Below are 56,234 nucleotides of genomic sequence, written 5' to 3' on the forward strand. Positions count from 1 at the left end.
TCGAGATCGGACACACGCGCGACACTGCGCGCGCGGCGCGGCTCGCCGTGGCTCAGCACGGCCACGCCGCACGAGTCGTAGCCGCGATACTCGAGGCGGCGCAGACCTTCGACCAGCACCGAGACGATGTTACGTTGCGCTACCGCGCCGACAATTCCGCACATGGACGTTCATCCTTTGAAACTTGCATTCGAAAGCGCGGTGCACGAAGCGCCGCGCGCGTTGGGCTGAATCTCTCGACAGCCTTACGACTTCTTCTTCACCGGGCGTACATAGCCCGTCTTGCTCACCTGCGTCTTCTCGTTGAGCACCAGCTCGCCTTCGCCGACATCTTTCCACACCGTCGTGCCCGCCGCGATGGTCACGCCGCGGCCCACGCGCACTGGCGCGACGAGTTGCGTGTCCGAGCCGATGAACACGTCGTCCTCGATCACGGTGCGATGCTTGTTCGCGCCGTCGTAGTTGCAGGTGATCGTGCCCGCGCCCACGTTCACGCGCGCGCCGATATCCGTATCGCCGATATAGGTGAGATGGTTCGCCTTCGAGCCGCGCCCGAGCACCGCGTTCTTCACCTCGACGAAGTTGCCGATATGCGCTTCATCGCCGAGCTTCGCGCCCGGACGCAGCCGCGCGTACGGACCGAGCACGACGTTCGCGCCGGTCGTGCCGCCTTCGATGTGCGTGTACGCATCGACACGCGTGCCTGCGCCGATCGTGGCGTCGCGGATCACGCAGTTCGGGCCGATCGTCACATTGTCGGCGAGCGTCACGCGCCCTTCGAACACGCAATTCACGTCGATCGACACGTCCGCGCCGCATTCGAGCGTGCCGCGCACGTCGATGCGCGCCGGGTCCATCAGCGTCACGCCGGCGTCGAGCAATGCGTTCGCCACGTTGCGCTGGTGGATGCGCTCCAGTTCCGCGAGCTGAATCTTGCTGTTCACGCCGAGCGTTTCCCATTCGGCGTCCGGCTGCGCGGTGACCACTTCGACACCCGCGTCGATGGCGCGCTCGACCACGTCCGTCAGATAGAACTCGCCTTGCGCGTTGTTGTTCCTCAGCGACGCGAGCCACGTTTCGAGCGTGCGCGTCGGCGTGATCACGATGCCGGTGTTGATTTCCGCGATGCGCCGCTCTTCCTCGCTCGCATCCTTCTGCTCGACGATCTTCTTCACCTTGCCCGAAGCGTCGCGCACGATGCGCCCGTAGCCGGTCGGATCGCCGACGGTCACGGTAAGCACGCCGTAACGCTCGGCGCCCGCGGCCTCGATCAGGCGTTCTAGCGTGCTCGCGCGCGTGAGCGGCACGTCGCCATACAGCACGAGCGTGGGAACCGAAGGATCGAGCAACGGCAGCGCCTGCTGCACCGCGTGGCCCGTGCCGAGCTGCTTGTCCTGCAGCGCGAATTGCACGTCCGGCGCGCCGACGGCCTCGCGGACCTTGTCCGCGCCGTGCCCGACGACGACGACGAGACGCGTCGGCGAGAGCGTGCGCGCCGTATCGATCACGTGGGCGAGCAACGGCTTGCCCGCCAGGGAATGGAGTACTTTCGGCAGGGCGGAGCGCATGCGCTTGCCCATGCCGGCAGCCAGAATCACGATGTTCATCGCTGGGAGCCTTGCTGGTATGACGAGCCGCCAATTTATCACGCGGCTCTTTGGCGCAATGCGGCGAAACCCACGCTGCGCCTTATTGGATAAAGGTTACAGATCGTCGAACTGCACGATTGAAACCGCGCCGGGCGATCCTGACGGTTCGCTTGCACACGGTTCTTCGTCGAACGCGATATCGCCTTGCGGATCGGCTTCGCCGGTCGCGCGCAGGCCGGCGAACGGAAACAGCGCGCTGTCCATCAGATGCGACGGCACCACGTTCGACAGCGCGTTGAACATATTCTCCACGCGCCCGGGGAAACGCTTGTCCCATTCGCGGATCAGCGCCTTCATTTCCGCGCGCTTCAGGTTCGGTTGGCTGCCGCACAGATTGCACGGGATGATCGGGAATTCGCGCAGTTCGGCGTACTTTTCGAGATCGGTCTCCTTCACATACGCGAGCGGACGGATCACGACGTTCTTGCCGTCGTCGGATTGCAGCTTGGGCGGCATGCCCTTGAGCTTGCCGCCGTAGAACATGTTGAGCAGCAGCGTTTGCAGGATGTCGTCGCGATGATGCCCGAGCGCGATCTTGGTCGCGCCGAGCTCGCCCGCCACGCGATACAGGATGCCGCGACGCAGGCGCGAGCACAGCGAGCATGTGGTCTTGCCTTCCGGCACCAGGCGCTTGACGATGCTGTACGTGTCCTGATTCTCGATGTGAAACGGAATATCGAGCTTGCTCAGGTAATCCGGCAGGACGTGCTCCGGAAAGCCCGGCTGCTTCTGGTCGAGATTGACGGCGACGAGTTCGAAGTCGATTGGCGCGCGCTCGCGCAGGCGCATCAGGACGTCGAGCATCGCGTAGCTGTCCTTGCCGCCCGACAGGCACACCATGACCTTGTCGCCGTGCTCGATCATGTTGAAGTCGCCGATCGCCTCGCCGACCTGCCGCACGATGCGCTTGTACAGCTTGTTGTTCTCGTACGCTTCCTTCTGCTGGCGCTTGGTCAACGCCTCGCGCGCGGGCTTCTGTGCCTCGGCGGCTTCGATCGTGTCACGCGCGTTCATGCTCGTTCCTCTTTGATGCGAAAGACTTCGACGCCGACCGCGTCGCAATCGGGATAGACGTCGGGCTTTTCCGTCGATACGGCCACCGCGCGCACGTTCGGATGCGCGAGCAGAGCCGCGGCGACGTCGTCGCACAGCGTTTCCTGCAAGTGGATATGGCCCTGCTTCACGCGCGCAGCGATAGTCGATCGCATGAAGTCGTAATCGACCACTTCGGACAGTTTGTCCGCGACGGGCGTCGACAGCGCGAGCGGCACGTACAGTTCGACGTTGATCACGACGCGTTGCTCGCCGCGCTTCTCGAAGTCATGCACGCCGATGTTGATGCGAACTTCGTAGTCACGCAGAAAAAGCCTCCGGCAATCGGTCAGCCGGGGATGCGAAAGTGCGGCAAGCATATGAGTTCCAGTATTCAGTGAGCGCGTTTCAGGGCTTTTGCGCGCCGATCATGTACATCACGTCGCGCGGGCTCGGCACCAGGTGCTGGCCGCCATCGACGACGAGCGTCGTGCCGTTCACGCCGTGCGCGTTCGCGAGATAGCAGGCGGCCTGCGCCACGTCCTCCACCGTCGATGCGCGGTTGAGCGGCGTCACGCGATGCGCCGCCTCGAACGACGCGGGCGTCTGCCCGGCGGAAATCAGCGTCAGGCCCGGCGCCAGGCCGACGACACGCAGCTTCGGCCCCAGCGCCTGCGCCAGCGCGACGGTGGCGTTGTCGAGCGCCGCCTTCGTCAGCGTGTACGACAGGTAATCCGGATTCATGTTGTACAGCTTCTGGTCGAGCACGTTGATGACGACGCCACGTTGCGCATCGTCATCGGCTGCGGTATCGGGCGTGATCGCGTGCAGCATCCGCGCGAGCGTGAGCGGCGCCGCGACATTGACGGCCGTCATCTCAAGCAGCTTCGCGTAGCCGAAGTCGATCGCCGTATCTTCGTCGAAGCGCGATGCGCAGTTCACGACGCAGTTCAGTCCGCCGAACGTTTCGACGCACGCGGGCACGAGCCGCTCCACTTCGGCCTCGACACCCAGATCCGCCTTCAGCGCGACCGCGCGGCGTCCCAGCGCCTCGATATCCGCGACGGTTTCGCGCGCATCGAGCGCCGAGCCGCCATAGTGCACGGCGACGTCCCAGCCCTGCCGCGCGAATTCCAGCGCGACGCCGCGCCCGATACGCTTCGCCGCGCCCGTGACGAGCACGGTCCGAGAGCGTGACACGGAGCCGGAAGACGGCGAGTTGACGGAAGAAAACGGCGTGGAAGCGCTCATTTACAATACTGGGATGAATCCGAATGCCAGACAATCCGATAGTTTACCTGCTCCGGGCGCCGATGCGCTCGCGCAGTCCGAAGCGCTCACAGACCTGATCCGGGGACGTATCGCCGCGGCGGGCGGCTGGCTGCCGTTCGACCGCTATATGGACCTCGCGCTTTACGCGCCGGGCCTCGGCTATTACGGCGGTGGCGCGATGAAATTCGGCCGCCGCGCCGAGGACGGCAGCGACTTCGTCACCGCGCCCGAACTGTCCCCGCTTTTTGCGACGACGCTCGCGCGGCCCGTCGCGCAGGCTTTGCGACAAAGCGGCACGCGGCAGTTGATGGAATTCGGCGCGGGCACCGGCAAGCTCGCGGCTGGCCTTCTGACCGCGCTCGCCGATCTCGATGTGCCGTTCGACAGCTACGCGATCGTCGATCTCTCCGGCGAGTTGCGTGCGCGCCAGCGCGAGACCATCGAAAAGCAGGCGCCCGCGCTCGCCGCGAAGGTGAAATGGCTCGACGCGCTGCCCGACCGGTTCGAAGGCGTCGTGATCGGCAACGAAGTGCTCGACGCGATGCCCGTGCGCCTCGTGGTGCGCAAGCTCGGCGCGTGGCACGAGCGCGGCGTTGTCGTGCTGGACGGCCGTTTTGCGTTCGACGACCGGCCGATCAAACCCGACGCGCAAGTCGAATTGATCGATGCCGCCATCGACGAAGCGAACGATGAACCGTTCGCCGAATACGTCACTGAAACGCACGAAGCGGCGCTCGCGTTCACGAAGACCGTCTGCACGATGCTGACGCGTGGCGCGGCGTTTTTCGTCGACTATGGCTTTCCGCGGCGCGAGTTTTATCATGCGCAGCGCGCAGCCGGGACGCTGATGTGCCACTACCGGCATCGCGCACATGGCGATCCGTTTCTGTATCCCGGCTTGCAGGACATCACCGCGCATGTGGAGTTTACGGGCATCGCGGAAGCGGGCGTCGAGACAGGCGCCGATTTGCTGGGCTTCACGTCGCAGGCGCGGTTTCTGATGAACGCCGGCATCACCGATGTGCTCAGCGATCTCGATCCTGCCGACGTCAAGCGCTTTCTGCCTGCTGCGAATGCGGTGCAGAAGCTGCTTTCGGAAGCGGAGATGGGCGAGCTGTTCAAGGTGATCGCGTTCTCGCGCAGTATTCCCGGGACGCTCGACGCTTTCGCGGCGGGCGATCGTTCTCACACGCTATGAGTGCGCGATCATGATTCGCTGGCTGCTCACGACTTTTATCGCGCTCGCGATTCTGTCCGGCTCGATGCCGTGGCTGAAGAAAATCGGCATCGGGAGGCTGCCGGGGGATTTCACGCTGCGGATCTTTGGACGTGAGTACTCATTTCCGTTTATGTCGACGTTGTTGTTGTCGGTTTTGCTTTCGCTGATTGCTCGGGCGCTTTGAGGCCTCACGCCCCCAGCGCCCCCTTCACCGCCGCCACCCGCGCATCGTGCACCGCATCCTTGATCTTCGCGGGCTGCTCGGCGTACTCCTGCGCGACCGCGCCAGCATCGACCGCACGCGCCGCGACCAACGCTTCCCGCAACCGCTCCGCCTGCGGATAAGCCTGCTTCTCCAGCCCCAGCCTGCCACGCGCATCGGCGAGACACGCCTGTAGCGCCTCGGCAAACCGCGCCGGCTTGCGCAACGCATCCGACCGCTCGAAGAGCCTGACGAGCGCCGCCGCGCCCATCTCCATCACGCGATGAATATTGCCGTGCTCACGCGCGACCAGCACGGCCAGATCGCGGCATTCATTCGGCACGCGCAGCCGCTCGCACAATGGCCGCAAGAGATCGACGCTGCGCCCCTCATGACCGATGTGACGCGGCAAGATATCCTCCGGCGTCGTCGCCTTGCCGAGATCGTGAGTGAGCGCGGCGAAGCGCACCGGCAACGCAAACCGCTGCGACGCGGCGTAGTCCAGCACCATCATCACATGTACGCCGGTGTCCACTTCCGGGTGATAATCCGCGCGCTGCGGCACGCCCCACAGCGCATCGACTTCGGGAAGAATCCGCACCAGCGCGCCGCAGCCGCGCAACACCTCGAACATGCGCGACGGCTTCTTCTCCATCAAACCACGCGACACTTCCTGCCACACGCGCTCGGGCACCAGCGCATCGACTTCGCCCGCCGCGACCATCTTCTGCATCAGCTCGGCGGTTTCCGGCGCGACATCGAAATTCGCGAAACGCGCCGCGAAGCGCGCGAGGCGCAGAATACGCACCGGATCTTCGATGAACGCATCGCCCACATGCCGGAACAGCCGGTTCTTCAGGTCGCTCTGGCCGTCGAACGGATCGATGACCGGCCCGGTCAGTTCGCCCGCTGGCGTGACCTCGCGCGCCATCGCGTTGATCGTGAGATCGCGCCGCGCGAGATCCTCCTCCAGCGTGACGTCCGGCGAATAGTAGAACTGGAAGCCGTGATAGCCCGCCGCCGTCTTGCGCTCGGTGCGCGCGAGCGCGTATTCCTCGTGCGTCTCGGGATGCAGAAACACCGGAAAGTCCTTCCCCACCGGGCGATACCCCTGCGCCACCATCTGCTCGGGCGTCGCGCCCACGACGACATAATCGCGATCCACCACCGGCACGCCGAGCAATTCGTCCCGGATCGCGCCGCCGACTGCGTAGATATTCATCGCGCTTCCTCGCGCGCGCCGTCGATCCACGCCGCGACCGCCGGCAGCGCCGTGATGCGCTTCGCATAGTCGAGCGACGTCGCGCTCAGTTCAGGCGCGTAGGTATTGAAGCGCATGACGACCGGCGCGAACATCGCGTCCGCGATGCCGAATTCATCGCCGAACAGGAACGGTCCGCCCCACTTCGCCAGGCACTCCGCCCAGATCGCCTCGATGCGCGCGATGTTCGCGAGCGCGCCCGGCGTCGCGCCCGTGCCCGGCGCGTGCGTCGTGATTTCCATCGGCATGTTCTGGCGCAGGTCCGCGAAGCCCGCGTGCATCTCCGCGCTGATGCTGCGCGCATGCGCGCGGGCGGCGCCGTCGCGCGGCCACATCGCATGCTGGGGGTGCAGCTCGGCGATCGTCTCGACGATCGCAAGCGATTCCCACACGGCAGCGCCGGAATCGGTGACGAGGCACGGCACCTTGCCCGACGGCGAGACCGCGAGAATCTTCGATTTCGTGTCGGGCTGGCCGAGGCGAATCAGCACTTCGTCGAACGGGATGCCGAAATGTTCGAGCAGCACCCACGGCCGCATCGACCAGGAAGAATTGAACTTGTCACCGATAACGAGTTTCATGCGATCAAAAAAAGAGAATTAACGATGCGCGGTTGCGCGGTAAGCGTTGAAGCGCGAGCGCGACGCGTTGCCGGTCAGATACAGCGGCGCGATCGTCTCGATGCTCGCTGGCTCGTCGATGCCCAGTTCCGGCGCGAGCGGCCCGCTCGCGATGTTCGGCGTCTTCATCGAATCGAGATTGTCGCGCGAGATGATCGGCTGGCCGGGCGCCATTTCCATGGTCATCGCCTGTAGACGGCCGAGGCTCTCCGGCAGCTTGATGATGCGCGAATGCTTGCCGATGGTCGCGCCCGCGAAGCGCACGAGTTCCGCGAGCGTGTAGACGCTGGGACCCGCGAGTTCGTAGACGTGGCCGTTGGCGGCGTCGAGGTCGAGCACGTTGACCATCCCTTTCGCCACATCGCCGACGAACACGGGCTGAAACTGCGCATCGGCGCATGCGAGCGGGATGACCGGGAACATGCGCTCCAGAAACGCAAACTGGTTGAGCAGGTTGTCCTCGGGCCCGAACACCACGGAACTGCGGAAGATCGTCCAGTCCAGTCCCGACTCGCGGATGATCTTCTCGCCGTCGCCCTTCGAGCGCAGGTACATGCTCGGGCCTTGCGGGTCGGCGCCGATCGCGCTCATGTGCAGCAGACGCCGCACGCCCTTCGCCTCGCACGCGGCGGCAATCTTGCGCGGCAACTCGACATGCGCTTTCGCGAAATCCGGCCCGTAGGGATCGTCGCGCCGCCCCTGAAGAATGCCGACGAGATTGATCACTGCATCGCTCTGATCGATGAACGCGGCGAGTTGCACGGGATCGTGCACATCGGTTTCGATGACATCGATGGGCAACAGCGTGAGATGCGCGGCGGTTGCGCGCCGGCGGGTCGCGACGCGCACGGTCTTGCCGAGATCGACGAGCGCATTGATGAGATGGCTGCCGATGAAACCCGAACCGCCGATCAGCGCTACTTGTTGGTGTCGCATGGTTCGCCTCTTGGGTCGCGGCCTGACGGATGCGGGTTCGGTTCAGAACGGCGGGCCGAAAATGAAAACGCCCGCGCGTCCTGTCGTGCGACGCGCGGGCGTGAGGTTCGCTTCGGGCCGGTCAGGGAGCGATATAGCCCAGACGCGCCTTCAACGACTGCGGACGGCCTTCGAACAGCGCAGCGTAATACACGGTGTTCGACAGCACGTTCTTCACGTAATCGCGTGTCTCGGTGAATGGGATGGTTTCAGCAAAAACCGCGCCCTCGACCGGAGCGCGCAAGCCCTGACGCCACTGGCTCGGGCGGCCCGGACCGGCGTTATAGCCGGCGGTGGCGAGCACGGCCGAGTTGTCGAATTGATTGTAGATCATCGACAGGTAATTCGTGCCGAGCAGGATATTGGTGTTGATATCGTTCATCTGCGCGCGCGATACCGGACCGAGGCCGATCTTCTTCGCGACGAGTTGCGCCGTGCCCGGCATCAACTGCATGAGACCGCCCGCGCCGACTTCCGAACGCGCGTTGATGATGAAGCGCGATTCCTGGCGGATCAGGCCATACGCCCATTCGATGTCAAGACCGGTGTTCTGCGCGTCGCGCTCGACGATATCGCGGAACGGCGACAGATAACGCAGCGAGAAATCGTGCTCGGCCTTCGTCTTGTCGGCGGTGTTGACGGTGCGGTCGAACATCTCGATACGTTTCGCGTACTGCGCGGCGGCGATCAGTTGCCGGTCGGTCATGGTGCGCAGCGGCCAGTTCCATTCGCGGTTGCCTTCGAGACGCATGTTCAGCGCGTAAAAACGCTGCGACAGCGCGAAGCCCGGCACGGACTGCATCTGCGCGATCTCGGCGTCCGATACAGTTGTGCGCGGCGGCACGGTGATCTTCTGGCCGAGTTCTTCGAGCGCGAGTTGCCCGTAGAAGTTGTACTGATCCGCGATGGTCTGGAATTCCTGATTCGCCGTGGCCGTGTCGCCGGCCTGCTTCACGGCGCGCCCGTGCCAGTAGACCCACGACGGCTGCGCGCGCAGCGTCGGCGGCATCTGCTCGATCGACCAGCGCACCATGTTCCAGTCGCCGGCGAGCAGCGCGCTGCGCGTGCGCCATTCGTACGCCGGGTTCGACAATGGCGCGTTCGCCGACAGCCGATACCAGTCCGCCGCCGCCGGCATGCGCTTGAGCGCCGCCTGATAGCCGATCGTGCCCCAGCCGGTCGCGCGCTCAGTCGGCGTCAGGCTCGGCGCGACGGAACTGAACGTGGCGGCGGCCATCGCCGGATCGTTGCGAGCCATGCGCGTGACCGCGAGCAGCGTCAACTGATGCGCCGGCGTGTTCGGCATCACGCCGCGCGCGAGATAGAGCGGCGGCTTGTTGACGGCGTCGTCGAACAGCGAGTCCTTCGGTTTTTCCTGACCGAGCGCCTCGACGATGTTCGAACCGGTGGTCGTGTAGTTCTGCTCGTAGGCGAGACGGATCTGCTGCCAGATGTCGTCGCTCGTGAACTGGCCCGACTCCGCGAGCGCGCCGATCAGATCGACGCAGCCGTCGCCGTACCATTTCGGCTCGACGAGCAGCGCGCGCGCCGCGTCCGCGATGTTTTCGCCGCGCGACAGACGCGCTTCGAGCGCGTAGCACTTGACCTGCGTGTCGTCGTTGAGAACGAAACGGGCGTATTGCTGCTCGAAGTTCTTCCAGTCGTGACGGCTGCCGAGCACGACGAGATAGTCGTTGCGCATGCGGTCGGCGATCGCCTGGCCGTCGTAGCGCTGCAGGAACGAAAGCACCGGCGCGTCGGGCGCGTCGATGCGCGCGTGGCCTTGCGAATCGAAAAGCTGCGGCTTGATCGTGAAGTATTCGATATAGCTCGGCGCCGGGTAGTCCGGAATCTGCGATGCGAGCACGGCGGCCTTGCCCGCATCGTTCGCGCGCGCGGCATCGCGCAGCTGCATGAAGATGCGGTCGTCGGACGTGGGCGACAGGTCAGCGTCGGGACGGACGGCGGAAGCCGTGCCGCACGCGACGAGCGTCGCTGCGGCAAGGGCTGCGCTGACCGCGAGATATACTCGTTTGAGGCGTTTTGACATCGTTATTTCTGGAGCGCGAATGGTCTTGAACCGAGTCCTGAGATCGGAGGAAAGCATAGCACGCAACGTTTGCGACAAACCCAAGAGCGAGCCCAAAAGCGCCTTGCGCGCCACGCTTCTCGCGACCCGCGAGGCGCAGAGCGAGCAAGCCGCCCAGGCCGCGAAGAACGAGGCGCTCGCAGCGCGCATTCAGGAACTGCTCGCGCGGCACGTCGCGCGATGCGTGGGCTTTTACTGGCCGGTCGCGGGCGAATTCGACGCACGCGAAGCGCTCGCGCACTGGCTCGCCGCCGATGGAGCTCGCGGCGCCGCGCTGCCGGTGGTCGTCAAACCCCATGCGCCGATGGTTTTCCACGCGTGGAACACGCACGCGCCGATGAAGGAAGGCCGTTACCGGATTCCAGTGCCCGCTGAAGAAAAGGTCGTGGTGCCGGAACTGCTGCTGATTCCGTGCGTCGGTTTCGATGCGGATCGATATCGGCTGGGTTACGGTGGCGGTTATTACGATCGCACGCTCGCCGCGTGGCCGAATGGCGCTCGGCCGGCGACGATTGGCATCGCGTACGAATCGGGCAAGTGCGGCGCGCTGCCGCGCGAGGTCCACGACATGCCGCTCGACGCGATCGTCACCGAATCCGCGATCTATTAGACGCTAAAGCGAGGCCGCCGCGCGCGCGGCGGTATCGTAGAGACCGGACGCATTGCGCATCAATTGCGCGGCCTCGCCGATCTGCTCGTTGGTGAGGCCGCTCTCGCGCAGCGTCTCGATGAGACACGCCTCGCGCACGTCGCGATACTTGCCGCACAGCTCGCGCCCCGCCGGGGTCGCGGAGAAGAACACTTCCTTGCCAATTTTCTCGCTTTGCACATAGCCGCGAGCGACGAGTTTCTTCAGTGCATACGTAGCAACGTGCGTGTCCTCGATGTTCAGCACGAAGCAGATGTCGGCGAGCTTCTTCTTGCGGTCGCGATGGCTCACGTGATGCAGCAGCGACACTTCCACCGCCGTCATGTCCTTCGCGCCCGCCGCGGACATGCAGCGCACCATCCAGCGATTGAACGCGTTGCCCGCCATGATGAGGCCGTACTCGAATTCCGAGAGTTCCGCGCTGGCTTCGGAGACGAGATGCTCGGACGAAACGATCTTGGTGGGATTGCGCGGCATGGCGATGACCGGTTTGGAGTGCGTTGGAGTGTAGCGCAACGTCATTTTTGCGAGCAATGAGACGCGTCGGCGAAAACGTGAATTGATAATTTCTTGATAATTTATTGACAATGTAACATTCTGCGACGACGCGAAGCTCATCGAATCGACGAGTTTCGCATCCTGCAAAGGCAAATCAGAGGCATGACAACACCACGAATTCATCCGCTCGGCGACACCGCGCTCGTGTGCGAAGCCGCGCCGCCCGCCACACTCGACTGCCAGCGCCGCTTCTGGGCGCTGGCTGAGCACGCGCGTCTCATGCCGCACGTCGTCGAAGTGGTGCCGGGCATGAACAACCTGACGATCGTGTTCGACCCGCTCGAAGCGGACTACGAAACGCTCGCCGCGCAACTGGAAACCGGCTGGGACGCCGCCGGGACGCCCGATATGGACAGCGCGCAAATCGAGATTCCGGTGCGCTACGGCGGCGCCGACGGCCCGGATCTCGCCGCGCTCGCGAAGCACACGGGTCTCTCCGTCGACGAAGTGGTGAAACGTCATACGGAAGCCGAATACGTCGTGTTCTTTCTCGGCTTTCAACCGGGTTTCGCGTATCTCGGCGGGCTCGATCCGGCGCTCGCCATGCCGCGCCGGGCTGAGCCGCGTCTCGAAGTGCCGGCGGGATCGGTGGGAATCGGCGGGGCGCAGACGGGCATCTATCCGGCGGTGTCGCCGGGCGGCTGGCAATTGCTCGGGCGCACTGAGCTGAAGCTCTTCGATCCGGCCAGAAACCCGCCGACGCTGATGCAGCCCGGCGACCGCGTGCGCTTCACGGCGCTGGAGGTGCGCGCATGATCGACGTAATTCGCGCGGGCGTGCTCACGTCCGTGCAGGACCTCGGCCGACGCGGCTACCGGCATCTCGGCGTGAGCTCGGGCGGGGCGCTCGACGCGCTGTCGCTGGAAATCGGCAATCGCATCGTCGGGAACCGGCCGGATGCGGCGGGCATCGAGGTGACCTTCGGGCCGACAGTGCTGCGCTTCAAGCACGCGACGCGCGTCGCCATTACCGGCACCGATTTTGGCGCGACGCTCGACGACAAGCCCGTTTATTCGTGGTGGAGCCTGCCGGTGCGTGCGGGCCAGGAACTGACGCTGCGCGGGGCGAAGCGCGGCATGCGCGCCTACGTGAGCATCGCGGGCGGCATCGACGTCCTGCCGATGCTCGGCTCGCGCTCGACCGATCTCGCCGCGTGCTTCGGCGGCCTCGGCGGGCGCGCGCTGCGCGACGGCGACCGCCTGCCGGTCGGCGTGCCGCAGCCGCACAAGGGCATTGCGTTTTCGCCGGACGAGCCCGCGTTCGGCGTGAAGGCGCCGGCGTGGTGCAAGTTCGTGCTCGTCGACGAACCCGTGCGGCGCGGCCGTCATGCGCCGGGCCTCGCGTGGGCGGTGCCGATCCGCGTGCTGCGCGGCCCGGAGTACGACAGTTTCAGCGACGCGGCGCACGACAGCTTCTGGAACGAGGAATGGACGATCACGCCGAACAGCAACCGCATGGGTTTTCGCCTCGCGGGCACGGCGCTCGAACGCAGGGAGAAGATCGAGCTGCTGTCGCACGCGGTGTTGCCCGGCACGATCCAGGTGCCGCCGAACGGCCAGCCGATCGTCCTGATGGGCGATGCGCAGACCACCGGCGGCTATCCGAAGATGGGCGCGGTGATCAAGGCGGATTTGTGGAAGCTCGCGCAAGTGAAGTTGAATGGCGGCGTGCGCTTCATCGAAACGTCGGTGGAAGAGGCGCGCCACGCGCTCGCCGACGAGCGGCAATACGTGAGCCAGGTGGAAACGGCCATCGCGATGCACGAGGAACGCATCGCGCGCGCTGGCTCCTGAATCGCAAGCCGTGCGCGAGACGCGGCGCATCACACCCAACATTCAACGGAACGACTGCAAAAACATCATGGAAATCGATCTCAATGCCGATCTCGGCGAAGGCTGCGGCTCCGATGAAGCGCTGCTCGATCTCGTGAGTTCCGCGAACATCGCGTGCGGCTGGCACGCCGGCGGCGCCACCGCGATGCGCGATTGCGTGCGCTGGGCCGTCGAAAAGGGCGTGGCCATCGGCGCGCATCCGAGCTTCAACGATCCCGAGAACTTCGGCCGCAGGGAAATGGATCTGCCGCCCGAGGAAATCTATGCGGGCGTGCTGTATCAACTCGGCGCGCTGTCGGCGATCGCGCAGGCCGAGGGCGGTCGCATCGCGCACGTGAAGCCGCACGGCGCGCTCTATAACCAGGCCGCGAAAAGCACCGAAATCGCCGATGCGATCGTCTCCGCCGTCCATGACTTCGATCCGTCGCTGCTCGTGTTCGGGCTGGCGAACAGCGGGCTGGTCGAAGCGGCGCGGCGCGTGGGCCTCATCGCGATCGAGGAAGTGTTCGCGGATCGCGGTTATCGCGCGGACGGCTCGCTCGTGCCGCGCAAGGAGCCGGGCGCCTTGCTCGACGACGAAAACCTCGTGCTCGACCGCACGCTCGCGATGGTGCGCGAGCAGCGCGTGCGGGCCGTGTCGGGCGAATGGGTGCCGCTCAACGCGCAGACGATCTGCCTGCATGGCGACGGCGCGCACGCGCTGGAATTCGCGCGGCGCATTCGCGGCGCGCTGGCGGACGCGGGCATCGAAGTCCGCGCCGCGCACGCCGCCGCCTGAGGCGCTCATCGAAGAATTGAACGCCCCGTCCAGCCGGGGCGTTTCAACAAGCGGCCCTGGCAGGCAAAAGAGCCGCATGTGGTAAAACCACGCGCCCGGTACGAGGCGTGATGTCGATATCGTTTGGAGAACTCATGGCAACCCCTGTCAATTTATGGCCGCTCATCGGCGTGGCCGTCATCATCATAGGTTTCGTGCTGCGTTTCAATCCGATGCTGATCGTCGCCGCCGCTGCGATCATCACCGGCTTCGCGGCGCATTTTCCCGTCGAGCGCATTCTGACCGCGATCGGCAGCGGCTTTCTGAAGACGCGCAACATTCCGCTCATCATCCTGCTGCCGCTCGCGGTGATCGGCCTGCTCGAACGGCACGGCCTGCGCGAGCGCGCGCAGATGTGGATTTCGAGCATCAAGGCGGCGACGGCCGGGCGTCTGCTGATCGTCTATCTGTTCGTGCGTGAAATCACGGCGGCGGTCGGACTGACGGGTCTCGGCGGCCATCCGCAGATGGTCCGCCCGCTGCTCGCGCCGATGGCCGAAGGCGCCACCGAAGCGCGTTACGGCAAGCTCTCCGACGCGACGCGCTTCAAGCTGCGCGCGTATTCCGCCGCCACCGACAACGTCGGCCTGTTCTTCGGTGAGGACATCTTCGTCGCGTTCGGCGCGATCGTGCTGATGGTCACGTTCCTGAAGGAAGCGGGCATCGTCGTGGAGCCGATGCACGTCGCCGTGTGGGGCATTCCCACCGCGATCTGCGCGTTCCTGATCCACGGCTTCCGGCTGTGGCTGCTCGACCGCAGGCTCGCGCGCGAACTCGACGCGCTCACGCGCAACGTCGCGGGAGAGAAGGCATGACGCTCACGATCAACTATCTGTTCTATCTGGTCGGCATCATCCTGCTGGTGGTCGGCGGCATGATCATCACGGACAAGTCGCATCCGCGGCGTCTGACCGCGGGCGGCTTCTGGCTGATCTACGCGCTGATCTTTCTCCTCGGCGACTGGATTCCGGTGACGGTCGTCGGCGTGCTTGTCGTGGCGATGGCGCTGATCGCGGGCTTTCACGGCGTCACCGGCGCGAAGCCGAAGATGCTCTCCGAGGACACGCGCCGCCAGAGCGCCGTGCGGCTCGGCAACAAGCTGTTCGTGCCCGCGCTGACGATTCCCGTCGTCACCGTGATCCTCACGCTCGGCGCGAAGTATCTCGTGTTCGGCGGCGTGCCGCTGGTCGAACTGAAGAACGTGACGCTGATCGGCTTCGGCGTCGGCTGCGTGATCGCGCTCGCGATTGCGTGCGTGATGACGCGCGACACCGTCGGCCAGTCGATGCGCGAGACGCGCCGTCTGATCGACGCGCTTTCGTGGGCCGCCGTGCTGCCGCAGATGCTCGGCATGCTCGGCCTCGTGTTCTCGGATGCGGGCGTCGGCAAGGCGGTTGCGCACGTCACGACGGCTTACGTGAACATGGACTACCGACTGGTCGCGGTGACGGTGTACGTCGTCGGCATGGCGCTATTCACGATGGTCATGGGCAACGGCTTCGCCGCATTCCCGGTGATGACGGGCGGCGTCGGCGTGCCGATTCTCGTCGGCGTGTTCCACGGCAATCCCGCCACGATGGCCGCGATTGGCATGTTCTCCGGCTACTGCGGCACCCTGATGACGCCGATGGCCGCGAACTTCAACATCGTTCCAGCGGCGTTACTGGAGTTGCCGGACAAGAACGCGGTGATCAAGGTGCAGGTGCCGACCGCGCTCACCCTTTTGATCACCAATATTTTTCTGCTCAACTGGCTGATGTTCATCTGAACGACCGCGCTTCACCTGTGTGCATGCCGCGTAACAAAACCGCGGCACGCACGCACGCTGGCAACACCTCCCCTTCCCTCTCCTCCCGGCCGCATTCTTACTTCGCGGCATACATTTCTCCAATTTCGTAGACGCGCGTCTACATGTTGCTGACATTTGGCGGCAATTCGGAACGCGCCTATATCTGCTTGCAGGCAGCCTGACTCAGACTCTGGCGCCCTCGTTGTTCTAGGAAAGCATCGCGTGCTTTTCAAGCTGACCGAGGGTATCGGTTCGCCGTGTGCGCCGCGTCGCGCGGACGTCGACGAACTGGTTTTTCGCCACCGACTCCGTCATGCGTCTGCCGAGTTACTCCCATTTGCTCGCCTTGCCCGCAGGGCCTGACCTGCTGCTTCGCCTGCTCGAGACAATCGTCGTCGCGGCCAGCGCGCTCGCGGCCCAACGGAATTTCGGCCAGGGCGTCACCGCCGGCTATGACAGCGCGGTTGCCGCTTTCGCGATCGTCTTCGCGTGGAGCGCGTTGTCCGGGTTCTATGTGAAAAGCCCGACGCGTCGCGCATCGCTGCCGCGCGCCGTGCTTCTTCCTGCGCTCGGCTGGGTGCTCTGCGAGGCCGGCGCGGTGTGCCTGATCAAGTGGATGCACGGCGAATACCAGCCTTCGCACGCATGGCTCGCCGGCCTGTTCCTGCCGACGGCCATCGGCGTGATGCTCTGCCGCCTCATCGACCGGATCGCGGGTACGCGCCGTGTGCGTCGCGTATCGGTGGCGGTGGTCGGGCGCGGCGCGCGTTGCGCGGCCTTCGTGCAGAGCATCGGCGCCATGCCCGATTCGGCGTGCCGCGTCGACGCCCTCTTCGACATGGACGCCGATTCCGGCGCGACGGATCTCGACGGTTTCGCCGCGCATGTGCGCGCGCAACGCATCGACGAGTTATGGCTCGCGCTGCCGCTCACGGACGAAGCCGCGCTGCTGCGCTTTCTCGACGTCTTCCGCGACGACCTGCTGAACATTCGCTTCGTGCCGGAGATCGACCAGCTCACGCGTTTTCGCGGCGAAGCCGCCCGCCTCGACGCCACGTTCGCGATCAATCTCGTCGCGGCGCCGCTCACGGCGCGCGCGCTCGCCAGCAAGGCGATCTTCGACCGGATCTTCTCCGTTTGTGCGGTCGTCGGCATGTCGCCCGTGCTCGTCGGGATCGCGCTGGCCGTCAAGTTGTCGTCGCCGGGTCCCGTGCTGTTCAGGCAGCGGCGCCAGGGCGCGAACGGCACGCCTTTCGACATCTACAAGTTCCGCACGATGCACACGCACGCGACGGACGACGGCCTCGTCGTGCAGGCGACGCGCGACGATCCGCGCGTCACGCGCGTCGGCGCGTTCCTGCGCCGCACGAGCCTCGACGAACTGCCGCAGTTCTTCAATGTGCTGCGCGGCCAGATGTCGGTCGTCGGTCCCCGTCCGCACGCGATGGAGCACGACGCGCTCTATCAGCATGTCGTCGACGGCTACATCCACCGCTACCGCATCAAGCCGGGCATCACCGGCTGGGCACAGATCAACGGACTGCGCGGCGAGACCGATTCCGTCCACAAGATGCAGCGGCGGGTCGAACACGATCTCTATTACCTCAGCAACTGGTCGTTCGCGCTCGACATGCGCATCGTGCTCGCGACCGTCGTGCGGGGCTTCGTTCATCGCAATGCGTATTGACTCGCAGGACCCTTCCATGAAGCACTTCTTTCCACGGACCGCAGTGGCCATCGCGTTGGCGGCGATGTTGAGCGCGTGCGCGTTCGCGCCCGGTTTCCGCATGCCGGTCAGCGGCGATGCGACCGCGAGCGGCGGCGATGCCGGTCCGCACATCGAAGCCACTGCGGCGACGCCCGCGATTCCCGTCACGGAACTCGATCTCGCGCTCGTCAGGCGCGATGCCGATCGACGCAAGATGAATCAGGACCAGCAGGCGAAGCGGCTGTTCGGCGCGCCGAAGGCCTACACGGTCGGCGCGGGCGACGTGCTGCAGATCGTCGTCTGGGATCACCCGGAACTCGCGGCTGCGCAAGGCGCTGGCCAGAGTCAGGCGCCCGCGAAGACGAGCGATCCGGCGGCCGGTTTCGTCGTCGATCAGAAGGGCAATCTGCGCTTTCCTTACGCGGGCACGCTGGCGGTCGCCGGATTGCGCACCGATGAGATTCAACAAAAACTCGCCACCGCCCTCTCGACGTATCTCGTCAAGCCGCAGGTCACCGTGCGCATGGCGTCGTATCGCGCGCGCCAGGTCTATGTCGACGGTCAGGTGCACACCCCCGGCGCGCTCTCGCTGACGGACGTGCCGCTCAGTTTCTACGACGCGATCGCGCGCGCCGGCGGCTTCAACGACAACGCCGACCAAAGCGATGTCGTGCTGGTGCGCGGCGGCGATTCATATCGGATCGACGTGCCGCAACTGCTCGCGCAGGGGCTGAATCCGTCGAAGCTGTATCTGAAGGAAGGCGACCTGCTGCGCGTCACGTCGCGCGACGACAACGGCGTCTATGTGATGGGCGAAGTGAACAAGCCAGGTTCGGCGGCGCCACGCCGCGACGGCCGGCTCACGCTCGCGGATGCGCTCTCGCAGGTGGGCAGCATCAACTCGGCCACGGCGGACACCGCGCAGATGTTCGTGATCCGCCCGGGCGGCGATGCTGCGCGCGTGTATCACCTCGACAGCCGCTCGCCCGTGTCGATGCTCGTGGCGAACGAGTTCGAGCTGCAGCCGAAGGACGTTGTGTATGTCGATGGCAGCGGGCTCGTGCGCTTCAACCGCGTGATCAGTTTGCTGATGCCGTTGATCAGCACTGGGCTCACGGCGGGGGTGATCGCGAAATGATCGGCTCGGTGTTGATGGTGTGCGAAGGGAATATCTGCCGCAGCCCGCTGGCGGCGGCGTTGCTCAAGCGGGAGTTGCCGCATCTCGACGTGATGTCGGCGGGTACGCACGCGCTGGTGGGCGCGCCTGCCGATGCGGTCGTCGCCGATTTGGCGCGTGAGCACGGCATCGCGCTCGATGCGCACGTCGCCACGCAACTCGATGCGCCGCTCGCCCGCGCCGCGGATCTGATTCTCACGATGACCAAGCCGCAGCGCGAATGGGTCGAGACGACGTTTCCGTCGACGCGCGGCAAGGTGTTTCGTCTCTGCGACGAACACGGCGCGGACATCACCGATCCCTACCAGCGGCACCGCGCCGTGTTCGACCTGGCCTTCGCCCAGATCCAAGAAGGCGTCTCGCAATGGACCCGCACGCTGGCGGCACAACGATGAACGACATGATCCTCAAACCTTCCGCGCCAGAACCCGCGGCCGGCGACGATGAAATCCGCCTCTCGGAGATCGTCTCCGTGTTGCGCGAGCGTCGCGGGCTGATCGCGATCGTCACTGCGTGCACGCTCGCGGCCGGATCGCTATACGCGTTTCTCTGGACGCCGACCTATCGCGCCGACGCACTCATTCAGGTCGACGACGACAGCGGCACCGGCACGCTGAACGACAAGCTCGGCGACCTCGCGGCCCTGTTTCAGAGCAAGGCGAGCGCCGATGCGGAAATCGAACTGATGCGCTCGCGCATGGTGGTCGGCGATGCGGTTTCGCGGCTGCATCTCGATATCGATGCGCGTCCGCACTATGTGCCGCTCGTTGGCGCGCCCTATGTCCGCTACACCGCCGGCGACGGCCTCGCGAGCGCGCCGCTCGGACTCGGAAGTTACGCGTGGGGCGGCGAGCGCATCGGCGTCTCGGCCTTCGACGTGTCACCGCGCCTCTTCGACAAGACATTCACGCTGATCGCCGGCGAAGGCGAGCGCTACGAGCTGCAAGGTCCCGATGGCATGACCGTCCTGCGCGGCCGCGTCGGTGAAACGGCCACGGCGCAAGGCAGCGACGGCCCCGTCAAGCTGCTGGTGACATCGCTGCTCGCGCGTCCCGGCACGCGTTTCGACTTGAAGCGTGCATCGACGCAGCAGACCATCGCGGATTTGCAGAAGGCGCTCACGATCAGCGAGAAGACGAAGCAGTCGGGCATCATCGGCATGTCGCTCGACGGCCCGGACGCCCAACGCGTGACGACGACCGTCAACACCATTGCGACGCTCTACGTGCAACGCAACGTCGACCGCAAGTCCGCGCAGGCGCAACAGATGCTCGCGTTCCTCGGCGATCAATTGCCGCAACTGCGCGCCGACCTCGATCGCGCCGAAGCGCGCTACAACGCGTTTCGCGCGAAGAACGGCGCGGTCGATCTGGAAGAGCAAAGCAAGCTGCTGTTGCAGATGGTCGTCGAGAACCGCTCCAAGATCATCGAATTGCAGCAGCAGCGCGTGGATCTCGTGCAGCGCTATACCGCGATGCATCCTTCCGTCGTTGCGATCGATGCGCGCATCGGCGAATTGCAGCAGCAGTCCGGAGAGACCGAGAAGCAGATCAACACGCTGCCGTCGGTGCAGCAGGATGCCGTGCGCCTGCTGCGCGACGTGAAGGTCAGCAACGATCTCTATACGAGCCTGCTCAACAGCACGCAACAGCTGCGCGTGCTGAAGGCGGGGCAGCTCGGCAACGTCCGCACCGTGGACTATGCGGTGACGCCGGAGAAACCCGTCGCACCGAAGAAGGCGCTAGCTCTTGCGCTTTCCGTCGCGCTCGGTCTCATGGCCGGCTGCGCGCTCGCGCTCGCGCGGCGCATGTTCAATCGCGGCCTCGAAACGCCCGCGGAAATCGAGCAGGCGCTCGACCTGCCGGTCTACGCGATCATCTCGCACTCCGAGCGACAAGCGTCGCTTCAGACGTCGCGCCGTCGCATGACGATCAAGCCGCAAGTGCTCGCCGATGTCGCGCCGAACGATGTCGCAATCGAAGGCTTGCGAAGCTTGCGCACCGCGCTGCAGTTCGGCGTGATGAAGCCGCGCAACAACGTGATCATGGTGACGGGACCGCGTCCGGGTATCGGCAAGTCGTTCGTGTCGGCCAATTTTGCGACCGTGCTCGCGGCGGGCGGTCAGCGCGTGCTGCTGATCGACGGCGACATGCGCCGTGGCGATCTCAATCGCATGTTCGCACTGCCTCGCAAGCCGGGGCTCGCGGAACTGCTGAACGGCACCGAACTGGATGCCGTGATTCATCGCGACGCGCTGCCAAATCTCGATGTGATCACCGGCGGCGCCGCCCCCGATCTGCCCGCCGAACTGTTGATGCGCGAGCGCTTCGTGCGCGTGCTCGACGAACTGCGCGCGCGCTATGACTTCGTGATCATCGATTCGCCGCCTGTGCTGGCGGTGACCGATTCCGGGTTGATCGGCAGACATGCGGGCGCGACGCTGCTCGTCGCGCGTCATGGTTTCCATACTGCGGCGGAGCTGCGTCAGACCTCGCGTCAGCTTGCCAGTGCGGGTGTGCAGGTGGATGGCGTACTGCTTACCGATACGCCGGCGCGCGGGATGGCGTATGGGGCGTTTTCTCAGTATGCGAGTCGCACCGAGTGAAACGCGACTGCTCACGAATCTCAATAGGCTCACTTCTGTGAAGAAACTGCTGTTTACATTCGGTACGCGTCCCGAGGCAATCAAGATGGCGCCACTCGTCAAGCGTCTGGCACGCGAGGACGGCATCGAGTGCCGCGTGTGCGTCACAGGCCAGCATCGCGAGATGCTCGACCAGGTGCTCGCGCTGTTCGATATCCACCCCGACTTCGATCTGAACATCATGAAGCGCGGGCAGGATCTTTATGACGTCACCGCCGCGATTCTCAGCGGCATGCGCGACGTGCTTTCGACGTATCGCCCGGACATGGTTCTCGTGCACGGCGACACGACCACCACGATGGCGACGACGCTCGCCGCGTTCTATCAGCGCATCGCCGTCGGGCATGTCGAGGCGGGCTTGCGCACCGGAAATCTGACGTCGCCGTGGCCCGAGGAAGCGAACCGCAAGCTGACTGGCGCGCTGGCGTCGCTGCATTTCGCGCCGACCGGCCGTGCGCGCGACAACCTGCTCGCCGAAGGCGTACGCGATGAGTCCATCGTCGTGACGGGCAACACGGTCATCGATGCGCTGCTACAGGTGCGTGAACGTCTGGCGAACGACGAGGCATTGCGCGCACACGCCGATCGGGCATTGCCATCGTTCGCGCCCGGCCGACGGCTCGTGCTCGTTACAGGACATCGACGCGAGAGCTTCGGTGGCGGCTTCGAGCGGATCTGCGCCGCCCTCGCACAGGTCGCGCATGCGTCGCCGGATGTCGACATCGTGTATCCGGTGCATCTGAACCCGAACGTGCGCGAGCCGGTGAATCGCTTTCTGACGGGCATCGGCAATGTTCATCTGATCGAGCCGCTCGACTATCTGCCGTTCGTGCGGCTGATGGATCGCGCCGATCTCATCCTGACCGATTCGGGCGGCATTCAGGAAGAAGCACCTTCACTCGCGAAGCCGGTGCTCGTGATGCGCGAGACCACCGAGCGTCAGGAAGCGGTCGATGCGGGCGTGGTGAAGCTCGTCGGCACGGACACGCGCGCGATCGTCGAGAACGTCACGCATCTGCTGCGCGACGCCGATGCGTACGCGGCGATGAGCCGTGGCGCGAATCCCTATGGCGACGGCCGCGCATGCGACCGGATCGCGACCGCCCTGCAACGGCTGGAGCCTGCGTCCGCTCTGGCCGCCTGAATACTCCCGGCAATACAGAAGAAAAGTTATGGAATTCGAAACTATCTCCGTCATCGGTCTTGGCTATATCGGCTTGCCGACGGCGGCGGCATTTGCAGCGCGTCGCAAGAAGGTGATTGGCGTCGATGTGAACCAGCACGCCGTCGACACGATAAATCGCGGCGAGATCCATATCGTCGAGCCCGAGCTCGACATGCTGGTGCACGCCGCGGTGACGCAAGGCCATCTCAAGGCGACGACGACGCCGCAAGCCGCCGATGCGTTCCTGATTGCGGTGCCGACACCTTTTTCCGACGGTTTCAAGCCCGATCTCTCGTATATCGAAGCCGCCAGCCGCACGGTCGCGCCCGTGCTCAAGAAGGGCGATCTCGTCGTGCTCGAGTCGACTTCGCCTGTCGGTGCGACCGAGCAAATGGCCGCCTGGATGGCCGAGATGCGGCCGGACCTGAGCTTTCCGCAGCAGCGCGGCGAAGCCTCCGATATTCGCGTTGCGCATTGTCCCGAGCGGGTGCTGCCGGGGCATGTGATTCGCGAGCTGGTGGAGAACGATCGCATCATCGGCGGGATGACGCCGCGATGCAGCGATGCGGCGCGCACGCTCTATCAGACCTTCGTCACCGGCGAGTGCGTGATCACCGACGCGCGCACGGCCGAGATGTGCAAGCTGACCGAGAACGCGTCGCGCGACGTGGGTATCGCGTTCGCCAATGAGCTGTCGCTGATCTGCGACCGGATCGACATCAATGTGTGGGAACTGATCAAGCTCGCCAACCGCCATCCGCGCGTGAATATTCTGCAGCCGGGGCCGGGTGTCGGCGGGCATTGCATTGCGGTGGATCCGTGGTTCATCGTCGATTCGGCGCCGGATGAGGCGCGGTTGATTCGTACTGCTCGGGTTGTCAACGATTCCAAGCCGCACTGGGTGATCGAGCGGGTCGAGCGCGCGGCGAAGCGTTTCAAAGAGCCGGTGATCGCTTGTCTGGGGCTGGCGTTCAAGGCGAACATCGATGATTTGCGGGAGAGTCCGGCGGTGGAGATCGTCGCGGCGCTGGCCGACAAGCGCAGTGCCGGGATCGTCGTGGTCGAACCGAACATTTCGGAGCTGCCCGAGAAGCTCAGGGGAAAGGTCGAACTCCGCGACCTGGCTAACGCGATCAGTGTGGCGGACATCGTCGTACTACTCGTCGAGCATCGCGAGTTCAAGGGACTCGATAGCAACCGGCTGCAATCGAAAGTGCTGATCGACACAAGAGGCGTCTTCGCGTGATGCTCAAGTGGCGTAGCTGGCTCGGACGGGTCGAGGCGCTGATCTGCACAGGCATGCCTGGCTTGTACCGTGTCGTCGTCTTTGCCTCCGTTCAGCGCGTCTATTCGACGATGGACCTCGGGCTGACGGCTTCCTGTATGTCGCTTGCGCAACTGGCTGCCTTTTTTTCGGGGATTGGCTGGGCCAGCCTGATCCTGGTGCGCGTTCCCATGGCGGCGGACAGACGACAGGCAATCGATTCGTTCTATTCGGCAGCAACCATGGCGGGGACGACGGCGATTGCAGTGTGCTGCGCTTCGTTTGTCGTGGCGGCAGTTTCGCCCTCCGCCATCGACGCGTCGTCATTCGCGCTATTGCTATGCGGATGGTCGATGTATCAACTCGCCCGTCACTACTTTGTCGCGTGCAAATCGTATCGCGTGGCGGTGCTCTTCGATTTTGCTTTGATCGGCTGCTCGTACGTTGCGCTATGTTTGTGCAGGGCCCATGGCGTGCCGGCCTCCGCTGCGCTCGCATATGCGCTGCTGGCGGTTTCGTTCTGCATGTTCGGGGCCATCGGCGCGCCATCTCGCGCGGCGCTGGATCATCGCTTCGACGTCAAGGGCTTGCAGTCTGGCATGACCGGCTTCCTTTCCAGTGGCGTCAATTTGCTGTTCGTTCCCATCGCCTCGCTCACTTGCGGTGCGGAGTTTGCAGGCGGCTTCTCCCTGCTCTCGTCGATCACCGCCGTGGCCGTTCTGCTTCCCCGGGCTGTCTCTATGACGCAGTTGCCGGAGTTGGCGAAGCTGGTCGCGTCCAATAAGCCGATCCAGTCTACCTTGCAGACGATGCATCGCACGGTTCGGGGCTCGAATGGCGGAGTCTTGGGATTGAACGTCGTTTTGGTGGCAGTAGTCGTGTATTCAGGCGCAGATGGCATCAACTTCCATTACCGGAACGCATTGATCATCGCGGGCCTGCTGCTCTCGATGCAATATGCGGTCGCAATGTCGAGCGCTGTCCCAAGCAACGTGATGATGCTCTTCGAAAAGGCTGGCGCGGTTGCTCGCGTCAACATAAAAACGACGTTTGCGTTTGCTGTCGCGTGCGCACTCCTAGTGTGGCTCGGCGGAACGGGTGGCTTTTTGTCTGTGCTTGCGGCGGCCGTGGTCACGGCGGCAATCAGAAACGGGCTTATCGCGAAGCTCGCACGCCGCGCTTCTGAATCCTACGCCCGCAAGATTCTAGTGTTGTGAATAATCCTCTCGACAACAAGCAAGAATATCGCGCGATGCAGCGGCCTTCCGTTCCGGCGAATCAAGATGCGCCTGTTCGAATGAACAGGACGCCGCCCATGCATCAGAGACGAGGCGGGAGGCTTTTGCTTCTTCACCTGATGTCGCCGATCTCGTTTGCGGTCTTTGTCGGCGTCGTCCTGTTGCTGACTGGCATCGACAATCCTATTGGTTGGGCGTCCACTTACTTTTATTTCACGGGTGCGACGCCATCCTACGGATTGACCTATCTAGTCTCGTTTGTCGTCGCGCTATGGCTCACCGGAATCTCGATGCGTACCGGCAAAGCACCAAACGCTGGCAATTCGGTGAACATCGCCCCCCTGCGTATCGATCCGCGGTTTGCTTTTGCGCTATTCCTCGTTGCATCAGTCTTCCAGTTATCGAAATTCGCAAACATCGGGTCGATTCCGCTGCTCGGCGATCCGATGGCGAGATACAAGCTGACACTTGGCGGATTTGAGGACTATCCCTCACGGCTACTCGCACCGTTGTCGACGGCCTTTTTCTGCTTCGGCGTTTTAGGAGTAAAGAACAACCGTATCGCGCGGATATTCACACTAACGATAGGTATTTCTCTGAATTTGATGATGACCCAGCGGCAGGAGCTGGCCAATATCGTCTTCGGCTGCGGTCTGATTTGGGCGTTCAATCGCCGCGCGAAGCTGCGGATCATTCTGCCTTTCGCGATACTTACGTTGATCGCGGTGTACGTAATTGTCGGCTTGGGCGCAATGCTGCGTTATGGTGGAGGCGACACTATATCGAGGTCGGTCTCCACATTAATGCTTCCCATCTGGATTGTACACGCTGAAATTACGGTTCCCTATGTCTTCGGCGAACACATCGTCACCGCGCTGAATGGAAACATGCTCTATGGTCTATACACGTTCGGAGAATTTATCGCGATCTTCTCGCCTGTGAAGATCGCGCATGGTGCATCTTTAATGCAGCAACTTTTTACAAACAGAGATACCGCACAGTCGGTTGGCGCTCCGTACAGTTACCTCATTGATTTCGGATACGCCGGTTTAATTTCTGTTGGATTCGTCAATGCGTTCATCATGGGGTTCTATTACAGGAAGGTGTCGCTGAACAACACGTCGAGCTATTGGATTACCGCCTACTCCGTTGTTCTGCTCTCGTCATTCTGGAGCATTCGTTCCGGAATCTCGCTGTTCTATCCGCTGGTCATTTACATCTTATCCGCGCTTTTTTGTGTGACAAGCGGTGGCTCACGCGCGCTGGTCCAGATGCGATCTGTGGTTCGCTTCTTTTTCGGCATTTCGCTTCTCGTGTCTTCCGGCGCCTTGGTATTCCGCTAAAGACAACAGGTGAGAACGGTTCTCATGGGATCAAATAAAATGAAAACGCGCGGAGATCTAGTCTTCCTACTTTGGCTTTGTTTCGCTCTGCCGAGACTAGGCGCAGCGGCGAACAATGGATGCCAAGGAGGAGATGACGGCCGATATGCCGTCTCATACTCTACTTCCTGGAAAAGCGGGATCGATCAACGCATTGAGCGACAGGCATCGCGAACGGACGCGCTTAGGGTTGTTCATGTCCCCGAGTTTCAAGGATCCGCGCTACGGGGATCGATGAGAATTGACGACGATTTTACTGGCGTCGCGAATGGCGTTCCGAGAGTCGAACTCGCCTTTGTTCGTCTGACGCGTTTTGCTGTGAGCGGAGACTATGAAATTCGCTGGTCAACGATGACCCCACCTGACTACGAATTCGATCGCAAGCAGCCAGAAATCATCACGCAGATACATCAATCTTTCGGATTCGGTTCACCTCCGTTTTCCCTGATGCTTGCGGGCGATCACTATCAGGTTGACGTTCGTGGCCGTCCCGCTGTCAAGAACATCACGTTCGGCGATACGAAGAAGGATCGCGGGAGAGTCGTCTGTTGGATGCTTCGCTATAGACCCGACGATACCGGTGCTTTTGCGGTCACTGACCTTTATAAAGACGGTGCGCTCGTCGTACGCGGCGGCACATCGGCGAACGCCTATCCGAACGACAGAGATGCCTATTTGAAAGTCGGAATATACAAGTGGGATTGGAAAGTGCGTCCCTCAGATGTATCGGAAAGAACCATGTATTACGGCGATGTCGAAGTCAGAACTCGCGTCGAGTCCGAAAAACAGGTCAATAAATGAATCGGGTGCGCTTTTCTATGAAAGGGAATGTCAGCAAGCGCTGCGCAGTGCAGGTCTTGCACGTCGGCCCAAATAAGTCAGCGAAAGGGGGAATCGCGTCTGTTCTTAACGGCTACGCTGAGAACAGATCGTTGTTCGAAGCGCAGAATTACGACGTCCACTTCAGTGCGACGTGCGGGCATCAAGGTGCTGTGGGAATTTTCCAGTATTTGTCGGCTTGGTGGCGTGTCGTGCGGGAGTCAGCGACCCGACAAACTGACATTGTGCATATACATACTTCGATTAAAGGCTCTCTGCTGAGAAAGTGGCTGCTTGCGGCGACGTGCATCGGATTGCGCCAGAGGTATGTCGTGCATATTCATAGCGGCGCGATAGCGCATTTTGTTGACGATTTACCTGGTCCAGCGCGTATTGCCGTCAGTTGGATGTTGAGGCACGCCTCTCAAGTCATTTGTCTTTCGCGAGAAGTGCACGCCTGGTTAATGCGGCGGCACATGTGCGAGTCGGGCAAGTTTCAGCTGATTTATAACGGAATAGCTGATATGTCATCTGTTGAAGCCACGCGTCCGCCACTTTCTGGGCCTCCCGTCATGCTGTTTCTTGGACGACTCAGCGAAGCGAAGGGTTTGGCCGTGCTACTTGAAGCGGCCGAGGCGCTCAGGAATCAGGGTCACTCATTCCGCCTTCTTTTAGGAGGGGACGGAGACGTGCGGACGTTGACAACCGACATCGACCGCAGAGGTCTGTCGGGCGTAGCGGAATACCTCGGTTGGGTATCGGGCGATTCGAAAGCGCACCTGCTCGCAACAGCAGACATATTCCTTCTTCCTTCTCGTAGCGAGGGATTCCCGGTGTCCATTGTTGAAGCCATGGCATCAGGAATCGCGATCGTTTCAACGACCATCCCGGGTGTCGTTGATGCCATCACGCATGAGCAAGAAGGCCTCCTTGTGCCGCCCGATGATGCGGATGCGCTTACTGACGCGATTCGAACGTTGATTTGCGAACCGGCTTTGCGTGGGCGACTGGGGGCGGCCGCCCGACAGCGCTTTCTTGACCAATTCACGATTCAACGTACGGTCGAGAAACTCGCCCGAACATATCAACAGGTGATGGATGACTCATTTCCAAAATAGTCCGCTTGCGGCCGAAGCCAACGCAATCGCCAATGCGTTGCTGAAAAACTGCCGTGCCGACAACTACGCCGGTTACGATCCGTTCGACGCTTTGAACAGTGACCTGTTCGAACGTGTCGGCGGTAAAGTGTGGCCTTTGGGGTGCGTCGCCTGGTTGCAGTTGCATAAACGCAGCCCCGTGAACGTCCGTCCGCTTGTGGCCGTACCCAAGCAGCGCAACCCGAAGGGCATCGCGCTGATCGTGCTTGGTCTGCTGGAGCGCTATAAATACCTCGATGATGACGCCGAGCTTGCGGAAGCAGTGGAGTTGGGCAAATGGCTTCTCACGCAAAGCGTAGACACCGATGCATGGCGTCACCGAGCGTGGGGTTATCACTTTGATTGGGCCGCCCGCGCCTTCTATGTGCCGCGCGGCAAACCTAACGCGATTACCACCTGTTACGTCGCGCGTGCGCTGTATGCGCTCGGACAGGTAACGAGTAATGGTGTGTTCATCGAAGCTGCAATCGATTCTGGCTTGTTCCTCGACTCGTTGTACACCAACGATGTCGGCGTCGAATATTATGCGTACATCCCCGGCGAGTCCGCGTTTGTGCACAACGCAAGTCTTTGGTCTGCAGCACTCGTGGCAGAAGCTGCGGTGCGCGTGGGTAACGACGATATGCGCGATCGAGCTCTGCGAGTGGCGCGACAGTCGGTGTCGATGCAGCGCACTGATGGCGCGTGGATCTATGGCACGAGGGGGCACCACGGCTTCATCGACGGTTTCCATACCGGCTACAACCTCGAGGCTTTGACGCTGCTGCAGGAAACGACGGGCACCGCAGAATTCAGCGAGGCGATCGACCGGGGCATGGACTATTACAGGCAGCACTTCTTCTTGCTCGACGGCACCGTCAAGTATTACCACGACCGTACTTGGCCGCTCGACACTCACTCGGTGGCCCAAGCAATCGTTACATTGTTGAAGGTTGGCGGAACTCGTAACGATCAGTTCCTTGTCGAGCGAGTATTGAGCCGTGCCAAAGAGTCCCTTTATATGCCAGCAGAAAAGCGTTTTGTTTATCAAAAAGGGCGTTGGGTGACTAATCGCATCAACTATTTACGTTGGACGCAGGCTTGGGCGTTTTACGCATTGAGCCTTTACGCCGCACACGAAACGAATCAACCAGAGCCGCATCATGCATCGCATTGAACTCTTTTCATGTCCAATGGACGTCGCAACGATGGAGGAAAGCGTTGATTGGATTCGCAGGCGCGTCGAGCAACGAATATTCACACAGCACGTCGTAATCAACGTCGCGAAGCTCGTTCACATGCAAGGCGACCCTTCGCTTGCGGCATCGGTGAAGGCGTGCGACATCATCAACATCGACGGCATGGGCATTGTCTGGGGCGCGAAGTTGCTCGGCATACCTGTGCCAGAGCGCGTGGCTGGTGTCGATCTGTTCGAGCGCCTGCTCGCCATGTCGTCCGAACGCGGTCTATCTGTATTCTTGCTCGGTGCGACACAGCACGTCGTCGAGCGAACGGCCGATGTCGTGCGTGCGCAGCACCCGGAACTACAGATTGCCGGTTGCCATCACGGCTACTTCTGGGACGACGAAGAGCGCATCGTCGACACGATTCGAGAGTCGGGCGCGCGGATGCTCTTTGTTGCGATCACTTCGCCAAAAAAGGAGAACTTCATCAACCGATGGCGGGAGCGGCTGGGCGTCGATTTCGTGATGGGCGTGGGCGGCACGTTTGACGTCGTCGCGGGCAAAGTGCGTCGCGCGCCGCGCTGGATGCAGCGTGCCGGGCTCGAGTGGCTGTATCGCGTCATTCAGGAACCTCGGCGCATGTGGAAGCGCTATCTCGTCACCAATGTCCGCTTCGCCCTGATGTTGCTGAAATTACGCACGACACGTGGAAAGCTTCCTCCGGTATCGCCGCCGCAACACTGATTCGCCGCCAAGGGCGACGGTCGCTTCATGAGCTCATGATTTATATCTTCCGGTTCTCCAATTTACTGTATCGACTTCGCATACCGTTGTTGCCATGGATGCTGCAGGTAATCAATCGCATCGTTTTTTCAGTCGTCTTGCCGCCTTCAGTGAAGGTGGGACGCAACGTCACGTTTGGCTATCAGGGACTAGGTATCGTTGTGCATAGCAAGGCTGTGCTCGGCAGCAATATCGTGATAGCGCCAAACGTCGTAATCGGCGGTCGGGGCGGGCCCGGCGCGCCAGTGATCGAAGACGATGTGCTCTGGCGCGGGCGCTTGCGTACTCGGCCCGGTCGTTGTTAAAACGGGGGCCAGGATCGGCGCGAACGCCGTCGTTTTGAACGATGTACCGCCTCGGGCTACGGTCGTTGGGGCAAGGGTCCGCGTCTTTACGGTTGATTGAGGAACGAAGGCTTCGCATTTGCCCTCACCCCCCCACCACCACAAACCCCCTCTTCCTCAACAACTCCACCACCCCCCTCGCCCCCCCGAGATGCAACGCCCCGATCGCCACGAACACCGGCTTATCCGGCCCAGCCAGCCCAACCATCCGCTGCACGAACCTTCGATTCCGCTCATACACCACCCGACCATCCACCTGCGCCGCCAGCGCCGGATTCCTCGCGAGTTTGCTGCTCTTCGCGTCATCCCAGGCTTTCAAAGCGTCCGCGTCGCCGATGCGCCATAGCCGGTGCAGCTCCTTCACATCCGCGACATTCTCCGCCGGCGTCTGCACCAGATCCTGCGCGAGCATCTCCCGTTGCTGCGCCGACGTGAGCCGCGTGAACGTCGTGATCTGCTCGTTCAGCGTCTCCAGCCCGACGATCTTCCCCCCCGCCCGCAGATAGACGTTCTGCAACTGCGCCTCGGTCCCGTACTCGCTCTGAAAGCCCGCCTTCAACGTGTCGTACGTTTCGATCAGCATCGACGCGAGCCACGGCCGCGTGTGCCGCAACTCCTTCAACGCTTCCGGATTGTTGCGCATGCGCGTCTCGACCTTCTTCCACATCGCGTCCGGCAGATAGTCGATCAGACATTCGCTGCGACACATGCCGTAGCGGTTCACATCGTCCTGAGAGAGCAGCAGTTCGTCCGGAGAGATTTCGAGCGCCAGTGTCGGCGATGCATCCAGCGCCGCGAGTATCGGTTTGCGAAACGGTTGCTCGGGCGGATAGTCGCTCGCGAATCCCACATGGAGCGTGCCAAGCAGATAGATGGTCGTCGTACCCTTGGTCGCGACGTAGAACGGCATGCGCGGCGGCTGCGCGCGCACCGGGCCGCTCGCCGTGGTGCCTTCCGATCGGTCCGCGCGCGGCGGTGGAGGCGGAGGCGGATTGGACGGCGCGGCGGCGGACCCCGCATCGCCCGCGGCCTGCGGCGTGCGCGATCCGACTACCGCGAACCCCGGCGGCGAAACCGCGATGCCCGCCGCAAACAGCACAAACGACAGCACGATGGCTGTCGCTTGGGCGAACGCCGCGCGCAGGAAGCGCGGCTTGTCGTAAGAATCCGGCACGACCGACATCTTAAAACATCCGCGTGACGCGGCGCGCGCAGTCCCGGCGAGATTCAGGCCTCGCCTTCGCCGACCTCCTCGGCGCGATGACACGACACCTGACGTCCATCGACCGGACGCAGTTTCGGCTCCTCCACGCGGCATCGCTCGATCGCGTACGGGCAGCGCTGATGAAACGTGCAACCCGACGGCGGATTGAGCGGCGACGGCATCTCGCCCTGCAGCTTGATCTTGATGGTCCGGTCTTCCTCGAAGATTGCAGGCGTCGCGGACATCAGGGCGCGCGTGTACGGATGGCGCGGCTTCGCGAAGATCGTCTTCTTGTCGCCCACTTCGGCGACGCCGCCGAAGTACATCACCATCACGTCGTCGGCGATATGCTCGACCACCGACAGGTTATGCGAGATGAACACGTAGCTCGTGCCGAACTGCTGCTGCAGATCCATGAACAGGTTCAGGATCTGCGCCTGGATCGACACATCGAGCGCGGACACGGGCTCATCCGCGACGAGAATCTGCGGATCGAGAATCATCGCGCGCGCAATGGCCACGCGCTGGCGCTGCCCGCCCGAAAACATGTGCGGATAACGCGTCGCATGCTCGGGCCTCAATCCGACAGTGCGCATCATCTTCGCGATGCGCTCGGCGCGCTCCGTCGACGAGAGCGACGTGTTGATCGCGAGCGGCTCGCCGAGCGTCTGCTCCACCGTCTTGCGCGGATTCAACGACGCGAACGGGTTTTGAAACACCATCTGCACGCGCTGCCGCAACTCGGCGATCTTTGCCTTGCTCGCGCCCGCGACATCATCGCCGTCGATCAGCAGGCGGCCCGACGTGGGCGCTTCGATCATCGTCAACTGGCGCGCGAGCGTGGACTTGCCGCAGCCCGATTCGCCGACGACCGCGAGCGTGCGCCCACGCCTCAGTTCGAACGACACGCCGTTGAGCGCCTTCACCGTGCCGTGCTTGAACGCGCTGCGCTTCACGTCGTAATGCTTCGTGAGCTGGTCGGCGGCGAGCACGATGTCCTGACTGATTTCCTTCGGTACGGCGTTCATCGCGCGCCTCCTTCCACCACCACATCGATGTTCAACGGCTTGATGCAACGCGCGCGCACGGCCGGATCGTTCTTGTCGAGCTGAAGCAGACCCGGCCTGCCCTTCCAGCAGTCGTCGACGACATACTTGCAGCGCGGTGCGAACAGACATCCGCTCGGCCGGTCGTCCTTGCCCGGCACCATGCCCGGCAAAGCCGCGAGGCGCTCCGCACCGCGCGAATGCTCGGGAATCGCCGCAAGCAGCGCCTCGGTATACGGATGATGCGGGTCGCTGAAGATCGTCGGCACGTGATTCGTTTCAATGATCTCGCCCGCGTACATCACCGCGACGCGCTGCGCCACTTCGGACACGACGGCCAGATCGTGCGAGATCAGCACAAGCGCCATGCCGCGTTCCTTCTGCAGCTTGACGAGCAGTTCCATGATCTGCGCCTGGATCGTCACATCGAGCGCGGTGGTCGGCTCGTCGGCGATCAGCAGCTTCGGATTGCACGCGACGGCCATCGCGATCATCACGCGCTGGTTCATGCCGCCCGACATCTGATGCGGAAACGCGTTGATGCGGCTCCTCGCGTCCGGAATGCCGACCTGATCGAGCAGTTCGAGGGCGCGCTTGTTGAGCGCATCGCCGCGCAGACCTTCGTGCAGTTTCAGCACTTCCTTGATCTGATAGCCGACGGTATAACTCGGGTTCAGGCTCGTGAGCGCGTCCTGAAACACCATCGCGATGTCCTTGCCGATGATCCTGCGACGCGCGCGCGCCGACGCCTTCAGCAAGTCCTTGCCGTCGAACGTGACCTGATCGGCGGTCACTTTGCCGGGCGCATCGATGAGGCCCATCAGCGCCATCATCGTGACGCTCTTGCCCGAGCCGGACTCGCCCACGACGCCGACCACTTCGCCCGGCTTCACGGAAAGATCGATGCGATCGACGGCCTGCGTGCCGCCGAACGTCACCTGCAAATTACGGATAGTCAGTAGATCGTTCATGTCAGCCCATCCGCTTGAGTTTCGGATCGAGCGCGTCACGCAGACCGTCGCCGAGCAGGTTGATGACGAGCACCGAGACCAGAATCGACAGACCCGGCATCGTCACGATCCACCACGCGCTTTCGATGTAATCGCGCGCCGATGCCAGCATCGCGCCCCACTCCGCCGCCGGCGGTTGCACGCCGAGACCGAGGAAGCCGAGCGCGGCGGCATCGAGAATCGCTGAGGAGAAGCCGAGCGTCGCCTGCACGATGAGCGGCGCGGCGCAGTTCGGCAGCACTTGCGAGAACATCAGCCGCACGGTGCCCGCGCCCGCGACGCGCGATGCCGTCACGTATTCCTTCTGCAATTCGCCGAGCGCCGACGCGCGCGTGAGGCGCACATAACCCGGCAACGCGACGATCGCGATCGCGAGCATCGTGTTGACGAGCCCCGGCCCGATGATCGCCACGACGGCGACCGCGAGCAGCAGCGACGGCAACGCGAGCAGCACGTCCATCACACGCATGATCGGCGTATCGAGCCAGTTGAAGAACGCAGCCATGAGCCCGAGCACGACGCCCGGAAGCAACGCGAGAATCACCGACACGAAGCCGATCCAGAACGACAGCCGCGCGCCGTACATCAGACGCGAGAGAATGTCGCGGCCGGCTTCATCGGTGCCGAGCGGGAACATGCGGTTGCCGCCTTCGAGCCACGCGGGCGGAATCTTCACGTAATCGCGGTATTGCTCGATCGGGCTGTGCGGCGCGATCAGCGGCGCGGTGAGCGCGATGAGGATCAGCACGAGCACGATCACGCCCGCGACGACAGCGCCGCGATTGCGCGAGAAGTTCGCCCAGAACTCGCGCGCCGCGACCATGCGGCCGGACGGCGGCGGCATCACCGCCTGCGGCGGGAGGTTGTTTTGAATATCGGCCATATCTTTACAGTTACCTCGTATGGCGAATGCGCGGATTCAACACGCCGTAGAGCAGATCGACGACCAGATTCACGACGATCACGAGCGTCGCGATCATCAGAATGCCGCCTTGCACGACCGGATAATCGCGACGCGAAATGGCGTCGATGAGCCACTTGCCGACGCCCGGCCACGAGAACAGCGTCTCGGTCAGCACCGCGCCCGCGAGCAGCGTGCCGACCTGCAGGCCGATCACGGTCACCACGGGAATCAGCGCATTGCGCAGCGCATGCACGACGATCACGCGCAGCGGCGACAAACCCTTCGCGCGCGCCGTGCGGATGAAGTCCTCGCGCAGCACTTCGAGCATCGAGGAACGCGTCATGCGCGCGATGACCGCGAGCGGAATCGTGCCGAGCACGATGGTCGGCAGAATCAGATGCGACAACGCCGATTTGAACGCGCCTTCGTCGGTCGAAAAGATCGAGTCGATCAGCATGAAGCCGGTGACATGCGGAATGTCGTATTCCACCGCGATGCGGCCCGACACCGGCGTCCAGCCGAGCTTGGCCGAGAAAAACATGATGAGGATCAAGCCCCACCAGAAGATCGGCATCGAATAGCCGGTGAGCGCGGTGCCCATCACGCCGTGATCGACGACCGTGCCGCGCTTCAGCGCCGCCGCGACGCCCGCCGGCAGTCCGACGACGAGCGCGAAGATCATCGCGCAGATGGAGAGTTCGACGGTCGCGGGAAAGCGCGCGAGGAACTCGCCCATCACGCTCGTATTGGTGATGATCGAAGTGCCGAGATCGCCCTTCAGCGCGTGGCCGACGTAGGTCAGATACTGGATCGGAAGCGGCTGATCGAGGCCGAGGCGCTTCATGGCTTCGGCGTGCATCGCCGGGTCGACGCCGCGCTCGCCCATCATCACTTCGATGGGGTCGCCAGGAATCAGGTGAATGAGCGCGAACGCGAGAATCGTAATGCCGATGAACGTCGGTATCACCATTCCTATGCGTCGCAAAACGAATCGGAACATGATCGCCTTTTTTCGGTATTGGAGGGACTCAAAACGTGTCCGGCGGCTTGGATCGTACTTCGACCCGCGCCGCCGGACCTTTTCGATTAGTTATGGTTTAGTGCAAAAAGCGCTCCGCAGCAAAACCTTATTGCATGCCGACGCCATCGAAGCGCACGTAGCCGAGCGGCTCGATCTTCATGTTCGTCACCTTCTTGCTGACTGGCTGATAGACCGTCGAGTGCGCGATCGGCGAGAACGGCAGTTGCTGCGCGAAGATCTGCTGCGCGTCGGTGTAAGCCTTGGTGCGCGCGGCGACGTCGGTGGTCGAACGGCCCTTCACGACGAGCTCGTCGAACGGCTTGTAGCACCACTTCGAGAAGTTGCTGCCCTTCACCGCATCGCAGCCGAGCAGCGTGCCGAGCCAGTTGTCGGGGTCGCCGTTGTCGCCGGTCCAGCCGATCAGCAGCGCATCATGTTCGCCCGCGTGCGCGCGCTTCAGATACTCGCCCCACTCGTACGACACGATGTTCGCCTTCACGCCGATCTTCGCCCAGTCGGCCTGGATCATTTCCGCCATCAGGCGCGCGTTCGGGTTGTACGCGCGTTGCACGGGCATCGCCCACAGCGTGATCTCGAAGCCGTTCGGAAAGCCCGCCTTGGCGAGCAGTTCCTTCGCCTTCGCGGTGTCGTAGGCCTGACCTTTCAGGTTCTTGTCGAAGGACCATTGAGTCGGCGGCATCGGTGCGGTGGCCGCCTGGCCCGCGCCCTGATACACGGAATCGATGATCGCCTTCTTGTTGATGGCCATGTCGAGCGCGCGGCGCACGTCGGTATTGCCGAGGTCCTTCTTCGTCACGTTGTACGCGACATAGCCTTCGTTGAAGCCCGCCTGCGACGGCGTATCGACGTTCGACACCGACTTCAGCGTCGAGATATCGCCCGGACGCGGATAGCTCATCACCTGGCATTCGTTGTTCTTCAACTTCTGCACGCGCACGGCGGCGTCCGGCGTGATCGAAAAGATCAGCTTGGAAATCTGCACCGCGTTCGGCTTCCAGTAGTCAGGATTGCCGTCGAAGCGGATGGTCGCGTCCTTCGTATAGCTGCGGAAAATGAACGGGCCCGTGCCGACCGGCTGCTGGTTGATGTCGGCAGCCTTGCCGTCCTTCATCAGCTTGTCCGTGTACTCGGCGGACAGGATCGATGCGTATTCCATCGCCATGTTCTGGATGAACGGCGCGCTCACTTCCTTCAGCGTGAACTTCACGGTGTACGGATCGACCTTCTCGATCTTCGAGATCAGCTTGTCCATGCCGAGGTCCGTGAAGTACGGAAACTGCACGTTGTACGCCTTGCGGAACGGATTGTTCGGATCGAGCATGCGGTTGAACGTGAAGATCACGTCATCCGCGTTGAATTCGCGCGTCGGCTTGAAGTAGGACGTGGTCTGGAACTTCACGCCGTGACGCAGATGGAACGTGTAGGTGAGGCCGTCGGACGAGACGTCCCACTTTTCCGCGAGGCCCGGCTCGACCTTCGTGCCGCCGCGCTCGAACTCGACGAGACGGTTGTACACGGTGAAGGTGTTCGCGGTGAAATCGGTGCCGGTGGTGTATTGGGCCGGATCGAAACCGGCCGGGCTGCCTTCCGAACAGTACACGAGCGTCTTGTTCGGGATGGCTGCGTTCGCCGCGCTCGCCGCGAAGAGCGATGCCGTGGCCACGGCGCCCGCGAGCGCCGACATGCGGACGGCTCGCAACAGGCTGTTTTTGTTCATGTTTCCTCCAAGTCGATGCCGGCTTCTGGCCGGCGTAGCGCGAGTGTACTTGATCGCACCGCCCGTTTTTCGGCGCGTGTGCGCAAAGTCGGGCGCTACCGTAGCACGAACAAAAGTGACATGCGCGCTTGGTTTTCCCCACTAGAGTTTGTCGCCGATGGCACTCCGATAAGGGTATGTTATCGCTCATGCGCAGACGTGATAGACCGGACGACGAAATATTGCGCGCGCGGCCTTGAGCCGGCGAAAAAAGGCGAACTTCACGGGAGAAGAAACAAGAACCGCGCGACGAGCGCCGCGCGGGTGAAGCATTGATGCAGATCAGACGCTTTTGAATCCGAGGCCTTCGCAAATCGCTTTCGAGGCCCACGCGCCGTTGAGCGTGTAGAAATGCAGCCCTGGCGCGCCGTCGTCGACGAGACGCTGGCACAAACCCGTGACCACATCGACGCCGAATGCGCGAATCGACTCGCGATCGTCGCCGAAGCTTTCGAGCCGGCGCGCGATCCACTTCGGCACTTCCGCGCCGCACATGTCGGAGAAGCGCATCAGTTGCGAGAAGTTGGTGATCGGCATGATGCCCGGCACGATCGGCACGTCGACGCCGAGCTTGCGCGCTTCCTCGACAAACCTGAAGTACGAATCGGCGTTGAAGAAGTACTGCGTGATTGCGGAATTCGCGCCCGCCTTCACCTTGCGCGCGAAGTTTTCGAGGTCCGCGCGCGGCGACTTCGATTGCGGATGAAACTCCGGATACGCGGCCACTTCGATGTTGAACCAGTCGCCGTGCTCCTGGCGGATGAACGCCACGAGTTCGGACGCATAGCGCAACTCGCCGACTTCGCCCATGCCCGAAGGCAGATCGCCGCGCAGCGCGACGATATGACGAATGCCGTGCTCGCGGTAATTCAAAAGGATCGCGCGCAGGCTGTCCCGCGACGAGCCGATGCACGAAAGATGCGGCGCGGCCTCGAAGCCTTCCGTGGCCATTTCGAGCACGGTGTCGAGCGTGCCTTGCTGCGTGGAGCCGCCCGCGCCGAAGGTCACGGAAACGAACTTGGGCGAGAGCTTCTTGAGCTCGGCGCGGGACGCGCGCAGCTTGTCCACGCCTTCCTGCGTCTTCGGCGGGAAAAACTCGAATGAGAGTTCGATCGGTTTCATGATGGTGGATGATCGAGCGGCGACGTCAGCCGAAGTTGCGGTTCCCGAAAATGAGCGCCGACAACAGCCACGACACGATGCTGTACAGAATCGAGCCGAAGAACGCGGACCAGAATCCCGACACTTCGAAGCCCTTCAGCAGCGACGAGCACAGCCAGAAACACAGCGCATTCACGACGAGTATGAAGACCCCGAGCGTGAGGATCGTCACCGGCAGCGTGAGGATGATGAGAAGCGGCCTCAGCACTGCATTGATGAGCCCGAGCACCACCGCGATGATGAGCGCCGTGCCAAAACTGCGGATGTGGATCGACGGCACGAGATAGGTGATGATCAGGAGCGCGAGCGCGTTGATCAGCCATGTCAGCAGCACGGTCATCGAAGGTTCTCCGGTTGATGCGTCAGCTCGCGCGCGCCGCACGGGAGCGCATGCCCCCGTGCGGACGAACGCCGCCGCCTGCGATTAATAGCGATAGTGGTTCGGCTTGAACGGGCCGTTCTTGTCGACGCCGATATAGCCTGCCTGCTCGTCCGACAGCACGGTCAGTTCCACGCCGATGCGGCCCAGATGCAGACGCGCGACCTTCTCGTCGAGATGCTTCGGCAGCACGTAGACCTTGTTCTCGTACTTCTTGCCTTGCGTGAACAGTTCGATCTGCGCGAGCGTCTGGTTGGTGAACGAGTTCGACATCACGAACGACGGATGGCCCGTCGCGCAGCCGAGGTTCACGAGACGGCCTTCAGCCAGAATGATGATCTTCTTGCCGTCCGGGAAGACGATGTGATCGACCTGCGGCTTGATGTTGTCCCACGTGTACTGACGCGTGGAAGCGATATCGATTTCCGAATCGAAGTGACCGATGTTGCAGACGATCGCGTTGTTGCGCATCGCCTTCATGTGGTCGTGGTTGATGACGTGGTAGTTGCCCGTCGCCGTCACGAAGATGTCGGCGCGGCTCGCGGCGTATTCCATCGTCACGACGCGGTAGCCTTCCATCGCGGCTTGCAGCGCGCAGATCGGATCGATTTCCGTGACCCACACCGTCGCGCCCAGACCGCGCAGCGATTGCGCGCAGCCCTTGCCCACGTCGCCGTAACCGGCCACGACGGCGATCTTGCCCGCGATCATCACATCGGTTGCACGCTTGATGCCGTCCACGAGCGATTCGCGGCAGCCGTAGAGGTTGTCGAACTTCGACTTCGTGACCGAATCGTTCACGTTGATGGCCGGGAACGGCAGGCGGCCTTCCTTTTCCATCTGATACAGGCGATGCACGCCCGTGGTGGTTTCTTCCGTCACGCCCTGAATGTGCGCGAGGCGCGTGGAATACCACGTCGGATCGGCGTCGAGGTGCGAAGCGATCGACTTGTAGAGCGCCACTTCTTCTTCGTTCGTCGGTTTCGAGATGACCGAACGATCCTTCTCCGCCTTCGAGCCGAGAATGAGCAGCAGGGTTGCATCGCCGCCGTCATCGAGAATCATGTTGGCGAACTCGCCGTTCGGCCATTCGAAGATGCGGTGCGAGAACTCCCAGTATTCGTCGAGCGATTCGCCCTTGAACGCGAACACCGGCGTGCCGCCCGCGGCGATGGCGGCGGCGGCGTGATCCTGCGTCGAGAAGATGTTGCACGATGCCCAGCGCACGTCCGCGCCCAGCGCCGTGAGCGTTTCGATCAGCACGCCCGTCTGGATCGTCATGTGCAGGGAACCGGCGACGCGCGCGCCCTTCAGCGGCTGCTGCGCCTTATATTCCTCGCGCGTCTGGATGAGACCCGGCATTTCCGTTTCGGCGATGTCGAGTTCCTTGCGGCCCCATGCGGCCAGCGACATGTCGGCGACGACGTAATCCTTGGAATTCTTGGAATCGAGAACTGCGGCGTTCATCACGCCCTCCTTTCTAAATAGTCTAGAAATGTTGACGTGAGCGCCGTTCGATGCGGTGGCTCAGCGGGCTTTCGATCAGCCTTCGAACCGTCCGGATTGAATGCTCCGAGCCTGGCGGCCTGTGTTTCTGGCCGTCGCAACGCTCCTCGGAAGCGAACGCCGATTGTAGCAAAGTCCCGTGGGAACGATCCGATTCTGAGACGCGCGTGGGGACTTTTCGCGGCGCTTTTCCGCGCTCAGAAAGGCAGCGCCGACAGCAACGGCGCGAGCAGCACCATCGCGACGCCCGCGATCATCATCGTGAGACTGGCGACGACGCCCTCTTCGCTCCCCAGTTCGCGCGCCTTGGCCGTGCCGACGCCGTGCGCCGCCGCGCCGAACAGCGCGCCACGCGCGAGCCGCGTGCGCAGCGGCACGAGCGCGAGCACGATCTCGCCGAACAGCATGCCGCACACGCCCGTCGCGATCACGAATAGCGCGGTCAGGTCCTTCGGCGCGTGGATCTTGTCGGAAACGGCGAGCGCGAAAGGCGTCGAGACCGAGCGCGTCGCGAGACTGCGCTGCAATTCCGGCGACAGATGCAGCAGCTTCGCGAGCATCAGCGATCCGCCGACCGCCACCAGAATGCCGACCGTCACGCCGACGCTCAGCGAAATCCAGTGCCGCTTGATGAGTTCGCGGTATTCGTAGATCGGCACCGCGAACGCGACCGTCGCCGGGCCGAGCAGCCACATGAGCCAGCGCGTGTCGGCGAAGTAAACGGAGTACGGAATGCGCGCCATCACGACGATCAGTGCGAGCACCGCCGGCACGGCCAGAAGCGGCGTGAGCCACGGCTGCCTGAAGCGCGCGTAGAGCTGCTTGGCCGCGAAGTACAGCGCGACGGTCAGCACGAAGCAGCCCGCCGCGATGAGGCGCGCGGCGTCGTCTTCGATGAGGGACGCGTAGAAGTGGTTCATGTCGGCTGACTCACGCCCGTGCGGCCTGCCGTGCGACGAGCACGCGGCGCAACGCAAGATGGCGTTCGAGGCGCGCCGCACGGTCGACGGCGAACGCGACGGCCACCATCACCATCAACGTTCCGCCGACCACCACGAGCGCGAGCCGCCAGCCGTCTTCCATGAAGAGGCCGCCGTACTGAACCGCCGCGACCGCCGCCGGGATGAAGAACAGCAGCATGTCCGAGAGCAGCCAGTCCGCGCCCGCCTTCACCCAGCGCGGCGCGATGCCGCCGCAGAACAGCAGCGCGAGCAACGCGACCAGGCCGACCACGCCGCCCGGCACCGGCAACGCCAGCTTGCGCGCGACGAAATCCGCCGCGACCCAGATCGCCGCGAGCGCGGCGGACTGCACCGCGACGCGCAGAAAGCGGCCGAAGGCGGATTGCGAAGGGGTCGTCAGGGCGGCGGACATGGCGGGCTCGTATGCGTTGAAATCGATGAACTAGGGTTAACCTGTAGTCCGAGTATATGGTCGCTCCTTGCATAATTAAAATGAATTAAGCTTATCCAAAACATTCCGAACTGGAATTCAGGAGCCGACGATGGAATTGCGCGCCTTGCGGTACTTCATCGAGGTCGTGAAGCAGAAGAGCTTCACCGCCGCCGCCGAACACATGTTCGTGACCCAGCCGACCATCAGCAAAATGGTGAAGGCGCTGGAGGATGAAGTCGGGTCGCCGCTGCTGTTGCGCGAAGGTCGTCAGATGGTGCTGACCGACGCCGGGCAGATCGTCTATCAGCGCGGCGTCGAGGTGCTGGCGGCGCACGCGCGGCTGGAGGCCGAGCTGAACGATCTCGGCACTTTCGGGCGCGGCACGCTGACGATCGGCATCCCGCCGATGGGCGGCTCGCTGTTCACGCCCGCTATCGCCGAGTTCCGGCGCCGCTATCCGAAAGTCGAACTCAAGCTGTTCGAGCGCGGCTCGAAGGCGATCGAGGCGGCGCTCATCGACGGCGAACTGGAACTGGGCGGCGTCCTGCAGCCCGTCGACACCAATATGTTCGACGTCCTGCCCGTCAGCCGGCAGATACTGTGGCTGGTCGCGTCGAAGGGTTCGCGCTGGGACGACGCGCGCGAAGTCGCACTCACCGATCTCGCTGCGGAACCGTTCGTGTTCTACGGCGAAAGCCTCGCGCTGAACGACGTCGTGCTCAACGCGTGCCGCGAGGCGGGTTTCGCGCCGACGATCGTCGGCCGCAGCGGACACTGGGATTTCATGGCAGCGCTGGTGCAGGCGGGCATCGGCATCGCGCTGCTGCCCGCGCCCTACTGCCGCCGCCTCGACGCCGACGCGTTCACCTGCCGCCCGGTCGTCGCGCCGGAGATTCACTGGGATATGGCGCTCGGCTGGCGGCGCAACGGGTATCTGTCGCACGCGGCGCGCGCGTGGATCGAAGTCGCGCGCGAAATGCTGCCGGCGAATCTCGATCAGGATTTCATGGGCGATGGCTTTCCGCGCGCACGTCGCGCCGAGCCGGGAAAATGAAACGCGCCGGCTTGCATTGAGCAAGCCGGCGCGTTCCTTACAGCAACTTCCCGGGCGTTAACCGTATCAGTTCAATTCCTTGAACTCGATCCGGCGATTCGCCGCGCGGCCTTCGCGCGTCGCGTTGCCGGCGATCGGATGCGCGTCGCCGAAACCTTCCGCCGAGAGCGTATCCGCGGGCACGCCGTGCTGGATCAGATAGCTGCGCACCGCTTGCGCGCGCTTTTCCGACAAACGGATATTCGCCGCCGGATCGCCCGAGCTGTCCGTAAAACCACCGATCTGCAACTTGATCGGCTTGCCGGATGCGTCGCAATTCTTCAGCGACTTCGCGGATGACGCGAGTTGGTCCAGCGCGGCGCGCGGCAACGAATTCGACGCAAAGCCGAAGTTGATCGGACGCGCATTCAGTTGCTTCGCGATGTCGGCGGTGGCGCAAGACGCTGCGGCCTGGGCGTCGGAGGCGGCGAGCGCTTTGGCTGCGGCCGGGGTATCGGAAGTGATCGCCCAGCCTTCGCCGAAGGATGCCTTCAGCTTGTCCAGCCAGCCGAGCGCGGTGTCCGCGGCGCGGCCGCTCAGATCGACCTTGTCGCCCGCGATCCGCACCTGCGCGCCCGGCAGCGCCATGACCGGCAACAGGTCGTCGAGCTTGCCGAGCCACGCGGCCGGTTTCGTGTCCGGATCGACCGTGATGTTGGCCTGGAATTTGTCCATGCCGAGCTTGACCGCGAGCATGTCGAGCAGGTGTTGCCGCTCCTTCTCGCTGTTCACCCTGGCGGTCAGCGTAGGCATGCCCGAGGCGTCGACCGCGAAGGACATTGTCGAGTCCTTGCCCGGCAGCGCGACGGGCATCGATGCCTGACTCGCGGATGGAATCGTCGCGGCCGCGTCGGAACCGGCGGTGGTGACCGCGGCCATGTCGGTGCTCGCGTCAGACGCCGCATCCGGCTTCGCGGCGGGCGCGGTGTCCTCCTGCTTTTCCGTCGAGCAGCCGCGTCCGAGCAGCGCCGCGAACAGCGCGAGCGCGGCGGCGAGCGCGACCCACCACCATTTCTTCTTGCCGGCGTGCTCCTTCGCGGGCGGCTCCGGAGCGGCGATGGGTTCCTGCTGCAGCGGAAACGCAGCGGCTTCGTGCGTCGCCGGATGGTCGAGATGCGCCGCCACGGCCTTCAGCCGCGAAGCGACGCCCGCGAGAAAGGCGCCGACCGAGCCGAGACCGAGCGCGTTGGCGAATGCGTCCGTCATGTTGGCGCGCACCACCGGCAACTGATGGCCGAGCAGAGCCGGAAGCTGGGCCGCCTGGCCGTTGTGCTGCGTGAGATAGCGCTTGAGCACGCCGAAGAGCGTTGCGCCGACCACGCCGGTCAGCGTGCGCGTGGCGTTTGCCGCCACGCCCGTGTATTCGGCGATGCGCTCCGCGAGCCCGTTGAGGCTGTCGCGCGAGGCGATCGCCTCGTCGGTTTTCGCGCCGGTGTCGACGAGCGTCCTGAATCCCTCGTCCTGCACGACGAAATGCGGCAGTTCCTCCGCGATCAGCGCATTGGTGCCCGGCGACATGATCGCCGCGAACAGATTGCGCGCGCCTTCGAGCGAAGACGCCTTGTTCATCATGGCGCCGATCAGCACGGGCCCGCACAGCGACACCACGCGCTTGGCGGATTCCGGCGCGCAGCCGATGCGCCCGGCGATGTGCTGCAACACGCTTTCTGACAAAGCGCCCTGGACGAGTTGATTGAGGTTGATGCTCATTGAGAATGCTTCCGTGAAAGGCGTATTTGCATCCGCCGGAATAGGCGAGCCGATTATAGGTTCGGGCTCCTGCGCGTCATCGGGGCGGGATGAACAATCAGATTTATCTCAGTGACCAGCGCATTAGGAACGGGCATCAGAAAAGCATGCTGATTTGTGAAAAGAACGATGCGTCTACCCGTCCGATGAATGCGCGGCCTATGATTCCTGAATTCGAGATGGGGCGAGACGCCCGGAGCGGCTGTTGCGCCCGCCCGACAGTGACGCATCGCCGCGCCGCCAGCGCGCGCGTGGAAATGAAGGAGACCAGCGATGTCCGATTCCGCCGATCGCCCGTTCGGGCAGACACACGAAGTCACGAATCAGGCGCCGCCGCTCGTCGGCTACGACGCGTTCGCCTTCGATCCGGCGCTGACGGGCGCGCTCGGGCGGGAAGGCGCGCAATGGCACGCGCAGGCGCTCTCGCGCGACGGCATGACGCTGACGCAGCCGGATGTCGTCGCGCTGGCGGAACTCGCCAACCGGCACGAGCCGGAACTCGCGACGCACGATCCGCGCGGCGAGCGCATCGACGCGGTCGAATTTCATCCGGCCTGGCACGAATTGTTGCGGCGTCTGCGGCACGAGGGGCTGCACGCGTTGCCGTTCGAGCCGGCCGCGCGCGCCGGATCGATGGCCGCGCGGTGCGCCGGCTACTATCTGCACGGCCAGCTCGAATCGGGCTCGCTGTGCCCGATCACGATGACCTTCGCGAGCATTCCGATCCTGCGTAACGAGCTCGATCTGTTCGCGCGCATCGAGCGGCCGTTGCTGTCGCGCGAGCACGATCCGCGCGACATCCCGCTCGAAGCCGGCAAGCATTCGATGATGATCGGCATGGGCATGACCGAAAAACAGGGCGGCTCGGACGTGCGCAGCAATCGCACGCGCGCGTACGCGCTGGGCGCGCCGGGACGCGGCGGTGCGTATCGGCTGGTCGGTCACAAGTGGTTTTTCTCCGCGCCGCAATGCGATGCGCATCTGGTGCTCGCACGCACCGCCGACGAAGGCGGCCTGTCGTGCTTCTACGTGCCGCGCTTCGCGCCGGACGGCCGCAAGAACGCGGTCCAGATCCAGCGCCTGAAGGACAAGCTCGGCAACCGCTCGAACGCGAGCAGCGAAGTGGAGTTTCGCGACGCCTACGGCGTGATGATCGGCGACGAGGGGCGCGGCGTGCCGACCATCATCGAGATGGCGAACTTCACGCGGCTCGACTGCGTGATCGGCAGCGCGGCGCTGATGCGCGCGGCGCTCGTGCAGGCGATCCATCACGCGCGGCATCGCAGCGCGTTCGGCGCGCATCTCGTCGATCAACCATTGATGCGCAACGTGCTCGCCGATCTCGCCCTCGAATCCGAAGCCGCGACGGTTCTTTTCATGCGGCTCGCGGGCGCGTTCGAGCGCAGCGCCGTGCCGGACAGCGCGCTCGCCGAGCGCGCGTGGCGGCGCATCGTCACGCCGGCCGCGAAGTTCTGGGTCTGCAAGCGCGCGCTCGAATTCACCGGCGAAGCGATGGAAGTCTGGGGCGGCAACGGCTATGTCGAAACCGGGCCGATGGCGCGTTTCTATCGCGAGGCGCCGGTCAATTCGATCTGGGAAGGGTCGGGCAACGTCATGTGTCTCGACGTGCTGCGCGCGTTCGAGCGCGAGCAGGACGCCGCGCACGCGCTGCTCGCCGACTGGAAGCGCACAGCGGCCACGCATCCGGCGCTGGCGGGCGCGCTGGCGTCGCTGCTCGACATGCTGACGGGCGATCCGGCTGTGCGGGAAGCGTCGGCGCGGCGCATCGCGCAGCAACTGGCGCTATGCGCGCAGGGGGTGTTGCTCGCGCGGCACGCGCCGCAGGAAGTCGCGGATGCGTTCATCGATACGCGGCTCGGCGATGCGCGCGGTGAGACAGGGCGGGTGTATGGCACGCTGCCGGCGCGGTTTGATCATGGGGGGATCGTCAGGCGGGCGTTTGCCGCGTAACGAGCGCGCGCCCGCTTTCCCGCATCGGCTCCTCGTTCTCCAGCCGATACACCCACGAAAGCAACTCCGCCACCGCCTGATACAGGGCAGGCGGAATGTGCGCGTCGAGATCGACCTGCATCAGCAGCGACACCATCTCCGGCGATTCGTGCACATACAGCCCCGCTTCCTTCGCGCGCTGCACGATCATCTCCGCGACCATGCCATAACCTTTCGCCACGACGCGCGGCGTCGCCTCGCGATTGCCCGAGTCGTAGGCGAGCGCGGTCGCCTGCCTGCGCGCGTACGGCGGCTGATCCTGTCCGCTCATGCTTCACTCCCCTCACCGCGTGGCGGGCGAAACAGATGTTCGAGCGGCGAGCGCAACGGCTTTTTCACGACAGGCTTGTCGGCAGACAGCGCGAGATCGGTCGTGCCGTCCATCGAGCGCACGGACAGCGACGCCAGCGCAATGCCCGCCGCTTCGAGCTGACGCGCGAACGCGGCGCCATCGGCGGCGAGACGGCGTGCGCCCGAATCCCCCGCCTTGATGCGCGCGACGAGCTTCTCGCCCGTCAGCACCAGTTCGGCGTCGACCGTGCCGAGCGCGGGCAGCGACAGCGTGATGCGCGTGCGCCACGCGTGCTTGTCGGCGGCATCGGCGGCATCGTCGGGCGTGCGCGGATCGCGCGGTTCGCGGGCGATTTCCCACTCGAAGCGTGTGCCGGGCCACGCTTCGCCCTGCCAGCGGAACTGCTGGTTCGCGAGCACGTCGAGTTGCTGACGCACGACATTCAGCGTCGCCGGATGGATGCCCGCCGCTAGCGACGCCTGCAACGCCGATTCCTGCGGGCCGGTCTGCGCGTTCGCCCCGCCCGGCGCGTTCCCGCTCTGCGAATTCGAGAGCGCCGACGCCGGCGCATCACGCACCGACGCCGCGAGCGCGGCCGCTTGTTGCGGGTTCTGCGGCATCGCGACCGGACGCGCATGAAAATCGGGCAGATCCGGCGTGAATTGCGACGCGCGCGCATCGTCCAGCCATGCGTCGCCGTTCGCGAAATCGAGCTGCAAGGACAGCGAGCGTGCATCGGCGCGCGCCTGCGGCTCGTTGCCGAGCGACGCGGCGCTGCGCTGGCCCGCGAGCCATTGCACCAGATGCGATTCGTAGAACAGCCCGCTTTCGTCGACGGTCTTCGCCAGCGCGGTCGCGAGCGCGGCGGCGGGCAGCGGCGGCAGATTCTGCGTCGCGGCGCGCGCGGCCGCGACGGCGGCGGCGTTGGCGGAGAAAGCGGTATCGAAGAGGCCGGTCGTGAGCGCGGCGAAGGCACTCGCGGGGCGCGGCGGGGTCGGCCAGAGCGGGGCGTCGCTGGTCAGCGCGGGCGTCGCGCCGCCCAGGCGCGAGATCACGTCGAGCGTGCGCGCGACGCTGGAAAGCGCGGTTTGCGCCGATGCCGCCGGCGCCGCGTTCTGCGCGGGCGCGCCGACTGGCAGCGGCATGTCCGTCTGCGTCGTCGTCTGCCCGACGCTCGCGCCCGTCACGCCCGTGCCGCTGACGCCGTTCGGCGCGCGAATCGCGGACAGCAGGAGCTCGGTGCGGCTGGCGAGCAGCGATGCGATCGCGGTGTCGAGTCCAGTCATGCCCACATCCTCAATTGCGCCACGGCCGGCGCCCACGGACCCCTAACGCAGTCCGATCATCTTTTTCAGTACGCGCGCCGGGCTGTTGACCGTGAACAGCGCGGACAGGCGCGCGAGGCTCGGCGAACTCAGATCGCGGATCGCGGCGTCGTCGGCGAGAATCTTCTTCACGAGGTCCAGCTTGCGCGCGCGGGCGTCGTCGTCGAGTTCCGAGCCGGAATCCACTTCCTTCAACTGCTCGACCAACTCGCGGTAAGTGCCCTGCAACGTCTTCAGCTCGCTCCATTCGCCGCCGCGCGCGGCCGCCAGCATCTGGCCGGAAACCGCTGCAATGGCTTCGTAGTGGGCGAAATAGTCTTGTGTCGTCTTCATTCTTTCGAGGCAGTCGACGCGAGAGTCCCGTCAAACGGGCGTCGCGGTCAGTTGCGCCACTTCCGGTCCAATTCCCACCCAGGCTTCTTCGAGCGTTGCGAGCAGGTTGTCGACCTCGACGAGCATCGTCTCGTCCTGCTTCAGATTCGCCTCCAGCAGCCGGCGCGTCATATACGTGTAGAGCGCGTCCAGACGCTCCGCGATCTCGCCGCCCGCATCCTTGTTGAGCGCCTGCTGCAGGCCGCTCTCGATGATGCTGATGGCCTTGCTGATCGCAGCGCCCCGCGCGCCGATGTTGCGTTGCTGCAGGTGCATGCGCGCCTGCGCGATCGCCTGGCGCGCGCCCTGATACAGCATCACGATCAGCCGATGCGGGCTCGCTCCCATCACTCCTGTCTGAACGCCCACGCGTGCGTACGCGCTAGCTCCAGCGTGTCCTGGGGAATACATCTCTCGGTTCTCCTTATGCGATGCCGCGGTGTCCGCATGCTTCGAGCGGACGCCTTGTTTCTCGTCCTGATCCGTATGGGCCCGGCAAAACCGGTGCGGGCAAACGAACCATCGTTCGCCGTGCCGTTATCGGGGTTATCGGAGAAACGCGGCAAAGCTTTAGGAAGCAAGGCTCCAGACCGTCGCAACGATAAAGGGCTGGATCGCGGAGTCCGCGTCAGACGGAGATCTGCATGATGTCGTTGTAGGCCGACACGAGCTTGTTGCGCACCTGCAACCCGAATTGCAGGCCGACGTTCGCCTTCTGCATGTCCACCATCACGTCGTTGAGCGACACGTTCGGCGCCCCGATCTCGAAGGCGTGCGCCTCGCCGAGCGCCTTGGTCTGGTTGTCGCTGATCTTGTCGATGGACGATTTCAGCGCATCGGAAAAGCTGCCGACGCTCGCCGCGCCCGATGTCCCGCCCTGCCCCGTGACGGCACCCGACGCGCTGGTCGGGCCGGAGGTCCCGCCGGCGGCTTGCGAGGCCATCGACTGAATGGCCGAGAGCGCGGCGGAAAGCGGATTGATCGGAAAGTTCATGTTGACTCCGGGTGACAGGGGAAAGCCGGTGCCGCACGTAGCGGGGGACCTGGCGCTCGGGACGCGTTTCGCGGAGGTTCGCCGAGTACGAAAAAGCTTAGCAGCGGGCCGTTTTTCAAAGCACGGGAAGAACGGGGAAAACCCCGCTCTATTCGCTGAATCGACTTGCAATCTTCTGCGGATAATCCCCATCGTGAAAAGTCCTCCACCGCCGCTTACATCAGCGGATACCGGCGGCAGGAGAACAACAGGATTCGGAGCTTCGACGCTAAATGGAAACGCCCAACAACTCACTGATCACGCCCGACGCCAGAATGGGCCTGGCGGGCGCACAACCGGGTTCAGCCGGAACGATCGGCGCCGGCCCGGGCCTCGCGGGCGCCGACTTCGGCGGCTTTGCGCAGCGCGTGCCGATGCTCAACCAGTTCCGCTCGAATCCGCGCGTGCCGCTCATCGTGGCCGCCGCGATTCTGGTGATGGTAGTGGCGGGCCTCGTCATGTGGTCGCGCCAGCCGGATTACCGCGTCCTCTTCTCCAACCTCTCGGACCGGGACGGCGGCGCAATCGTTGCCGCGCTCCAGCAGGGCAACATTCCGTACAAGTTGTCCGACGGCGGCGGCGCCATTCTCGTGCCCGACGCGCAGGTTCACGAAACCCGTCTGCGCCTCGCGAGCCAGGGCTTGCCGAAAGCCGGCTCGGTCGGCTTCGAGCTGATGGACAACCAGAAGTTCGGCATCAGCCAGTTCGCCGAGCAGGTCAACTATCAGCGCGCGCTGGAAGGCGAACTGGAGCGCACGATCGGCTCGATTTCATCGGTGAAGTCGGCGCGCGTGCATCTGGCGATTCCGAAGCCGAGCGTGTTCGTGCGCGACAAGGAACTGCCGACCGCCTCCGTGATGGTCAATCTGTATCCGGGCCGCGTGCTCGACGAAGGGCAAGTCGTCGCGATCGCGCACATGGTCGCGTCGGGCGTCTCGGACATGCCGGTCAAGAACGTCAATATCGTCGATCAGGACGGCAATCTGCTCACGAGCCAGAGCGCCGCGAACGGCCTCGACGCGTCGCAACTGAAGTATGTGCAGCAGATCGAGCACAACACGCAAAAGCGCATCGACGCGATCCTCGCGCCGCTCTTCGGCGCCGGCAACGCCCGCTCGCAGGTGAGCGCCGACATCGACTTCTCGAAGCTCGAACAGACCGCCGAAAGCTACGGCCCGAACGCCAATCCGCAAGCCACGGCGATCCGCAGCCAGCAATCGAGCGAATCGAGCGAGACGTCGGGCGGCGGCGCATCGGGCGTGCCGGGCGCGCTGTCGAACCAGCCGCCGCAGCCGGCGTCCGCGCCGGTCGACGCAGCCGCGTCGGGCGTGGCGGGCGCGAAGTCCACGCCGCAGAACCAGCGCAAGGACACGACGACGAACTACGAAGTGGACCGCACGGTGCGCCACTACGAGCAGGCGACGGGCGGCATCAAGCGTCTGTCGGTGGCGGTGGTCGTGAACTACGAGAAGAAGCTCGACGCCAAGGGCAACGTCACCATGACGCCGCTCGCCGCCGACAAGCTCGCGCAGGTCCAGCAACTCGTGAAGGACGCGATGGGCTTCGACGACAAGCGCGGCGACTCGGTGAACGTCATGAACAGCGCGTTCTCGGCCGATCTGAACGTGACGCCCGACGCGCCGTGGTGGCGCACCCCGCAGATGATCGCGTGGGGCATCCAGGCGGCGAAGTACGTGGGCATCGGCATCGTCGGGTTGTTCCTGTACTTCAGCATGGTGAAGCCGGCGATGCGCCGCGCCTTCCCGCCGCCGCCCGAAGTCGCGCCGACGCTCGGCGCACCGGATGCACTCTCGCTGCTCGACGGTCCGTCGCTCGACGGCGAGAAGAAGGAAGACGAAGACAAGGATGCCGAGGTGAGTCTCCTCGGTCATGAAAGCAAGAAAGCCAAATTCGATCGCAATCTCGACTACGCGCGCATGGTGGCGCGTCAGGACGCGAGAATCGTTGCGACGGTCGTGAAAAACTGGGTGTCCGATGAACGCTGAAGGCCTGAACAAAGCCGCTCTCCTCCTGATGTCGATCGGTGAGGAAGAAGCCGCCGAAGTATTCAAGTATCTCGCGCCGCGCGAGGTGCAGAAGATCGGCGCGACCATGGCGGCCCTGAAAAACGTGACGCGCGAGCAGCTCGACAACGTGCTGACCGAATTCGTGTCGGAGGCGGAGCAGCACACCGCGCTGTCGCTGGATTCGAGCGAGTACATCCGCTCGGTGCTGACCAAGGCGCTCGGCGAGACCAAGGCAGGCGCGCTGATCGACCGTATCCTGCAAGGCAGCGACACGAGCGGCATCGAAGGCCTCAAGTGGATGGACTCGGGCGCGGTCGCGGAACTGATCAAGAACGAGCATCCGCAGATCATCGCGACGATCCTCGTGCATCTGGACCGCGATCAGGCTTCGGAAATCGTCTCGCTGCTGACCGACCGTCTGCGCAACGACGTGCTGCTGCGCATCGCGACGCTCGACGGCATTCAGCCCGCCGCGCTGCGCGAACTCGACGACGTGCTGACCACGCTTCTCTCCGGCAGCGACAACCTGAAGCGCGCGCCGATGGGCGGCATCCGCACGGCGGCGGAGATTCTCAACTTCATGTCGAGCAATCACGAGGAAGGCGTCATCTCGAACGTGCGCGAATACGATGCCGAACTCGCGCAGAAGATCATCGACCAGATGTTCGTGTTCGAGAACCTGCTCGACCTGGAAGACCGCGCGATCCAGTTGCTGCTGAAGGAAGTGGAGTCGGAGACGCTGATCGTGTCGCTGAAGGGCGCGCAGCCTGCCCTGCGTCAGAAGTTCCTGTCGAACATGTCGCAGCGCGCGGCCGAACTGCTCGCCGAAGACCTCGATTCGCGCGGTCCGGTGCGCGTGTCGGAAGTCGAGCAGCAGCAGCGCAAGATTCTCCAGATCGTGCGCAATCTCGCGGAAAACGGGCAGATCCAGCTAGGCGGCAAGGCGGAGGATGCATATGTCTGACGCCCGCGCGCGCAAGGCTCAAGCGGCTCCGGTCTCGGCGTATCAGCGCTGGGAGATGGCGTCGTTCGATCCCGTCGAAATCAAGGTCGATAATAGCGCGGCGGAACAGGCCGCGCTCGAAGCACACCTGCGCCGCGTCGAGGAAGACGCGTATCAGCAAGGACTCGCGAAGGGTCATGTCGCGGGCCAGGCGCTGGGTTATCAGGCGGGTTACGAGCAGGGTCAGGCGAAGGGTTTCGAGGACGGCCGCAAGGAAGCGCTCGCGCAGGCCGCGCGCCTCGCCGACATCGCCGATGCGTTCAAGACCGCGTTGCAGGCCGCCGATGCCGCCATCGCGGAATCGCTCGCCGAACTCGCGGTCGATATCGCGCAGCAGGTCGTACGCCAGCATCTCGCGCTCGATCCGACCGCGCTCGTCGCCGTCGCCCGCGAAGTGATCGCCGCCGAGCCGGAGTTGTCGGGCGCGCCGACGCTCGTCGTCAATCCGGCCGATCTGCCGATCGTCGATGCGTATCTGAAGGACGAACTCGAAAGCGCCGGCTGGACCGTGCGCCCCGATCCCGAAATCGAGCGCGGCGGCTGCAAGGCGCACGCGGCGACCGGCGAGATCGACGCGACCAACGTCTCGCGCTGGGAACGCGTCGTGGCCGCTTTGGGGAGAACCAAGCCGTGGTGAATCAACGGATCACGCAGGATGGACTAAGCGCGCTCGAACAGGAAATCGCGCGCGCATCGTTCGGCCCGCTCGCTCACGACGAATCCGTCGGCGACGAATCGCCCGACGAACTCGCCGCGCGCACCATCGCCGAACTGGCCGATATCGCCGGCAATCCGCACATCGACGCGTGGCGCGAAACGCTCGATGCGCTCAAGTCGCGCAACGCGATCGCGAAGCCGTTGCGGCCGTGCGGGCGTCTGACGCGTGCTGCCGGGCTCGTGCTCGAAGCGGTCGGCCTGAAGATGGGCGTCGGCTCCGAATGCATGATCGAGTTGCCGCCCGGCAGCGCGATTCCGACCGCCGAAGCCGAAGTGGTCGGCTTTTCGGGCGACAAGCTCTTTCTGATGCCGACCACCGAAGTGGCCGGCCTTCTGCCCGGCGCGCGCGTCTATCCGCTCGAAAGCGCGCCGATCAACGATCCGATGGCCGGCGCGAAGCGCTTGCCGGTCGGCTGGGAAATGCTCGGGCGCGTGGTCGATGCGTCGGGCCGCCCGCTCGACGGGCTCGGTCCGCTCGGCGCGAAAGTCGATGCGCCGCTGAACGCGCCGGTCATCAACCCGCTGAACCGCGAGCCGATCCACAAGGTGCTCGATGTCGGCGTGCGCGCGATCAACACGCTGCTGACGGTCGGGCGCGGCCAGCGCATGGGCCTGTTCGCGGGTTCGGGCGTCGGTAAGTCGGTGCTGCTCGGCACGATGGCGCGCTACACGAGCGCGGAAGTGATCGTGATCGGGCTGATCGGCGAACGTGGCCGCGAAGTGAAGGAATTCATCGAGCAGATTCTCGGCGAGGATGGTCTCGCGCGCTCGGTCGTCGTCGCGGCGCCGGCGGACGTGTCGCCGGTGCTGCGGATGCAGGCCGCCGCGTACACCACTTCGCTCGCCGAATATTTCCGCGATCAGGGCAAGCACGTCCTGATGCTGATGGATTCGCTGACGCGTTACGCGATGGCGCAGCGCGAGATCGCGCTCGCGATCGGCGAGCCGCCCGCGACCAAGGGTTATCCGCCGTCGGTGTTCGCGAAGCTGCCCGCGCTCGTCGAACGTACGGGCAATGGTCCGGAAGGCGGCGGCTCGATCACCGCGTTCTACACCGTGCTCACCGAAGGCGACGATCAGCAGGACCCGATCGCCGACTCGGCGCGCGCGATTCTCGACGGCCATATCGTGCTGAACCGCTCGCTTGCGGAGGCTGGGCACTATCCGGCCATCGACATCGAGCAGTCGATCAGCCGCGCGATGACCGCGCTCATCGACGACAGGCATCTCGAACGCGTGCGTCTCTTCAAGCAGATGCTGTCGCGCTATCAGCGCAACAAGGATCTGATCAACGTGGGCGCGTATTCGAGCGGGCGCGATGCGTTGCTCGACCGCGCGATCGCGCTGTATCCGCGCATGGAGTCGTTTTTGCAGCAAGGCTTTCGCGAGCAGGCGCCGTTCGAGCCGAGCATCGCGATGTTGAATCAACTGTTCGAATAGTTTTCGACTAGTATCCGAAGCATTCGTCATAAGAACGCCAAAAGACCATACGGGACCGCCACGCCATGACCAGGAATCTGCCGATCAACACGCTCATCGAACTTGCTGCTGAGGAACTCGACGCCGCCACGAAGAAGCTCGGCAAACTTCAGCAGGAGCGCAACGACATCGAGACGCAGCTGAATTCGCTCGTGACCTATCGCGACGAATACCACGCGCGGTTCACGGCATCGGCGCAGGAGGGCACCACGGCGCAGACGCTGCGCAACTTCCAGGCGTTCGTCGATACGCTCGATTCAGCGATTGCGCAGCAACGCACGGCGCTCGTCATGGCCGATCAGCGCATCGAGGCGGCCAAGCCCGACTGGCGTCTGAAGAAGCAGAAGCTCGGCAGTTACGAAGTGCTGGCCGCGCGCGGCGAGGCGATGCTCGCGAAGAAAGCGGCGCGCGTCGAGCAGCGCGAAGCCGACGAGCACGCGGCCAAGGTGCTGCGCATGCGCGCCGAGCGTGCCTGAACCGTTTTTAACCCATTGCATTTGAGAGACTCGTATGTCCTCCGTATCTTTCCTCGGCGCGCTGACGGGCGCCGCGTCATCGAGCAAGGCCGCGGCGCAGCGCGCGGCGAGCGCGGGCGCGTCGTTCGGCATGACGCTGCAAGGCATCACCGACCGCGCCAATGCCGACGCGCAGGCGGCGAAGGCGCTGGCGGATTCATCGGCCGATAAATCGAGCGTGCATGACGCGCCGAAGCCGGACGACAGCGCTGCCGATGCCGCGTCGAAGAGCGACGACGCGTCGGATGCGCAGGCTGCGTCGAAGCCCGATCGGACGGACGCGCCGAAAGAGGCATCGAAGAACACGGGCAAGGACGCATCGAAGCCGGCGGCATCGGGGACTTCGTCGGATGCGACTGCTGCCGCTGCTGCGCAGGCGAAAGCGCGCGCGGATGAAGCCAACGCCGA

Annotated in this window: 54 protein-coding genes and 1 riboswitch (1 of these 55 running past the window's edge); of the genes, 28 read left to right on the forward strand and 26 right to left on the reverse strand. The window is 63.9% G+C overall.

Features of this window, described 5'->3' with window-relative positions; all coding sequences use genetic code 11:
• Positions 1 to 245: 245 nt before the first annotated feature.
• From glmU to AWB80_RS07130, 4 genes are all read right to left on the reverse strand, one after another.
• Positions 246 to 1,607, reverse strand: coding sequence for a bifunctional UDP-N-acetylglucosamine diphosphorylase/glucosamine-1-phosphate N-acetyltransferase GlmU (gene glmU / locus AWB80_RS07115; protein ID WP_061173960.1), 1,362 nt, complete (start codon positions 1,605 to 1,607; stop codon positions 246 to 248).
• 96 nt (positions 1,608 to 1,703) lie between these two features.
• Positions 1,704 to 2,663 (reverse strand): tRNA 2-thiocytidine(32) synthetase TtcA, encoded by a 960-nt coding sequence (ttcA, locus tag AWB80_RS07120; protein ID WP_061173961.1) that lies wholly within the window; start codon positions 2,661 to 2,663, stop codon positions 1,704 to 1,706.
• Positions 2,660 to 3,061 (reverse strand): dihydroneopterin aldolase, encoded by a 402-nt coding sequence (locus AWB80_RS07125; protein WP_061173962.1) that lies wholly within the window; start codon positions 3,059 to 3,061, stop codon positions 2,660 to 2,662. Before AWB80_RS07125 ends, ttcA begins: the two co-directional genes overlap by 4 nt.
• 28 nt (positions 3,062 to 3,089) lie before the next feature.
• Positions 3,090 to 3,932, reverse strand: coding sequence for an SDR family oxidoreductase (locus AWB80_RS07130; RefSeq protein WP_061173963.1), 843 nt, complete (start codon positions 3,930 to 3,932; stop codon positions 3,090 to 3,092).
• Between the two features lie 13 nt (positions 3,933 to 3,945).
• Here AWB80_RS07130 and AWB80_RS07135 point away from each other — a divergent pair, with 13 nt between their 5' ends.
• Both AWB80_RS07135 and AWB80_RS07140 read left to right on the forward strand, forming a co-directional pair.
• On the forward strand, positions 3,946 to 5,151 hold the full coding sequence (locus tag AWB80_RS07135; RefSeq protein WP_061173964.1) for a class I SAM-dependent methyltransferase: 1,206 nt from the start codon (positions 3,946 to 3,948) through the stop codon (positions 5,149 to 5,151).
• A 10-nt stretch (positions 5,152 to 5,161) separates the two neighbouring features.
• Entirely contained in the window at positions 5,162 to 5,356 is a 195-nt protein-coding gene (locus AWB80_RS07140; RefSeq protein ID WP_061173965.1) for a DUF2905 domain-containing protein, read from the forward strand.
• Positions 5,357 to 5,360: 4 nt separating this feature from the next.
• On the opposite strand, the gene AWB80_RS07145 is transcribed toward AWB80_RS07140, so the two are convergent.
• The 4 genes from AWB80_RS07145 to AWB80_RS07160 form a co-directional block, all read right to left on the reverse strand.
• Positions 5,361 to 6,596, reverse strand: coding sequence for a multifunctional CCA addition/repair protein (locus tag AWB80_RS07145; protein WP_061173966.1), 1,236 nt, complete (start codon positions 6,594 to 6,596; stop codon positions 5,361 to 5,363).
• Positions 6,593 to 7,216 (reverse strand): glutathione S-transferase family protein, encoded by a 624-nt coding sequence (locus tag AWB80_RS07150; protein WP_061173967.1) that lies wholly within the window; start codon positions 7,214 to 7,216, stop codon positions 6,593 to 6,595. Before AWB80_RS07150 ends, AWB80_RS07145 begins: the two co-directional genes overlap by 4 nt.
• Positions 7,217 to 7,234: 18 nt before the next feature.
• Positions 7,235 to 8,191, reverse strand: coding sequence for a complex I NDUFA9 subunit family protein (locus tag AWB80_RS07155; RefSeq protein WP_061173968.1), 957 nt, complete (start codon positions 8,189 to 8,191; stop codon positions 7,235 to 7,237).
• A gap of 121 nt (positions 8,192 to 8,312) precedes the next feature.
• Positions 8,313 to 10,280, reverse strand: a complete 1,968-nt coding sequence (locus AWB80_RS07160; RefSeq protein ID WP_061173969.1) for a lytic transglycosylase domain-containing protein — start codon at positions 10,278 to 10,280, stop codon at positions 8,313 to 8,315.
• Between the two features lie 19 nt (positions 10,281 to 10,299).
• Between AWB80_RS07160 and AWB80_RS07165 the strand changes: the two genes are divergently transcribed.
• Complete coding sequence (locus tag AWB80_RS07165; RefSeq protein WP_061173970.1) at positions 10,300 to 10,929, forward strand: 5-formyltetrahydrofolate cyclo-ligase; 630 nt, start codon at positions 10,300 to 10,302, stop codon at positions 10,927 to 10,929.
• A gap of 3 nt (positions 10,930 to 10,932) precedes the next feature.
• On the opposite strand, the gene AWB80_RS07170 is transcribed toward AWB80_RS07165, so the two are convergent.
• Entirely contained in the window at positions 10,933 to 11,445 is a 513-nt protein-coding gene (locus AWB80_RS07170; protein WP_061174301.1) for a winged helix DNA-binding protein, read from the reverse strand.
• A gap of 183 nt (positions 11,446 to 11,628) precedes the next feature.
• Between AWB80_RS07170 and pxpB the strand changes: the two genes are divergently transcribed.
• The 17 genes from pxpB to AWB80_RS07255 all read left to right on the forward strand — a co-directional run bounded on the left by pxpB (position 11,629) and on the right by AWB80_RS07255 (position 30,425).
• The gene (gene pxpB, locus AWB80_RS07175) at positions 11,629 to 12,282 is read left to right on the forward strand and encodes a 5-oxoprolinase subunit PxpB (RefSeq protein WP_061173971.1); all 654 of its coding nucleotides are present in this window, start codon (positions 11,629 to 11,631) and stop codon (positions 12,280 to 12,282) included.
• Positions 12,279 to 13,319 (forward strand): 5-oxoprolinase subunit C family protein, encoded by a 1,041-nt coding sequence (locus tag AWB80_RS07180; RefSeq protein ID WP_061173972.1) that lies wholly within the window; start codon positions 12,279 to 12,281, stop codon positions 13,317 to 13,319. The genes pxpB and AWB80_RS07180 overlap by 4 nt, the downstream gene beginning before the upstream one ends.
• A 67-nt stretch (positions 13,320 to 13,386) precedes the next feature.
• The gene (gene pxpA, locus AWB80_RS07185) at positions 13,387 to 14,136 is read left to right on the forward strand and encodes a 5-oxoprolinase subunit PxpA (RefSeq protein ID WP_061174302.1); all 750 of its coding nucleotides are present in this window, start codon (positions 13,387 to 13,389) and stop codon (positions 14,134 to 14,136) included.
• Between the two features lie 134 nt (positions 14,137 to 14,270).
• A complete protein-coding gene (locus AWB80_RS07190) occupies positions 14,271 to 14,990 on the forward strand; it encodes a DUF969 domain-containing protein (RefSeq protein ID WP_061173973.1) in 720 nt (239 codons plus the stop codon).
• Positions 14,987 to 15,943, forward strand: coding sequence for a DUF979 domain-containing protein (locus AWB80_RS07195; protein WP_061173974.1), 957 nt, complete (start codon positions 14,987 to 14,989; stop codon positions 15,941 to 15,943). Before AWB80_RS07190 ends, AWB80_RS07195 begins: the two co-directional genes overlap by 4 nt.
• Positions 15,944 to 16,277: 334 nt before the next feature.
• Positions 16,278 to 17,651, forward strand: a complete 1,374-nt coding sequence (locus AWB80_RS07200; protein WP_061174303.1) for an undecaprenyl-phosphate glucose phosphotransferase — start codon at positions 16,278 to 16,280, stop codon at positions 17,649 to 17,651.
• A 16-nt stretch (positions 17,652 to 17,667) separates the two neighbouring features.
• Positions 17,668 to 18,810, forward strand: coding sequence for a polysaccharide biosynthesis/export family protein (locus AWB80_RS07205; protein ID WP_061173975.1), 1,143 nt, complete (start codon positions 17,668 to 17,670; stop codon positions 18,808 to 18,810).
• Entirely contained in the window at positions 18,807 to 19,244 is a 438-nt protein-coding gene (locus AWB80_RS07210) for a low molecular weight protein-tyrosine-phosphatase (RefSeq protein ID WP_061173976.1), read from the forward strand. Before AWB80_RS07205 ends, AWB80_RS07210 begins: the two co-directional genes overlap by 4 nt.
• A complete protein-coding gene (locus AWB80_RS07215; protein WP_061174304.1) occupies positions 19,241 to 21,454 on the forward strand; it encodes a polysaccharide biosynthesis tyrosine autokinase in 2,214 nt (737 codons plus the stop codon). The genes AWB80_RS07210 and AWB80_RS07215 overlap by 4 nt, the downstream gene beginning before the upstream one ends.
• Before the next feature lie 37 nt (positions 21,455 to 21,491).
• Positions 21,492 to 22,637, forward strand: a complete 1,146-nt coding sequence (wecB, locus tag AWB80_RS07220; RefSeq protein WP_208635623.1) for a non-hydrolyzing UDP-N-acetylglucosamine 2-epimerase — start codon at positions 21,492 to 21,494, stop codon at positions 22,635 to 22,637.
• Between the two features lie 28 nt (positions 22,638 to 22,665).
• Positions 22,666 to 23,904, forward strand: a complete 1,239-nt coding sequence (wecC, locus tag AWB80_RS07225; RefSeq protein WP_061173977.1) for a UDP-N-acetyl-D-mannosamine dehydrogenase — start codon at positions 22,666 to 22,668, stop codon at positions 23,902 to 23,904.
• A complete protein-coding gene (locus tag AWB80_RS07230) occupies positions 23,901 to 25,139 on the forward strand; it encodes a hypothetical protein (RefSeq protein WP_143327986.1) in 1,239 nt (412 codons plus the stop codon). Before wecC ends, AWB80_RS07230 begins: the two co-directional genes overlap by 4 nt.
• The gene (locus AWB80_RS07235) at positions 25,136 to 26,503 is read left to right on the forward strand and encodes an O-antigen polymerase (protein ID WP_143327987.1); all 1,368 of its coding nucleotides are present in this window, start codon (positions 25,136 to 25,138) and stop codon (positions 26,501 to 26,503) included. The genes AWB80_RS07230 and AWB80_RS07235 overlap by 4 nt, the downstream gene beginning before the upstream one ends.
• Before the next feature lie 39 nt (positions 26,504 to 26,542).
• Positions 26,543 to 27,343: a heparin lyase I family protein gene (locus AWB80_RS07240; protein WP_160147418.1), complete on the forward strand. Its 801-nt coding sequence runs from the start codon at positions 26,543 to 26,545 to the stop codon at positions 27,341 to 27,343.
• Positions 27,340 to 28,479 carry a glycosyltransferase family 4 protein gene (locus tag AWB80_RS07245; RefSeq protein ID WP_087131096.1) on the forward strand — a complete coding sequence of 380 codons (1,140 nt, stop codon included), beginning with the start codon at positions 27,340 to 27,342 and terminating at the stop codon, positions 28,477 to 28,479. Before AWB80_RS07240 ends, AWB80_RS07245 begins: the two co-directional genes overlap by 4 nt.
• Positions 28,460 to 29,674: a prenyltransferase/squalene oxidase repeat-containing protein gene (locus AWB80_RS07250; RefSeq protein WP_061173982.1), complete on the forward strand. Its 1,215-nt coding sequence runs from the start codon at positions 28,460 to 28,462 to the stop codon at positions 29,672 to 29,674. Before AWB80_RS07245 ends, AWB80_RS07250 begins: the two co-directional genes overlap by 20 nt.
• Positions 29,675 to 29,795: 121 nt before the next feature.
• Entirely contained in the window at positions 29,796 to 30,425 is a 630-nt protein-coding gene (locus tag AWB80_RS07255) for a WecB/TagA/CpsF family glycosyltransferase (protein ID WP_279628641.1), read from the forward strand.
• 468 nt (positions 30,426 to 30,893) lie between these two features.
• Here AWB80_RS07255 and AWB80_RS07265 read toward each other — a convergent pair whose 3' ends face one another.
• The 11 genes from AWB80_RS07265 to AWB80_RS07315 form a co-directional block, all read right to left on the reverse strand.
• Entirely contained in the window at positions 30,894 to 31,991 is a 1,098-nt protein-coding gene (locus AWB80_RS07265) for a TraB/GumN family protein (RefSeq protein ID WP_061173984.1), read from the reverse strand.
• Positions 31,992 to 32,035: 44 nt separating this feature from the next.
• Positions 32,036 to 33,040, reverse strand: a complete 1,005-nt coding sequence (locus AWB80_RS07270) for a peptide ABC transporter ATP-binding protein (protein ID WP_061173985.1) — start codon at positions 33,038 to 33,040, stop codon at positions 32,036 to 32,038.
• Positions 33,037 to 34,029 carry an ABC transporter ATP-binding protein gene (locus AWB80_RS07275; protein ID WP_061173986.1) on the reverse strand — a complete coding sequence of 331 codons (993 nt, stop codon included), beginning with the start codon at positions 34,027 to 34,029 and terminating at the stop codon, positions 33,037 to 33,039. The genes AWB80_RS07270 and AWB80_RS07275 overlap by 4 nt, the downstream gene beginning before the upstream one ends.
• A gap of 1 nt (position 34,030) precedes the next feature.
• A complete protein-coding gene (locus AWB80_RS07280) occupies positions 34,031 to 34,951 on the reverse strand; it encodes an ABC transporter permease subunit (protein ID WP_061173987.1) in 921 nt (306 codons plus the stop codon).
• Between the two features lie 10 nt (positions 34,952 to 34,961).
• Positions 34,962 to 35,972, reverse strand: a complete 1,011-nt coding sequence (locus tag AWB80_RS07285) for an ABC transporter permease subunit (protein WP_061173988.1) — start codon at positions 35,970 to 35,972, stop codon at positions 34,962 to 34,964.
• A gap of 127 nt (positions 35,973 to 36,099) precedes the next feature.
• Positions 36,100 to 37,731 carry an ABC transporter substrate-binding protein gene (locus AWB80_RS07290; RefSeq protein WP_061173989.1) on the reverse strand — a complete coding sequence of 544 codons (1,632 nt, stop codon included), beginning with the start codon at positions 37,729 to 37,731 and terminating at the stop codon, positions 36,100 to 36,102.
• Positions 37,732 to 38,052: 321 nt separating this feature from the next.
• Complete coding sequence (metF, locus tag AWB80_RS07295) at positions 38,053 to 38,892, reverse strand: methylenetetrahydrofolate reductase [NAD(P)H] (protein ID WP_061173990.1); 840 nt, start codon at positions 38,890 to 38,892, stop codon at positions 38,053 to 38,055.
• 25 nt (positions 38,893 to 38,917) lie between these two features.
• Positions 38,918 to 39,271, reverse strand: a complete 354-nt coding sequence (locus AWB80_RS07300) for a phage holin family protein (protein WP_061173991.1) — start codon at positions 39,269 to 39,271, stop codon at positions 38,918 to 38,920.
• A gap of 84 nt (positions 39,272 to 39,355) precedes the next feature.
• A complete protein-coding gene (ahcY, locus tag AWB80_RS07305) occupies positions 39,356 to 40,777 on the reverse strand; it encodes an adenosylhomocysteinase (protein ID WP_061173992.1) in 1,422 nt (473 codons plus the stop codon).
• A gap of 31 nt (positions 40,778 to 40,808) precedes the next feature.
• Positions 40,809 to 40,931: riboswitch (S-adenosyl-L-homocysteine riboswitch) on the reverse strand.
• An 82-nt stretch (positions 40,932 to 41,013) separates the two neighbouring features.
• Complete coding sequence (locus tag AWB80_RS07310; protein ID WP_061173993.1) at positions 41,014 to 41,736, reverse strand: LrgB family protein; 723 nt, start codon at positions 41,734 to 41,736, stop codon at positions 41,014 to 41,016.
• A gap of 10 nt (positions 41,737 to 41,746) precedes the next feature.
• A complete protein-coding gene (locus AWB80_RS07315) occupies positions 41,747 to 42,190 on the reverse strand; it encodes a CidA/LrgA family protein (protein WP_061173994.1) in 444 nt (147 codons plus the stop codon).
• Positions 42,191 to 42,320: 130 nt separating this feature from the next.
• On the opposite strand from AWB80_RS07315, the gene AWB80_RS07320 reads away from it, so the two are divergent.
• Positions 42,321 to 43,265: a LysR family transcriptional regulator gene (locus AWB80_RS07320; protein ID WP_061173995.1), complete on the forward strand. Its 945-nt coding sequence runs from the start codon at positions 42,321 to 42,323 to the stop codon at positions 43,263 to 43,265.
• A 66-nt stretch (positions 43,266 to 43,331) separates the two neighbouring features.
• On the opposite strand, the gene AWB80_RS07325 is transcribed toward AWB80_RS07320, so the two are convergent.
• Positions 43,332 to 45,014, reverse strand: a complete 1,683-nt coding sequence (locus AWB80_RS07325) for an OmpA family protein (RefSeq protein ID WP_061173996.1) — start codon at positions 45,012 to 45,014, stop codon at positions 43,332 to 43,334.
• A 312-nt stretch (positions 45,015 to 45,326) separates the two neighbouring features.
• Here AWB80_RS07325 and AWB80_RS07330 point away from each other — a divergent pair, with 312 nt between their 5' ends.
• Positions 45,327 to 47,024, forward strand: a complete 1,698-nt coding sequence (locus AWB80_RS07330) for an isovaleryl-CoA dehydrogenase (protein ID WP_061173997.1) — start codon at positions 45,327 to 45,329, stop codon at positions 47,022 to 47,024.
• On the opposite strand, the gene AWB80_RS07335 is transcribed toward AWB80_RS07330, so the two are convergent.
• From AWB80_RS07335 to fliE, 5 genes are all read right to left on the reverse strand, one after another.
• Positions 47,002 to 47,334 (reverse strand): EscU/YscU/HrcU family type III secretion system export apparatus switch protein, encoded by a 333-nt coding sequence (locus AWB80_RS07335; protein ID WP_061173998.1) that lies wholly within the window; start codon positions 47,332 to 47,334, stop codon positions 47,002 to 47,004. The genes AWB80_RS07330 and AWB80_RS07335 overlap by 23 nt on opposite strands.
• Positions 47,331 to 48,641 (reverse strand): flagellar hook-length control protein FliK, encoded by a 1,311-nt coding sequence (gene fliK, locus AWB80_RS07340; RefSeq protein ID WP_061173999.1) that lies wholly within the window; start codon positions 48,639 to 48,641, stop codon positions 47,331 to 47,333. The genes AWB80_RS07335 and fliK overlap by 4 nt, the downstream gene beginning before the upstream one ends.
• Before the next feature lie 42 nt (positions 48,642 to 48,683).
• Complete coding sequence (locus tag AWB80_RS07345) at positions 48,684 to 49,013, reverse strand: flagellar protein FliT (RefSeq protein ID WP_061174000.1); 330 nt, start codon at positions 49,011 to 49,013, stop codon at positions 48,684 to 48,686.
• 30 nt (positions 49,014 to 49,043) lie between these two features.
• Positions 49,044 to 49,463 (reverse strand): flagellar export chaperone FliS, encoded by a 420-nt coding sequence (fliS, locus tag AWB80_RS07350; protein WP_061174001.1) that lies wholly within the window; start codon positions 49,461 to 49,463, stop codon positions 49,044 to 49,046.
• Between the two features lie 217 nt (positions 49,464 to 49,680).
• Positions 49,681 to 50,046, reverse strand: coding sequence for a flagellar hook-basal body complex protein FliE (gene fliE / locus AWB80_RS07355; RefSeq protein WP_061174002.1), 366 nt, complete (start codon positions 50,044 to 50,046; stop codon positions 49,681 to 49,683).
• Positions 50,047 to 50,318: 272 nt separating this feature from the next.
• Here fliE and fliF point away from each other — a divergent pair, with 272 nt between their 5' ends.
• The 6 genes from fliF to AWB80_RS07385 all read left to right on the forward strand — a co-directional run.
• A complete protein-coding gene (gene fliF / locus AWB80_RS07360; protein ID WP_061174003.1) occupies positions 50,319 to 52,091 on the forward strand; it encodes a flagellar basal-body MS-ring/collar protein FliF in 1,773 nt (590 codons plus the stop codon).
• Positions 52,081 to 53,076 (forward strand): flagellar motor switch protein FliG, encoded by a 996-nt coding sequence (gene fliG / locus AWB80_RS07365; protein WP_061174004.1) that lies wholly within the window; start codon positions 52,081 to 52,083, stop codon positions 53,074 to 53,076. Before fliF ends, fliG begins: the two co-directional genes overlap by 11 nt.
• Complete coding sequence (gene fliH, locus AWB80_RS07370) at positions 53,069 to 53,752, forward strand: flagellar assembly protein FliH (RefSeq protein WP_061174005.1); 684 nt, start codon at positions 53,069 to 53,071, stop codon at positions 53,750 to 53,752. The genes fliG and fliH overlap by 8 nt, the downstream gene beginning before the upstream one ends.
• On the forward strand, positions 53,746 to 55,272 hold the full coding sequence (fliI, locus tag AWB80_RS07375) for a flagellar protein export ATPase FliI (protein WP_061174006.1): 1,527 nt from the start codon (positions 53,746 to 53,748) through the stop codon (positions 55,270 to 55,272). The genes fliH and fliI overlap by 7 nt, the downstream gene beginning before the upstream one ends.
• 65 nt (positions 55,273 to 55,337) lie before the next feature.
• Entirely contained in the window at positions 55,338 to 55,787 is a 450-nt protein-coding gene (fliJ, locus tag AWB80_RS07380) for a flagellar export protein FliJ (RefSeq protein ID WP_061174007.1), read from the forward strand.
• Positions 55,788 to 55,821: 34 nt separating this feature from the next.
• Positions 55,822 to 56,234, forward strand: the 5' end (the start) of a protein-coding gene (locus tag AWB80_RS07385; protein WP_061174008.1) for a flagellar hook-length control protein FliK. 925 nt of this gene lie beyond the right edge of the window; 413 of the gene's 1,338 nt are visible here — the first part of the coding sequence; its start codon is at positions 55,822 to 55,824; the stop codon falls past the right edge of the window.

Origin of the sequence: Caballeronia pedi, from assembly GCF_001544915.2 — a bacterium.
GTDB classification, from domain to species: Bacteria; Pseudomonadota; Gammaproteobacteria; order Burkholderiales; family Burkholderiaceae; genus Caballeronia; species Caballeronia pedi.

Excerpts from the sequence above, each read along its gene's own strand:
- glmU (WP_061173960.1), bottom strand. The coding sequence starts at position 1,607 with ATGAACATCGTGATTCTGGCTGCCGGCATGGGCAAGCGCATGCGCTCC.
- ttcA (WP_061173961.1), bottom strand. The coding sequence starts at position 2,663 with ATGAACGCGCGTGACACGATCGAAGCCGCCGAGGCACAGAAGCCCGCG.
- AWB80_RS07125 (WP_061173962.1), bottom strand. The coding sequence starts at position 3,061 with ATGCTTGCCGCACTTTCGCATCCCCGGCTGACCGATTGCCGGAGGCTT.
- AWB80_RS07130 (WP_061173963.1), bottom strand. The coding sequence starts at position 3,932 with ATGAGCGCTTCCACGCCGTTTTCTTCCGTCAACTCGCCGTCTTCCGGC.
- AWB80_RS07135 (WP_061173964.1), top strand. The coding sequence starts at position 3,946 with ATGAATCCGAATGCCAGACAATCCGATAGTTTACCTGCTCCGGGCGCC.
- AWB80_RS07140 (WP_061173965.1), top strand. The coding sequence starts at position 5,162 with ATGATTCGCTGGCTGCTCACGACTTTTATCGCGCTCGCGATTCTGTCC.
- AWB80_RS07145 (WP_061173966.1), bottom strand. The coding sequence starts at position 6,596 with ATGAATATCTACGCAGTCGGCGGCGCGATCCGGGACGAATTGCTCGGC.
- AWB80_RS07150 (WP_061173967.1), bottom strand. The coding sequence starts at position 7,216 with ATGAAACTCGTTATCGGTGACAAGTTCAATTCTTCCTGGTCGATGCGG.
- AWB80_RS07155 (WP_061173968.1), bottom strand. The coding sequence starts at position 8,191 with ATGCGACACCAACAAGTAGCGCTGATCGGCGGTTCGGGTTTCATCGGC.
- AWB80_RS07160 (WP_061173969.1), bottom strand. The coding sequence starts at position 10,280 with ATGTCAAAACGCCTCAAACGAGTATATCTCGCGGTCAGCGCAGCCCTT.
- AWB80_RS07165 (WP_061173970.1), top strand. The coding sequence starts at position 10,300 with ATGGTCTTGAACCGAGTCCTGAGATCGGAGGAAAGCATAGCACGCAAC.
- AWB80_RS07170 (WP_061174301.1), bottom strand. The coding sequence starts at position 11,445 with ATGCCGCGCAATCCCACCAAGATCGTTTCGTCCGAGCATCTCGTCTCC.
- pxpB (WP_061173971.1), top strand. The coding sequence starts at position 11,629 with ATGACAACACCACGAATTCATCCGCTCGGCGACACCGCGCTCGTGTGC.
- AWB80_RS07180 (WP_061173972.1), top strand. The coding sequence starts at position 12,279 with ATGATCGACGTAATTCGCGCGGGCGTGCTCACGTCCGTGCAGGACCTC.
- pxpA (WP_061174302.1), top strand. The coding sequence starts at position 13,387 with ATGGAAATCGATCTCAATGCCGATCTCGGCGAAGGCTGCGGCTCCGAT.
- AWB80_RS07190 (WP_061173973.1), top strand. The coding sequence starts at position 14,271 with ATGGCAACCCCTGTCAATTTATGGCCGCTCATCGGCGTGGCCGTCATC.
- AWB80_RS07195 (WP_061173974.1), top strand. The coding sequence starts at position 14,987 with ATGACGCTCACGATCAACTATCTGTTCTATCTGGTCGGCATCATCCTG.
- AWB80_RS07200 (WP_061174303.1), top strand. The coding sequence starts at position 16,278 with ATGCGTCTGCCGAGTTACTCCCATTTGCTCGCCTTGCCCGCAGGGCCT.
- AWB80_RS07205 (WP_061173975.1), top strand. The coding sequence starts at position 17,668 with ATGAAGCACTTCTTTCCACGGACCGCAGTGGCCATCGCGTTGGCGGCG.
- AWB80_RS07210 (WP_061173976.1), top strand. The coding sequence starts at position 18,807 with ATGATCGGCTCGGTGTTGATGGTGTGCGAAGGGAATATCTGCCGCAGC.
- AWB80_RS07215 (WP_061174304.1), top strand. The coding sequence starts at position 19,241 with ATGAACGACATGATCCTCAAACCTTCCGCGCCAGAACCCGCGGCCGGC.
- wecC (WP_061173977.1), top strand. The coding sequence starts at position 22,666 with ATGGAATTCGAAACTATCTCCGTCATCGGTCTTGGCTATATCGGCTTG.
- AWB80_RS07240 (WP_160147418.1), top strand. The coding sequence starts at position 26,543 with ATGAAAACGCGCGGAGATCTAGTCTTCCTACTTTGGCTTTGTTTCGCT.
- AWB80_RS07245 (WP_087131096.1), top strand. The coding sequence starts at position 27,340 with ATGAATCGGGTGCGCTTTTCTATGAAAGGGAATGTCAGCAAGCGCTGC.
- AWB80_RS07250 (WP_061173982.1), top strand. The coding sequence starts at position 28,460 with ATGACTCATTTCCAAAATAGTCCGCTTGCGGCCGAAGCCAACGCAATC.
- AWB80_RS07255 (WP_279628641.1), top strand. The coding sequence starts at position 29,796 with ATGCAAGGCGACCCTTCGCTTGCGGCATCGGTGAAGGCGTGCGACATC.
- AWB80_RS07265 (WP_061173984.1), bottom strand. The coding sequence starts at position 31,991 with ATGTCGGTCGTGCCGGATTCTTACGACAAGCCGCGCTTCCTGCGCGCG.
- AWB80_RS07270 (WP_061173985.1), bottom strand. The coding sequence starts at position 33,040 with ATGAACGCCGTACCGAAGGAAATCAGTCAGGACATCGTGCTCGCCGCC.
- AWB80_RS07275 (WP_061173986.1), bottom strand. The coding sequence starts at position 34,029 with ATGAACGATCTACTGACTATCCGTAATTTGCAGGTGACGTTCGGCGGC.
- AWB80_RS07280 (WP_061173987.1), bottom strand. The coding sequence starts at position 34,951 with ATGGCCGATATTCAAAACAACCTCCCGCCGCAGGCGGTGATGCCGCCG.
- AWB80_RS07285 (WP_061173988.1), bottom strand. The coding sequence starts at position 35,972 with ATGTTCCGATTCGTTTTGCGACGCATAGGAATGGTGATACCGACGTTC.
- AWB80_RS07290 (WP_061173989.1), bottom strand. The coding sequence starts at position 37,731 with ATGAACAAAAACAGCCTGTTGCGAGCCGTCCGCATGTCGGCGCTCGCG.
- metF (WP_061173990.1), bottom strand. The coding sequence starts at position 38,892 with ATGAAACCGATCGAACTCTCATTCGAGTTTTTCCCGCCGAAGACGCAG.
- AWB80_RS07300 (WP_061173991.1), bottom strand. The coding sequence starts at position 39,271 with ATGACCGTGCTGCTGACATGGCTGATCAACGCGCTCGCGCTCCTGATC.
- ahcY (WP_061173992.1), bottom strand. The coding sequence starts at position 40,777 with ATGAACGCCGCAGTTCTCGATTCCAAGAATTCCAAGGATTACGTCGTC.
- AWB80_RS07310 (WP_061173993.1), bottom strand. The coding sequence starts at position 41,736 with ATGAACCACTTCTACGCGTCCCTCATCGAAGACGACGCCGCGCGCCTC.
- AWB80_RS07315 (WP_061173994.1), bottom strand. The coding sequence starts at position 42,190 with ATGTCCGCCGCCCTGACGACCCCTTCGCAATCCGCCTTCGGCCGCTTT.
- AWB80_RS07320 (WP_061173995.1), top strand. The coding sequence starts at position 42,321 with ATGGAATTGCGCGCCTTGCGGTACTTCATCGAGGTCGTGAAGCAGAAG.
- AWB80_RS07325 (WP_061173996.1), bottom strand. The coding sequence starts at position 45,014 with ATGAGCATCAACCTCAATCAACTCGTCCAGGGCGCTTTGTCAGAAAGC.
- AWB80_RS07330 (WP_061173997.1), top strand. The coding sequence starts at position 45,327 with ATGTCCGATTCCGCCGATCGCCCGTTCGGGCAGACACACGAAGTCACG.
- AWB80_RS07335 (WP_061173998.1), bottom strand. The coding sequence starts at position 47,334 with ATGAGCGGACAGGATCAGCCGCCGTACGCGCGCAGGCAGGCGACCGCG.
- fliK (WP_061173999.1), bottom strand. The coding sequence starts at position 48,641 with ATGACTGGACTCGACACCGCGATCGCATCGCTGCTCGCCAGCCGCACC.
- AWB80_RS07345 (WP_061174000.1), bottom strand. The coding sequence starts at position 49,013 with ATGAAGACGACACAAGACTATTTCGCCCACTACGAAGCCATTGCAGCG.
- fliS (WP_061174001.1), bottom strand. The coding sequence starts at position 49,463 with ATGTATTCCCCAGGACACGCTGGAGCTAGCGCGTACGCACGCGTGGGC.
- fliE (WP_061174002.1), bottom strand. The coding sequence starts at position 50,046 with ATGAACTTTCCGATCAATCCGCTTTCCGCCGCGCTCTCGGCCATTCAG.
- fliF (WP_061174003.1), top strand. The coding sequence starts at position 50,319 with ATGGAAACGCCCAACAACTCACTGATCACGCCCGACGCCAGAATGGGC.
- fliG (WP_061174004.1), top strand. The coding sequence starts at position 52,081 with ATGAACGCTGAAGGCCTGAACAAAGCCGCTCTCCTCCTGATGTCGATC.
- fliH (WP_061174005.1), top strand. The coding sequence starts at position 53,069 with ATGTCTGACGCCCGCGCGCGCAAGGCTCAAGCGGCTCCGGTCTCGGCG.
- fliJ (WP_061174007.1), top strand. The coding sequence starts at position 55,338 with ATGACCAGGAATCTGCCGATCAACACGCTCATCGAACTTGCTGCTGAG.